Source organism: Paenibacillus sp. FSL L8-0708 (assembly GCF_038009325.1).
GTDB lineage: Bacteria > Bacillota > Bacilli > Paenibacillales > Paenibacillaceae > Paenibacillus_AQ > Paenibacillus_AQ odorifer.
Map to the genome: position 1 here is coordinate 7084831 of NZ_JBBPBC010000001.1, position 57671 is coordinate 7142501.

At 42.2% G+C, this 57671-nt stretch carries 44 protein-coding genes and 1 riboswitch (2 of these 45 only partly in view); of the genes, 12 read left to right on the forward strand and 32 right to left on the reverse strand.

What is annotated here, in order from left to right; genetic code table 11:
* The 12 genes from rfbB to NYE58_RS33440 form a co-directional block, all read right to left on the reverse strand.
* On the reverse strand, window positions 1-677 hold the 5' portion of the coding sequence (gene rfbB / locus NYE58_RS33385) for a dTDP-glucose 4,6-dehydratase (RefSeq protein WP_076276871.1). Its footprint begins 346 nt before the window's first position; only the first 677 of its 1023 coding nucleotides appear in the window; it begins with the start codon at window positions 675-677; the stop codon falls past the left edge of the window.
* A gap of 54 nt (window positions 678-731) precedes the next feature.
* Complete coding sequence (gene rfbC / locus NYE58_RS33390; protein ID WP_076220601.1) at window positions 732-1280, reverse strand: dTDP-4-dehydrorhamnose 3,5-epimerase; 549 nt, start codon at window positions 1278-1280, stop codon at window positions 732-734.
* A gap of 20 nt (window positions 1281-1300) precedes the next feature.
* Window positions 1301-2044, reverse strand: coding sequence for a sugar phosphate nucleotidyltransferase (locus NYE58_RS33395; protein WP_076220600.1), 744 nt, complete (start codon window positions 2042-2044; stop codon window positions 1301-1303).
* A gap of 17 nt (window positions 2045-2061) precedes the next feature.
* Window positions 2062-3072 (reverse strand): glycosyltransferase family 2 protein, encoded by a 1011-nt coding sequence (locus NYE58_RS33400; protein ID WP_076220599.1) that lies wholly within the window; start codon window positions 3070-3072, stop codon window positions 2062-2064.
* Entirely contained in the window at window positions 3065-4015 is a 951-nt protein-coding gene (locus tag NYE58_RS33405) for a lysylphosphatidylglycerol synthase transmembrane domain-containing protein (protein WP_076276872.1), read from the reverse strand. The genes NYE58_RS33400 and NYE58_RS33405 overlap by 8 nt, the downstream gene beginning before the upstream one ends.
* Window positions 4008-4415, reverse strand: a complete 408-nt coding sequence (locus tag NYE58_RS33410; RefSeq protein WP_076276873.1) for a DUF2304 domain-containing protein — start codon at window positions 4413-4415, stop codon at window positions 4008-4010. The genes NYE58_RS33405 and NYE58_RS33410 overlap by 8 nt, the downstream gene beginning before the upstream one ends.
* Window positions 4416-4428: 13 nt before the next feature.
* On the reverse strand, window positions 4429-5130 hold the full coding sequence (locus NYE58_RS33415; protein WP_076276874.1) for a glycosyltransferase family 2 protein: 702 nt from the start codon (window positions 5128-5130) through the stop codon (window positions 4429-4431).
* Between the two features lie 110 nt (window positions 5131-5240).
* Window positions 5241-7289, reverse strand: a complete 2049-nt coding sequence (locus NYE58_RS33420; protein WP_341004027.1) for a DUF2142 domain-containing protein — start codon at window positions 7287-7289, stop codon at window positions 5241-5243.
* Between the two features lie 43 nt (window positions 7290-7332).
* Window positions 7333-8595 (reverse strand): rhamnosyltransferase WsaF family glycosyltransferase, encoded by a 1263-nt coding sequence (locus tag NYE58_RS33425; RefSeq protein ID WP_076220727.1) that lies wholly within the window; start codon window positions 8593-8595, stop codon window positions 7333-7335.
* 5 nt (window positions 8596-8600) lie between these two features.
* On the reverse strand, window positions 8601-11627 hold the full coding sequence (locus NYE58_RS33430; RefSeq protein ID WP_341004028.1) for a glycosyltransferase: 3027 nt from the start codon (window positions 11625-11627) through the stop codon (window positions 8601-8603).
* Between the two features lie 30 nt (window positions 11628-11657).
* Window positions 11658-12875: an ABC transporter ATP-binding protein gene (locus NYE58_RS33435; protein WP_076220620.1), complete on the reverse strand. Its 1218-nt coding sequence runs from the start codon at window positions 12873-12875 to the stop codon at window positions 11658-11660.
* 10 nt (window positions 12876-12885) lie between these two features.
* Window positions 12886-14256, reverse strand: coding sequence for an ABC transporter permease (locus NYE58_RS33440; RefSeq protein WP_341004029.1), 1371 nt, complete (start codon window positions 14254-14256; stop codon window positions 12886-12888).
* Between the two features lie 113 nt (window positions 14257-14369).
* On the opposite strand from NYE58_RS33440, the gene NYE58_RS33445 reads away from it, so the two are divergent.
* Complete coding sequence (locus tag NYE58_RS33445) at window positions 14370-17135, forward strand: O-antigen ligase family protein (RefSeq protein ID WP_341004030.1); 2766 nt, start codon at window positions 14370-14372, stop codon at window positions 17133-17135.
* 65 nt (window positions 17136-17200) lie between these two features.
* On the opposite strand, the gene galU is transcribed toward NYE58_RS33445, so the two are convergent.
* The 8 genes from galU to uvrB form a co-directional block, all read right to left on the reverse strand.
* Entirely contained in the window at window positions 17201-18088 is an 888-nt protein-coding gene (galU, locus tag NYE58_RS33450) for a UTP--glucose-1-phosphate uridylyltransferase GalU (protein WP_076220717.1), read from the reverse strand.
* 278 nt (window positions 18089-18366) lie between these two features.
* Window positions 18367-20889, reverse strand: a complete 2523-nt coding sequence (locus tag NYE58_RS33455) for a U32 family peptidase (protein ID WP_341004032.1) — start codon at window positions 20887-20889, stop codon at window positions 18367-18369.
* 408 nt (window positions 20890-21297) lie between these two features.
* Entirely contained in the window at window positions 21298-21501 is a 204-nt protein-coding gene (locus NYE58_RS33460) for a hypothetical protein (RefSeq protein ID WP_341004033.1), read from the reverse strand.
* An 81-nt stretch (window positions 21502-21582) separates the two neighbouring features.
* Complete coding sequence (locus tag NYE58_RS33465) at window positions 21583-23496, reverse strand: stalk domain-containing protein (protein WP_341004034.1); 1914 nt, start codon at window positions 23494-23496, stop codon at window positions 21583-21585.
* 27 nt (window positions 23497-23523) lie between these two features.
* Complete coding sequence (locus NYE58_RS33470; protein ID WP_405173411.1) at window positions 23524-24621, reverse strand: S1C family serine protease; 1098 nt, start codon at window positions 24619-24621, stop codon at window positions 23524-23526.
* 128 nt (window positions 24622-24749) lie between these two features.
* Entirely contained in the window at window positions 24750-24959 is a 210-nt protein-coding gene (locus tag NYE58_RS33475; protein WP_036678627.1) for a DUF2759 family protein, read from the reverse strand.
* 960 nt (window positions 24960-25919) lie between these two features.
* The gene (gene uvrA / locus NYE58_RS33480) at window positions 25920-28793 is read right to left on the reverse strand and encodes an excinuclease ABC subunit UvrA (RefSeq protein WP_076276882.1); all 2874 of its coding nucleotides are present in this window, start codon (window positions 28791-28793) and stop codon (window positions 25920-25922) included.
* Between the two features lie 459 nt (window positions 28794-29252).
* Complete coding sequence (gene uvrB, locus NYE58_RS33485) at window positions 29253-31244, reverse strand: excinuclease ABC subunit UvrB (RefSeq protein ID WP_036678623.1); 1992 nt, start codon at window positions 31242-31244, stop codon at window positions 29253-29255.
* Between the two features lie 179 nt (window positions 31245-31423).
* Between uvrB and NYE58_RS33490 the strand changes: the two genes are divergently transcribed.
* Both NYE58_RS33490 and NYE58_RS33495 read left to right on the forward strand, forming a co-directional pair.
* Window positions 31424-32206, forward strand: a complete 783-nt coding sequence (locus tag NYE58_RS33490; protein WP_076123782.1) for a flagellar motor protein — start codon at window positions 31424-31426, stop codon at window positions 32204-32206.
* Window positions 32203-33045 (forward strand): flagellar motor protein MotB, encoded by an 843-nt coding sequence (locus tag NYE58_RS33495; protein WP_076276883.1) that lies wholly within the window; start codon window positions 32203-32205, stop codon window positions 33043-33045. Before NYE58_RS33490 ends, NYE58_RS33495 begins: the two co-directional genes overlap by 4 nt.
* Window positions 33046-33466: 421 nt before the next feature.
* Here NYE58_RS33495 and gcvH read toward each other — a convergent pair whose 3' ends face one another.
* Entirely contained in the window at window positions 33467-33859 is a 393-nt protein-coding gene (gcvH, locus tag NYE58_RS33500) for a glycine cleavage system protein GcvH (protein ID WP_036678614.1), read from the reverse strand.
* A gap of 226 nt (window positions 33860-34085) precedes the next feature.
* Window positions 34086-34184: riboswitch (glycine riboswitch) on the forward strand.
* A gap of 186 nt (window positions 34185-34370) precedes the next feature.
* Here gcvH and gcvT point away from each other — a divergent pair.
* From gcvT to gcvPB, 3 genes are all read left to right on the forward strand, one after another.
* Window positions 34371-35483, forward strand: a complete 1113-nt coding sequence (gene gcvT, locus NYE58_RS33505) for a glycine cleavage system aminomethyltransferase GcvT (protein WP_076276884.1) — start codon at window positions 34371-34373, stop codon at window positions 35481-35483.
* A 106-nt stretch (window positions 35484-35589) separates the two neighbouring features.
* Complete coding sequence (gene gcvPA / locus NYE58_RS33510; RefSeq protein WP_076276885.1) at window positions 35590-36942, forward strand: aminomethyl-transferring glycine dehydrogenase subunit GcvPA; 1353 nt, start codon at window positions 35590-35592, stop codon at window positions 36940-36942.
* Entirely contained in the window at window positions 36939-38399 is a 1461-nt protein-coding gene (gene gcvPB, locus NYE58_RS33515) for an aminomethyl-transferring glycine dehydrogenase subunit GcvPB (RefSeq protein WP_341004035.1), read from the forward strand. The genes gcvPA and gcvPB overlap by 4 nt, the downstream gene beginning before the upstream one ends.
* 225 nt (window positions 38400-38624) lie before the next feature.
* On the opposite strand, the gene NYE58_RS33520 is transcribed toward gcvPB, so the two are convergent.
* Window positions 38625-38840: a response regulator transcription factor gene (locus tag NYE58_RS33520; RefSeq protein WP_076220896.1), complete on the reverse strand. Its 216-nt coding sequence runs from the start codon at window positions 38838-38840 to the stop codon at window positions 38625-38627.
* Window positions 38841-39157: 317 nt separating this feature from the next.
* On the opposite strand from NYE58_RS33520, the gene NYE58_RS33525 reads away from it, so the two are divergent.
* From NYE58_RS33525 to NYE58_RS33535, 3 genes are all read left to right on the forward strand, one after another.
* Entirely contained in the window at window positions 39158-39286 is a 129-nt protein-coding gene (locus NYE58_RS33525) for a hypothetical protein (protein WP_341004037.1), read from the forward strand.
* 304 nt (window positions 39287-39590) lie between these two features.
* On the forward strand, window positions 39591-39944 hold the full coding sequence (locus NYE58_RS33530) for a hypothetical protein (protein ID WP_339245216.1): 354 nt from the start codon (window positions 39591-39593) through the stop codon (window positions 39942-39944).
* A 44-nt stretch (window positions 39945-39988) separates the two neighbouring features.
* Complete coding sequence (locus NYE58_RS33535; RefSeq protein WP_076276889.1) at window positions 39989-41176, forward strand: copper amine oxidase N-terminal domain-containing protein; 1188 nt, start codon at window positions 39989-39991, stop codon at window positions 41174-41176.
* A 186-nt stretch (window positions 41177-41362) separates the two neighbouring features.
* Here NYE58_RS33535 and NYE58_RS33540 read toward each other — a convergent pair whose 3' ends face one another.
* The 7 genes from NYE58_RS33540 to NYE58_RS33570 all read right to left on the reverse strand — a co-directional run bounded on the left by NYE58_RS33540 (window position 41363) and on the right by NYE58_RS33570 (window position 51218).
* Window positions 41363-42154, reverse strand: coding sequence for a helix-turn-helix transcriptional regulator (locus NYE58_RS33540; RefSeq protein ID WP_076220158.1), 792 nt, complete (start codon window positions 42152-42154; stop codon window positions 41363-41365).
* Window positions 42155-42829: 675 nt separating this feature from the next.
* The gene (locus NYE58_RS33545; RefSeq protein WP_341004038.1) at window positions 42830-45838 is read right to left on the reverse strand and encodes an efflux RND transporter permease subunit; all 3009 of its coding nucleotides are present in this window, start codon (window positions 45836-45838) and stop codon (window positions 42830-42832) included.
* A gap of 277 nt (window positions 45839-46115) precedes the next feature.
* Window positions 46116-47270, reverse strand: coding sequence for a cation:proton antiporter (locus NYE58_RS33550; protein ID WP_341004039.1), 1155 nt, complete (start codon window positions 47268-47270; stop codon window positions 46116-46118).
* A 223-nt stretch (window positions 47271-47493) separates the two neighbouring features.
* A complete protein-coding gene (locus NYE58_RS33555) occupies window positions 47494-47817 on the reverse strand; it encodes an L-rhamnose mutarotase (protein ID WP_038573529.1) in 324 nt (107 codons plus the stop codon).
* 122 nt (window positions 47818-47939) lie between these two features.
* Entirely contained in the window at window positions 47940-49100 is a 1161-nt protein-coding gene (locus tag NYE58_RS33560) for an ABC transporter permease (protein WP_076276892.1), read from the reverse strand.
* Complete coding sequence (locus NYE58_RS33565; protein WP_341004040.1) at window positions 49093-50265, reverse strand: ABC transporter permease; 1173 nt, start codon at window positions 50263-50265, stop codon at window positions 49093-49095. The genes NYE58_RS33560 and NYE58_RS33565 overlap by 8 nt, the downstream gene beginning before the upstream one ends.
* Window positions 50266-50282: 17 nt before the next feature.
* On the reverse strand, window positions 50283-51218 hold the full coding sequence (locus NYE58_RS33570; protein WP_076123817.1) for an ABC transporter ATP-binding protein: 936 nt from the start codon (window positions 51216-51218) through the stop codon (window positions 50283-50285).
* Between the two features lie 164 nt (window positions 51219-51382).
* Here NYE58_RS33570 and NYE58_RS33575 point away from each other — a divergent pair, with 164 nt between their 5' ends.
* The 3 genes from NYE58_RS33575 (at window position 51383) to NYE58_RS33585 (ending at window position 53554) form a co-directional block, all read left to right on the forward strand.
* A complete protein-coding gene (locus NYE58_RS33575; RefSeq protein WP_076307508.1) occupies window positions 51383-52540 on the forward strand; it encodes a sensor histidine kinase in 1158 nt (385 codons plus the stop codon).
* Between the two features lie 17 nt (window positions 52541-52557).
* Window positions 52558-53211, forward strand: coding sequence for a response regulator transcription factor (locus tag NYE58_RS33580; RefSeq protein ID WP_341004042.1), 654 nt, complete (start codon window positions 52558-52560; stop codon window positions 53209-53211).
* A 136-nt stretch (window positions 53212-53347) separates the two neighbouring features.
* A complete protein-coding gene (locus NYE58_RS33585) occupies window positions 53348-53554 on the forward strand; it encodes a hypothetical protein (RefSeq protein WP_341004043.1) in 207 nt (68 codons plus the stop codon).
* A gap of 224 nt (window positions 53555-53778) precedes the next feature.
* On the opposite strand, the gene NYE58_RS33590 is transcribed toward NYE58_RS33585, so the two are convergent.
* The 3 genes from NYE58_RS33590 to NYE58_RS33600 all read right to left on the reverse strand — a co-directional run.
* The gene (locus NYE58_RS33590) at window positions 53779-54753 is read right to left on the reverse strand and encodes a PDZ domain-containing protein (protein WP_232061470.1); all 975 of its coding nucleotides are present in this window, start codon (window positions 54751-54753) and stop codon (window positions 53779-53781) included.
* Window positions 54754-55203: 450 nt separating this feature from the next.
* Window positions 55204-56670, reverse strand: a complete 1467-nt coding sequence (locus tag NYE58_RS33595; RefSeq protein WP_076123824.1) for a S41 family peptidase — start codon at window positions 56668-56670, stop codon at window positions 55204-55206.
* Window positions 56671-56794: 124 nt separating this feature from the next.
* A protein-coding gene (locus NYE58_RS33600; RefSeq protein WP_076123826.1) for a murein hydrolase activator EnvC family protein crosses the window boundary here: on the reverse strand, window positions 56795-57671 show its 3' portion. It continues 422 nt past the right edge of the window; the window shows 877 of its 1299 coding nt (coding positions 423-1299); its start codon lies beyond the right edge, outside the window — the gene reads right to left on this strand; its stop codon occupies window positions 56795-56797.

A 57671-nucleotide genomic window follows, 5' to 3' on the forward strand; every position in this document is an offset into this window, starting at 1 on the left:
TCAATCGCGCTGCAATGATCCTCAACATACAACCAATCGCGGATATTCATTCCATCGCCATAAACAGGCAACGCTTGATCAGCAAGTGCACGGGAAATCATCAGCGGAATAAGCTTTTCCGGGAATTGGTACGGGCCATAATTGTTTGAGCAGCGGGTAATATTCACTGGCAGTCCAAACGTTTCGTGATATGCACGTACTAGTAAGTCTCCGCCTGCTTTACTTGCTGAGTATGGACTATTAGGAGCTAAAGGAGTTTCTTCGGTGAATAATCCAGTCGCTCCCAGTGATCCATATACCTCATCCGTAGATACTTGAACAAATTTAGTGATACTGTATTTTTTCGCCGCATCCAAAAGCACTTGTGTTCCAAGTACGTTCGTCTTCACAAACACTTCCGGCTCTAAAATACTCCGATCCACATGCGATTCAGCCGCGAAATTAACAACGACATCGACACCCTGGCTAATCAGTTCATCCATCGCAGTAACATCAGTAATATCAGCCTTTACAAAAGTGTAATTAGGATGGTTCTCAATTGCTTTCAGATTCTCTAGATTGCCTGCATACGTCAACGCATCTACATTAACGATTTCGTAATCAGGGTGTTGTTGCAGCATATACAGCACAAAGTTGCTGCCGATAAACCCAGCTCCGCCGGTAACTAGCAGTTTCATTTATAGCCCACCTTTTGTTCTTTGAGATTATATTTAAGTTTTTGCTTTCCACTTTTAATCAAAGTTTATTTCCGCATCTTTCAGTAATGGATGACGTTGATCCTTATCCGACAATACCGGACTAGAAATCGGCCAATCAATACCTAAGGCTGGATCATTCCATAATATGCCGCGATCATTTTCAGGGGAATAATATTCGTCCACCTTATATAATACTTGGGTGTTAGGTACCAACGTACAGAAACCATGTGCGAAGCCTATAGGCACCAGTAGTTGACGTTTATTATATTCGCTAAGAATTACTCCGACCCATTGACCAAATGTAGGGGAATTACGACGGATATCTACGATAACATCGTAAATCACACCGGATAAGACGCGGATTAACTTTGTTTGCGCTTTAGGGGTCAACTGGTAGTGCAGCCCACGTAACACCCCAACCTCTGCGGAGAGGGATTGATTGTCTTGAACGAAATTGTAAGTTATACCGAGTTTATGCATTATCTCTTCGTTGTAGCTTTCCATAAAAAAACCCCGGTTGTCGCCATGAACTACAGGTTCTAGTATACTAGCGCCTTGTAGTTGTAGAGGTGTAACTTTCATATTGCAAAGCTCCTTCACATCTAAAGTTTCAGTTTTCCGAATTCTTCACCAAAGAGAAGGTCTTGAGCCAAGTTATGTGCTTTAGCTAATGAGGCATGTGTACCTGCATCCGTCCACCAGCCCTGTAGAATATCAAATGTCAATTCTCCACGTTTGATATATGCATTGTTAACGTCTGTAATCTCTAATTCTCCACGTGCAGAAGGAGTAATCGTTTTGATAATATTAAACACTTCACTATCGAACATATAAATGCCTGTTACTGCATAGTTTGATTTAGGCATAACTGGTTTCTCTACAATAGAAATGATTTGATTTCCATCTAGTTCAGGTACACCAAAACGCTTAGGATCAGAAACTTCTTGTATTAAAATCTTCGCACCTGTCCTTTGTTCACGGAAATTACGCACATACGGAGCAATATCGTCAGCAAATACATTATCGCCAAGGATAACGATCATTTGATCATCTCCGACAAATTGCTCTGCCAAGTCCAATGCCTGCGCAATTCCACCTGCTTCATCTTGTACTTTGTAAGTAAAGCAAACACCCATTTCATGGCCACTGCCTAATAAATTCACTACATCACCCATATGTTCTTTACCAGTAACGATTAGTATGTCTGTTACATCAGCTTGCTTTAATTTATAAACCGAATGAAAAATCATTGGGTATTTGCCCACGGGAAGAAGATGCTTGTTTGTTACTTTGGTTAAAGGGTAAAGGCGTGAGCCTGTACCTCCTGCTAAAATGATGCCTTTCATTAGGTGACCTCCAACTTTTAGGACTTAAACAAATCCGAAAATGAAATTCCATACTGTTTAATCCACTCTTTAATTTGTTTATTATCGACTTTTTTTATTTTATTTATATCCGATCTCTTTTTCATCATTATAAAGAGTTTTCCCCATACATCCCTGTGTGCTTTTAATAAAGTTAGAAACAACTCCTTTTTTGAGGAGTTATTCATTAACTCATTAGTCGCCCCCTTCTCCTTATACATATTATACAACTGAAATAGATACAGTCTTATTGTATAAATGGGATTTAGTAATACCAAATATAGAGGGTAATTCTTCATAACAAACCAATAATGATTACGTTCAACCAAATAGGTTTTAAAAAGAGAGTACTTTCCAGATGACGCAGAGTATCTATGATATACAATTGCATCCCCTACATATAAACATTTCCAGCCAGCAATTTGGAGACGAAATCCTAAATCTGTATCTTCACAGTAACAGAAAAAATCCTCATCAAATAACCCTACTTCATCAAGAGCCTTTCTTCTATACATAGCAGCACATCCACTAGGTATAAGAATGGGTTCAGAAACATTATATTTTAGTACATTCTCATTTCTCCCCCTACCTCGTGACATACCGCTTGCATTTACAAGTAGGCCAGCAGAATCCATGACATCTGGATCATAGTGAGAAATAATTTTACAACCACAGCTTCCAAGTTCAGTATTTCGTTCAAGTTCATTTACTAACTTTTCTAACCATTCTGAGTCAGCTCTAGCATCATTATTCAGTAGAGCAATATATTCGCCCTTAGAATGATTAATTGCTTCATTATTCCCCTTTGCAAATCCCAGATTTTCAGTTGATTCTATCAGTTTTACAAAGGGATATTTTTTTATCAATTCTACTGAATTGTCAGCAGAGTTATTATCTAATACAATAACTTCGAAATTCTCATACGTCTGATTAATCAAAGACTCTAGACAATCTACAATATATTCCGCTCCGTTGAAATTGACTATAATAATAGATACCAACTTATTCATTACTCATCTTCTTTCTAGAACGTTTTTTCCTTTCTTTTAGTACTGACACACTATACGGTAATAAGGGTAGCCCGTACAATGCCAATATAAAATAAGTTAAAAACTTACTTGCTAAGATTGGAGAGATCACAGTGAGTGTTGTGTAACCCCAAAAATGTAATACCGCCAGCATCGTAACTTCCGTACTACCTTGGCCCCCCGGTATCATACTTAATACACCGACAATCATCCCTAAAGAGTGTACAAGAATAACTTTTGCTATTGTAATTTCAATATTGAATGCATGGAAAATAAAATATAAATAAAAATACTCAGATATAATAGTTAATAAAGATGTTGCAATAATAATAATACCTAACTTAGGGTTCTTTATCGGGATTAACAAACTCTGTTTTATATTTGATAGTACATTCTTTAATTTGGGTCCAAGAATCTTATACATTATTAATAACAACAAGAATACAAATACTATTACAATAGATATCAGTAGATAATTATCTTGAATTCCTTTTATACTATCATTCAAAAAGGAAAGTAGGCCTTCACTAATTACAAAAACTGCAAATAATGAGTATAACAAGACACAGAGTAATTCTATAATTTTATCGAGAAATAAAATGGGTAGAACCTTCGATATATCCACTGTGTACTTAAGTTTCAGATAAGCTGATACAAGGATTTCTCCGGCTCGCCCTGGGATAAAAGCCCCCATTAGTTGACTAGACGCGGTTAATGATACAGTTTCCTTAAAACTAATATTCGTATATACTCTCATAATTTTATTTAATTTAAAAGACCTCAGTAAGAGCACTAAAGAGTACACAAGAATTCCGATAATAAAATAATAGTAATTCACATTACTAAAATTATTTTCAACATATACTAAGAGTATCAGAGAGACTACTGTTCCCAAAACAACATATAAAAGTCTTTTCCTATTCACCTCTCACCATTCTTCTCTCCGTTGTAATTTCTTCATTTAAGTTATTAATTTTGACTTCCAAGTTGTTTATTTGTTGTTTTAATAAACCAATTTCTTGGGACATTTGACGTACTTTTATAGATGAATTTGAAATAGACACGGTTAGCCCGAATATAATCACCAATCCAGAAAGTATACCCACTAAAAACACAAAATTTGAAGGTGCTTGGAAACCAAATATATTCGTAAAATAAAATGCGATTTGAGGCACTAGAGAAATCACTAACATAACAATAACGACCAAAATCCATAAAAGTGCGTATCTTAATTGTAATTCATACTTTTTAATCATATTAATTAAAAAAAACAGTAAAATCAAACATAAGAAAATAAGAGAAATTTGTAATTTTAAAGGGAACAATATAACCCCATCCTTAAGTAACTTGATGTTTTCTTGTAAAGTCAATAATAATAGCAAGAGTAACTTTAATCATATAATAAATTGATTTTAACGACTTAATTGATGAAGTTCCACCACTACGTTCCCTCATTTGAACAGGTATTTCTGCTATTCTGTATCCATTTCTGCTAAGAGCCATAATAGATTCTGGTTCAGGATAATCTGTTGGATAATTGTTTGCGAAAAAATCAATTACTTTTTTGTTACATGCTCTAAATCCTGAAGTTGGGTCACTTACATTGCGTTTGGCCAACAACTTCAATAAACCCGAGAAATAAACTATACCAATTCTCCTAGTAATCGATGATTGAAACCCTTCTTTTTCAATAAATCTTGAACCGATTACAAAATCAAATCCATCTTTTACTATGGGTTCTATTAAGTTTTTGATATATGCCGGATTATGTTGCCCATCACCATCAATCTGTATAGCAATATCATAATTATTCTTTTTGGCATAGATATACCCTGTCTGAACAGCACCTCCAATACCTAGATTGCACGGTAAATTTATTACATTAGCATTATTTTTTTCACATATAACAGAAGTCAAATCAGTTGAATAATCATTGATAATAACAAAATCTAAAATATCTGAATAACCAGATAACTCATTAATTAACGCTTCAATATTTTCCTCTTCATTGAAACATGGGATGATCCCAAGTACTTTCATTAATTCACTATCCTTTCAATGAGATTTAGAAAAGCTCAAATAATCAATACAAATATGTCATAGCTTAACAACAAAGCAATTGCAAAAACATTAGTCTGATTCTTAACTTTTTAAAAAGGGATTGCTCCATTGATTTTAAGGATATAATTCAGCAATACTATAAACAATAATAAACACAAAGATAAAATCACATATATATCAATCTTTTTATCTTTAATTACAATATTATTCGATGAGATTATAAGAAATAGTAGAGGAGAAACAGGAATGAAATACCTGCCTTGAATACCAAGAATAAGATTGTTGCCTACAGTAGTGTAGCCCGTATATAGAGCTGTATAAGTTAAGATAATAACACCTACTATGATTACAACAAAAATGAGTTTTCCCTTAACATTTATAGTTAAAGAGTCTCTTTCATAATCACTACTCTTAAGTATAGCGGTGAAAAGTAATAAAAAAATAAAACCAAAAACTAAAGAAGAAGAAAGTGAATATCCATAATTTGTAACTGCCTTTCCAAGCATGCCCATAAACTGCGAATCACCTAGACTTATTAAGGTATCAAACATAGTCTTAATATAGCGGAAAGGGTGAGTTAATACATAATGCACTTGGTTACTTGGGGAAATTCCTGTATCTCCACGAACGTCAGGGACCGCTAAATTTTTTAAATTAAGCAAATTCCAAATCAACATTGGCAGCAGAGAGCTTACCAATATAATAAGAATTTTTTTTGTATATTTAATTTTATCCCCAAATTTTTGATAAGGTATAGCAAATATCAAAAGCAACAAGGGAAGGTAAACTGGTTTTGAAATCGACATATACATACCCACTGTAGTTAATATCCAAAAATCCTTAGTGTTTATTTCAAGTATTTTTTTATTGTACCCTAAGTTAAGAACAACTGAGATAAACAAAAATGAGGATCCAATCATAAGAGCATCTGCCGAAAGTGATGTTGCTTGAATAAGAGTCATGGGCAATAGAGCTATTACAAGAAGCAGATTTTTCTTAAATGGTAATATTTTTAACGAGAAAAAAACAGTTATAACATAAGCAAGAAAGTTAAATAATCTACCTAAATAAAGCATCATTATTGGAGGTGAATTAAAGATTCTCCCTAAGAGAACGCCCAATGCCTGAGGTATATAAAGAACTGGTGAATATATAGATGCATAATTCCTATGAAAAACTCGCTCTTGAGGATTCAATTCCATAGAAAATGTATCTTTCACAACATTATATTGATACCCAGTATAATGGACATACCTCACTTTATTAACAGTTGAGATTAAGCTCGTAGGTATATAATTTCCAAGTTCTCCGTTAACCGTTTGATTAATGAATTTCCCTTCTGAAACTTCATACGCTCTATAGAAATGATCCAACTCGTCCAAATGTTCAAAGGGTGGAAAAATAACAACAAAAAATAATCCTATTGATAATGAAAGAATTACAAATATCTTTTGAACATTCCCTCTAAATTTAAATATAAGTAAAGTAACAACAACAAATAGCAATAAAAAAGAAATTAATAATAAGTAAAATGTTCCGTTAGTTAACGCAGCCGTTGTATTACTAGCAAATAACTTAAAATAAATACTTCCATCTTGAATCTGATCATTAATAAAGAATTCCCCTAATTGATTATTGCTTCTCCATAATGTTACAGAATTCCCCCCAGATAAGCCTTTACTTTTAATCTCAAATTCTAACAATCTCTTTTTGGAATCATTATCACTATTCGGTATTTCTATGGAAATATCCTGACTATCCGGAAGTTGGGAAACGTCAAAAATCTTATGCTCTATTACCTGGCCATTTTCCTTTAAATCAAAGTATAGTTCTCCGGTATTGGCTCTTTTAAAAGTCCCAAATGGTATCTTGATTTCTAAATTGGCCTGACCATTCACCTCGAATTTCTGCGTGATCGTCATTTCATCTTGTATTTCCCCAATGATATCATCCGTTTTTTCTTGACTAATAATCATGGCCTTATCTTGATTAATCTTCGTGAAAAAATCCTTATTTTCAAATATAACGTTTGAAAAATATATTGCAGAAATCAGAATAAAAAACGCAAAAAGTACCTTCTGAGTATTAAGTACTTTATTATGAAAAAATAATTTCATCGAAAAAAATCCCCACTTCATCTTATTTTCGAATATTTTTAAAGGATTTGGCATTCACTCAAATTCATTTCAACTTTTCTGATAATTCCTGTATAAATAAGAATTGCTCTCCTTCACTCAGATAATCCGCCATACTTTCTTTATCCCCAGCCTTTTTATTCCCCTCAAACTCAGTACACAGCTTAGTAAGTTGTGCAGCGATTGAATCTGGACTTATATTATCAAGGGAATATATATTATGATGTAATTCTGAAAGATTCTTATTCTCATAGTTGTTTGTTAAGACTAGTATTCCAAAGTGTGCCATTTCTAATGGAGGATAACTAGGATGAGGGGAAATCATTAAAGACACACCTAATGCACTCTCCTTTAATTCATTGGCGTAGTCTTCAAGAGACATTTTACCTTTAGATTTTATTACAACTCCATTTCCGATTTCCACATCACTATGATGCTCACCTGCTGAAATCACTTCCCACTGATCCGCATTAGGCTGGGTCCAAACCCAGATTCTTAACGATTCCACAATTAAAGCGAAAGCATTTCTGGCCACTGAAGGCCTGCCATATATCAGTATTTTCTTTTTCTTTTCCATCTTATCAAATGATATCAAATGTTTTTTTAACGATGAATTAAGTTTAGGTTCAAAATAGTATTCCTCTGTAAATTTGTAACCATGATTGTTGAAAAAATTTTTCAGCAAACTAGAGTTAAATACCGCAATTTGCTCTCCCTTATATAAATAAGTACTTAGAGCAAGAGAGTATTGACTTGACCAAGAATAGAATCCAGGCTCAAAATCCTGAATGAAGTAAATTATTCGCTTCGGTTTTTGATTGTAAAACTCCGCTTGCCATTTCACTATTCTTTGAGCAAAATATGCTGTCCACCAAGAAGTGGCGATAAATATATCTTCTTTCCCAACGGGTATTGTTTTATTATATCTATCATTGAAAGAAACTATCTGAGAGTTGCCATCCACATCATTTTCACTAGAAACGTGAGTATACCCTGAAAATTTCAGTAAGTCCTCACTATTTGGCGCTGCATCAGTAGTAATAATCCGTCTAAAAGAGTCTTGTTCATATTTATACAACTGGTCAAAAAAATTGATGGCAGTTGATATGCCACCAAATAAATGTTCTTGATTAATCGAAGGTACGAGTAAATTTATCCGTCTTTTTTCAAATGAAGTACTTCGCGGGTTAAAGGGCGTAATTTCACCAATGTGGGAATTCAAATAAGAGTTCACAGTGGATTGATATGCTTTTTTGATCACCTTATTATTTTTCGCCTTTCTAAGAATATGTTCAATTAACCTAGACATTGTCATCATTCTCCTTGAGATAATTTTGGTACAAGACTATTCAAGCTTAAGTTCTTATTAAAGTAAGGATCCCCACTCTTCAAATACGGTCCATAGAATAATGCTGATAATTCAAAATCAATTGGTGGTATATAAGAAGATCTTGATTTCGATTCTAAGTGATATAGCCTTACGTGTGGATCATAAATATTGACTAAATTATGTTGGAGTGCACGTAATGAGATTTCAACATCGCTACCGCATATGATGAAGTCTTCATTAAATAATCCGATTTTATCTAAAGTCTTCTTTGATATCGCGAGACATGCCCCAGTAGAAGCAATTACATTTCTAGTGACCATGGGCGATATAAACGGAGAACCAAAATGATTTGGCGCCATACTTTTAAAGATATGATCGGCCCATCCTCCTAAACCAATTACAACTCCAGCATGTTGAATTGTTTTATCTTCATATAGGAGTAAGCCTCCAACAGTTCCAACATCATCACGTTGAGCCTTCTCAACTAATCGCTGTAACCAGTCTTCTTTAATAACTACCGTATCATTATTTAAAAATATAAATACTTCGCCACTCGCTTCCTTTATTCCATGATTATTTAGTTTCGACCAATTAAAATCATAATTAGCATCAATAATCTTTACATTTTTATCATTTTGTTGTTTAAACCAATCTAATGTTTCTTGTTCGACTGAATTGTTATTAACAATAATAATTTCGTAATCTGGATACTTTGTTTTTTGAATAATGCTTGAAACACAAGGTTCCAATAGTTCAATTTTATCTTTTGTAGGAATAATGATACTAGCCTTTATTGTTTTGATTTTATATCTACTATCATAAACAAATAAATGCTCATCTTCAGTAGCATAAGCGTTACCTTCACCAAAAACCCTCACTAAGTGTTCGTTTAAAGCAGCAAGTCCCGCAGTATGCGCATAAGGTTTAGAATATGGGTTCAAAGCTGTAGAAGTCTCTAATTCCCTCCATGAATAAAGAACTTTGGGAATATGATGAATTTTCGATGATCTCTCACTCATCCTTAGAACGAGATCATAGTCCTGGCTACCGTTGAACTCAGTTCTAAACCCACCCACTTCGTGGAACAGTTCCCTTTTGAAGACCAAAAAATGACCAATATACATTTGTGACCGTAATAAATCAGGAGACCAGTCTGGTTTATGAAGAGGACACTTTTTCTTACCATACTCATCGACTTTATCTTCATCAGAATATAAAATATCTGATTTTTCTTTATTAAGGGATTTGACGACTTGATATAACGCGTCCCTTGTGATTTCGTCATCATTATCCAATAACGCAATATACTCGCCTTCTGCTAATGAGACAGCTTCATTAGAAGCACTTGATATCCCCGAGTTTATTTTCAAAGTCTTAATTTTAATTCTCGGATCATCAATACCTTCTAAATATTTGATTGTATTAATATTATCAGAGCTATCATCTACGATGCAGATCTCCCAGAATGAATACAATTGCTCTTTTACTGAGTTAATTGCAATTTCCAACCACTTTGGTTCAACATTATAAACTGGAATAATTATTGATATTAAAGGACGGTAAGTAAACTTTTCTATTTCTATCTTAAGCTCTTCAATTTCCTCAAGATTAATATCTTGGTATGCATAATCTGATGTTAACTCACTAACCGTGACAGCAGAATGCATTTTACTATTCAGGGAATTAAATCCATTCCTCCGTAGTTCATTAATTCCTTTCTTTGCTAAAGACGGGTTGTCTTTTAATTTCTTAAATACAGTTTGTCCAAACTTAATTTTACTTCTCAACTTCTTCGGCACTATCTTTTTGATTCTATTTTTTATTCTAAGCTGCTGAGATATAAGTTCTAACTGTTGAACGTAATTATCTTTATGAGAATTTTCTTCCTTCAACAGATTCACTTCAGTATGCAAAATCTCTACTTGTTCTAAGAGAGAGAGATTTTCTGTAGATACTAACTGTTTTTCTGATTCCAAACGTTTGTAATCTTGTTCTTTCATTGTTATAAGATCATTTAATTCTTCATTTATTGCATTTTTTCTTCGTAATAGTTCCTCTTTATTTTGCATTTCATTTGTAAATTTTTCAATCAATTCATCTTTTTGTTTCACATCATATAAGACTTTTTCAATCAATTCGTCCTTTTGTTTTAATTCAAAATTTTTAGATATTAATTCTTTATGTGTTAGGTCATAAACACTTAAATTAATCAAATCTTTTTCAAGATTATCCAGATTTTCAAGTACATTTACACTAACTGGATTCTCATTTTTAGTATCAATCATTTTCATTGTTTTTTTAATCATATTGAGATTTTCAGATACAAAGAAAAAATTTCTGTAGCAGGGCCCGTTAAAGTCGTTTTGATATATATTAGTATTATAATAATCATCAATGGATTCTCTATAAGAGTATAATGACGATCTACCAGTTGCCAAAAAATGAATTTTAATCATTTTCTCCCATATATCAACTCTTCCATGGGTAAAATGAAGATATGGCCATTGTTTTTCATTAAGAAAATCTATAAGTTGCCCTGCTTCGGGTAGACCATTTTGGCGATGCTCTTCAAGCCATTGATAATTAAATCCATACATAGTCTCAAAATATTTATTTGCTCGAATTTCTGCATTTTCCACACCAGTAGTATTGAAAGGTGCTGCCAAAATAAACCCATGTTTAGAAACTCTCATTAACTCAGAAATAAAATTCTGCCTGAGTAAGGGACTTATGTGTTCAAATACATCAAGGGCAATTACTAAATCAAACGTATCAGTCTCAATTGGCATATTTGTTGCGTCCCCTTCAATATAAGAAGGATCACTTTTAAGTTCTTCTGGTACTATGATATCTAAATAAGTTATTTTGTCAGTTACAAGGAACTTTTCTAAGTTTTTATGCTCATTAGCCCCAACTTCTAAGATCGAGAAAGCCTTATTGTCTTCACGTATTAAATTAATAAGATCAGCTGCATTTTTATATCTTTGATATTGATCAAATGGAACAACCATGCTTAAACACTCCAATCTAGATATGAAAAATCAATTTAATATTTCCCATTTATGATTGATATAAACAAGTCCTTCAGAGAAATATTTATTCGTAATATTAAAACTAACTACATCTTGCTTATAATCTAAACAAACTATTCCTTCATTATTGAAAAGACCTACATCTAGTTGATACGTCCCACCAAGTAATGGCAAACTTGGTATTACATATTTCACTTTATGCCTACCCCTAATATCAGGAATCTTAACTTTTTCTAGATGGGTATTCGGGCCAAATATATATTCTCTATCAGGAGTATAGAGCGCAACCCCTACTAATAAGCCTGGAATTGTCTTTTCATAAACTTCATATTCAACCTCAACTTCAACTTCATCAAACGTTTTGAACTTATTTTTATTAATATTCACCTTAGTAATCAATGATAGAATGTCTGGGTTACTTGGAATAACAAAATCATCGTGTGATACTTCCGCTGACTCCTTCAGCTCAATAACGTCATCACTATTTTCCAAATTACTATATCTCATGTAATCTTCATATAAATCAACAACTTCGCTAGAATCGCCTTCTGCCTCAATTCTTCCGTTCTTAATCCACACCGCTTTATTACAAAACCGTTTCACTTGTTCGGAAGCATGTGAGACAAATAATATAGTCGTCCCTTTGCTTTTTAATTCTTTCATTTTATCAATACACTTTGTCTGAAACCTTGCATCTCCTACAGCCAAGGCTTCATCTACTATTAAAATATCTGGTTCTACATTTATCGAAACAGCAAAGGCTAGTCTTGCAAACATTCCGCTGGAATAGACTTTAACCGCTTGATCTATAAAAACCCCAATATCTGCAAAATCAATTATAGCGCCGATTTTTTCATCCATTTTTTCTCTGGTGTATCCCATCATTAATCCATTTAAATAAATATTTTCCCTACCTGTATATTCCGGATTAAATCCTGCTCCCAACTCTAATATAGCAGAGATCTTCCCATTTATTTCAATCTCACCGCTGGTAGGAGTCAACACTCCAGTAATTAATTTTAAGAGCGTAGATTTGCCAGAACCATTTTTGCCTAGTATACCAATTGCATCGCCTTTTTCTACTGATAAAGTAATCCCATTTAGGGCTACAAACTCTTTATGGTAATTCTTTTTAAAAGGATGAATAGCTTCTTTAAAACGATCCATCGGTTTATCATATAGTTTGTACGATTTCACTATATTCTTTATATCAATTATCCCGTCCATCTCATCACTCCTAAAGTACATCAGAAAAATGCGGTTTAAGTTTCTTAAATACCTTAAGACCAAAGGTTAACATCAAAAAACATAAAAACCAGAAATAAGCTGTTTGGTACGGTCTATCAAAAAATAATACATTGTCTATTAAAGAATCCCTGAATCCCTGAACAATATAAAACATAGGGTTTAACTTAAACACTCGTCCCCAAAAATCAGATAACATTGTTACCGACCATCCAATAGGAGTAAACCAAAATCCCATTTGTAATATTACGGCTATAATTTGATTCAAATCCTTGAAGAAAAGAACAACCGCCGAAGTGAAAAACGAAAGTGATATCACTAATATTAACAGGCAAAAAACATAATATATTAATTGAGCATTATAAAGGGTTGGGTAATATCCATATATTGCGTAAACGATAAGTATAAAGGCAATGAAAAATAGATGTACAAAAAATGCAGAAAATACCTTTACTAAAGGTAATAATTCAATTTTAAACACAACTTTTTTTACTAGATAATTATATTCAGTAAAGGCATTAGTTGCACTTGAAAATGCATCTGAAAAGAAAAACCAAGGTATAATTCCAGCAATAAACCAAATTATAAATGGTATGTTTCCTACATCTCCACTTCTTAGACCAACCTGGAAAACAAACCAATAAGTAACTATTGTCAAAAGAGGATTAATAAATCCCCATAAAACGCCTAAATAAGAGGAAGCATATTTAGTTTTGAAGTCATTCTTAGCTAAATTTATTATTAGATTCTTATTTCCCAAAAAATCGTGGGCGAAATTAAAAGTTTCTTTCGAAAATCTTCCTATGAAGTAACAAAATCCAGCGACTATGAAACTGATAATCAATGAAATTATGCTTGGTCCTGAATCATTCCCTTGCTGAGATTGTTCAATATGTGAGCTCATATTGAACAATATAGATGGATCATTTCCCGTAGACTGAAGATCAATCTGCCCACTATTCTCATCTATATTTTTCAATTCCAATTGATTTAGTTTATAATCTAGCGTATTGAAGTTTACTTGGGCGTCGGATATTCCAGAAAAGTGAACATTTTTAATGGAAACCAAGCTTTCTTTATTCCCTGGATCTATTCTAATGAAGGCAAACCCTTTAGGAACCTTAAACTCCAAACTCTGCCAAATACCGGGCTGTGGGTATGGTTTGCCTATTGAGTCGGTCTCATTCCATCCATTATTAGAAGTAGAGAAAAAAATCTGATAATCATCTGATATCTCTGATTTAACATCCATATGTAAGTAGAGATTAACATTATCCTTAATATAAAAATCAATACAGTAATAAGAGCCTATGAAAATCACAAGTGTAAAACCTAAAAGAATAAGATGCTTTAATAACTTCATTCATATTTCCCCTAACTATTTCATTGAGTAACTTTACAAATCATATATAAGTTTAATTCAAATCAGTCATATGCTAAAATATTGTCGTACCTACAGGAAAAGGAGATTATAACGTGTCGAAACCAGTATACGGTAAAAACGCCGCTCAGTCGAGAAATGCAGAAAAGATAGCAATCCCGATCTGGGCATTGGTTGTTGCTTTCATTTTATTTTTGTGTTGGGTCCCATTTCAAGTGGGATTATTTAACGGTCAGCAATTAGACTTCGAAAAGCCAATCTATGTATCTGCATTACTAAGCGGCCTTTTGCTGCTAGTCTGCCTTGGCTTATACTACAAAAAATTCAAAATTGATGAGCAGAGGGATTTAGTAGCTTCAGCTTCTATATTGCTGCCTGTGACCTACGCTTTATCATTGTTTGTCGCAGTTTCGCATTATATGGCGATGAATATGCTGTTTATTCAGAGCATGTATGTTGCAGTCTTCATTATAGCCTTTTATCTCTTGAAGCAAAAGCAAGTAAATGTTGTCATTCAAAATGCTATATTGGCGATTGCTTATTTCATAGTGGGTTTTGGACTCTTAAATTGGCTAGGCAGCAGTAAATTAGCTGGCTCTCTTGTGGGCTGGTTCTCAAACACTGTACGGAACAGTATTTATTTAGAAGCAGTTATGACCGATTCTAATGGACTTCGATTGACTTCGATCTTTCAGTATGCGAACACATACGCTGCATTCTTGATGGCTTTTCTATTTGTAGCAATATTCGCGCTTATTCGCTCTAAAAATTGGTATGGAACCTTGACTCATGGCTTTATGTTAGCGCCAATCATTTTGTCGATCTTGTTAACCTTATCTCGTGGTGGCCTTGTCTTGCTACCTGTGGTATTTATACTTCTGCTTCTATTTCTAAAACCCGCACAGCAAATCCTTTGGATTCTACATTTAGGAGTTGCTGGTATTGTAGCTTTGCTCATTACAACACCCGTAACTAATCTAGGAATAGAGTTAAATGCGAGTTTCACTTCTTCTGCCGCTTTAAAAGGTTGGGGTTACCTGTTAGCAGCTTCACTAGTTGTAGCTGGCCTATCTTGGGTCATTCAGCGTTTTGTCGCTCCATGGTTGTATGCAAAACTAGAGAATTGGTCGTCACGTAAACGAACAGGTCTTTGGATTCCGCTCGGATCTGTCGCTCTAGTAGCTATTGTAGCTTTCTTACTTATCGGTACGAGTGCAAAAAGCATCTTACCTGACAATATGGAGACTCGTCTTGAGAACATCAATTTCCAACAACATAGCGTACTTGAACGGATTACCTTTTATAAAGATGCCATGAAGGTAGTTAAGGATTATCCAATCCTTGGTGCTGGTGGTGGAGGCTGGTCCTCATTATATGAACATTATCAGAATAACCCTTATACTAGCCGCCAGGTGCACAATTTCTTTCTTCAATTTTTGATCGAAGTTGGGATTCTTGGTTTTATCGTATTTATGGGTTTCATTCTGTATATTTTCTATAAGTATATTCGCGGGTATGTAAAACGGGATAAAAATGATTTTGAAAATGGTTTCTTCTATCTAATCATTGCTTTATCGATTCTTGTGCACAGTTTACTTGATTTCAATATGAGTTATGCCTTCATGGGGATACTCGTCTTCCTTGGACTGGCTGGGATGGCAGTTGTGATGGACAGCAAAAAGTTACGAAAAAATTGGAATAAAGCCGGTATTCGGCTTGGATATTTCGCAGCTCTCACAATAGGTACTGTGTTCTTGTTATTCCTTTCGATCAGCTATATAGGCTCCAATAATGCTGCTCTAAAGGGTAAGAATCTAATTAGAGTGAGCACTTCATATGAAGAAATTAAAGCACCGTTGGTTAAAGCCTTAAAAAGCCGCCCTAATCATCCTGAATCCGCCCTCTCCTTATCTGCTTTAGATATGACGGTATTCAACCAAACGCAAGATGAGCAATTTCTTGTTGAAGCAAATAATGTATTAACTCGTGCGCTCAAAGATGAGCCCTACAACAAAAATCTTTTAGCTCAAATGGCGAGCTACTATGATTTAAAGGGTCAAAGTGACCTTGCATACAATGTATACCTCGACAATGCTGATAAGTTCAATTGGGATATTAGTTGGTATGATGAATTAATCAGACGATCCTTTGTATTAGGCCAGCAAGCCCTTAATCAAAAGGATGAAGTTAAGAAAGAAAAGTACTTCGCAGAAGAGCTTGAAGCATATAACCACGTTCTCGCTGGGATTGAACATCTGAAGACTCTTCCACCAGAACAACTGCAAGGGCGTCCTTTCTCAGTAACGCCAACTATCGCTTTAAACGTTGGCAAAATGCAACTTATATCCGGACAAGAGGATGCAGCGAAGACCACTCTGAAGCTTAATTCGGATCCTAATTACACGGATATAATGAACAACGAAACTCCGTGGGATATAAATTGGTACAGTTCACTAATCAGCCGTTCATTTGATTTGGGGCAGGCAGCTTATGCACAACAAGATGATGAAGATAGAGTAGAACACATGAAAGCTGGCTTTGTCATTGGGCTTTTGGCCTACAATCATATATTGGCTGATAACGATCCTTCCAAGACTCCTGCTCCGGATGTGACACTGAAGGTTGGAACAATGCAATACATGTCAAGACAATTCAAACCCTCGGTGGCTACTTTAAAATCGGTACTAAGCCAAGATTTCTCAGATGCTAATAATCGTGAAATCGCTCGCTGGTACCTCGCCGCATTACAAAAAACGAACAACCAAGATCAAGCAGTGTATGATAAGCTGATCGCAGCCGATCCTGCGGAAGCAGCACAGATCGAAGAAATTGCGAATATGCAACTCCAAGATAGAAACTAATGAATAAAAAATAGCCTCTCACTGGATTACAGTAGGAGGCTATTTTCCTTTGTAATTATTTAAAATCATTTCCCTGTTTTGGCCGCTTCGCTTTCGACAAGCTCTTTCATATATCGAAGCAAATCATCTTTGAGTTCCTCGTGTTGAAGTGCATAATGAATGGTGGTCTGGATAAAGCCCATTTTCTCACCAACATCATGACGTTTACCTTCAAAGTCATAGGCAATAATTCGTTCAACCTCACTTAGACGTGCTATCGCATCGGTAAGTTGGATCTCTCCACCCACACCTACTTGCTGCTCACCAAGCATATCGAAGATTCGTGGGGTTAAAATATATCGTCCCAGAATAGCTAAGTTCGATGGAGCCTCTTCTCTCTTCGGCTTCTCTACTAGACGATTTGCCTTGTAGACACGTTCCGCCAAAGGCGAACCATCTACAACACCATACCGGGATACTTCCTCCCACGGAACAGGCTGAACACCCACGATAGAAGATTTATACTCATCATATATGTCAATCATCTGTTTGAGGCATGGTATGTTCGCTTCAACAATGTCATCGCCTAGTAGGACAGCAAACGGTTCGTTTCCTATGAATTTACGTGCACACCAAATCGCATGTCCGAGACCTCTTGGTTCTTTTTGACGAATGTAATGGATATCTGCCATTTCGGAAGATTTACGAACAGATTCAAGAAGCTCCCACTTTTGCTTCTCCGCTAGGTTAAATTCCAGTTCAAAAGAGTTATCAAAGTGGTCTTCAATCGCACGTTTGCCTTTCCCCGTTACAATAATAATATCCTCGATCCCGGAAGCGACCGCTTCTTCAACAATATATTGGATCGTCGGTTTATCTACAATCGGAAGCATTTCTTTAGGCATTGCTTTGGTCGCAGGTAAAAAACGAGTGCCGAGACCTGCGGCGGGAATAATCGCTTTACGGATCTTCATCACATTAACTCCTTCTATCGTATACTCTTTTCAATTTACATATCTGTATGTACCCTAAAATGGCATATTTCTTTCAATTATAGCAGTTACAGCACATTTATGTCAGAGTGTTTGTTATATTTGTATATCTATTCCATTGAAGTGAGAGGGAAGGAATACCCTCACGATATACTTTTTAGTATATGCAAATTTAGGTGAGGGCGAGATCAAATCTAATAAAAGGGCTAAGCAATACCAGCATCTACCTGGTAGTTACTTAGCCCTTTCTTTAACTCTTATTACTTCGCATTTACCAATTGCCCACGCGTTACGCCAAGTTGATTAGTAGCCTTTAGGCTCTTCCATACTTGTGTACCAGAGATTTCACCACGCAGAGCGCGACTGTAGAGGCTGATTACCTCAGCCACTTGCTCTGGCGTCTCTTCCAAGAACTCCACTCGGTATGAAGATACTCCTAGGTCACGGAAATTGTTCAAATACTCCGCACCAGACTGCTCAACAGCGTTATAGACGGTATTACGGCAGCCTTCATCCACACGAACTGGATGTGACATTCCAATACGGTCTTGCAAAGAAGCACGGTGCTCTTCACAAGGACGACCACAGTTCGTATAGTCTGTGCCTTCACTCATAAAGGTACAATACACACAGTGTTCAGTATGGAACATCGGCAAATGCTGATGGATAACGACCTCCATCCGGGACGTATCACTGTGTTCAAGCAGATCAACCATCTGTTGAATGTTCAAGTCATAGGATGGCGTTACTATGTCACAGCCAGCCTCAAGGAACAAATCCACTGCTTTATGATTGGCGATATTCAGTGAGAAATCACCGATCAGCCGTGGATGCACAGCATCCGGCTGCTCCTGGCGGCGGCGCAGATAATAATATAACGCGCCTGTATTACGCACGAGCACAGCATCCGGTTGCAAGCGAAGAATATTCGCGTGGTAGCCGTTCTCGCCCGGCATATGAATGCGCGGCGTGGCCAGCGCTATGCTGGCCCCTGCAGCCCGTACCGCATCTACCGCTGCCGGGAACTGCTTGATAAACTCGAAGTCGGCGTAGATGTTTCTCACGCCGGCCTCGAGCGCAGCCTGCACCTGCGGCAGGCTGCGGCACAGCGCGGTGAGCTCCGCTTCACCAGCGCGCTGCGGAGCGACGCCCTTGTGGGTGGCGTCGCCGTAAACCTCGATCGCCCGTTTCACATAGACGGGCGGTTTCGGGCGCTCGCCCGCAAGCAGCTCCACCGCTTGGCGGCGGATGCTGTTCAGCTCGCGCATAGGGACGATGACGTCGCCTTGCAGATGCGACTCCAACGCGTCAAGCTGGAACACGGTCCCGCCCAGGCGGCCGAATTGTTCTTCCAGCAGCGCGGTATCCATCGGACGCTTTTGCGCGGCTTCCAGCGCGAGCTCCGAGTCCACACGGACGGTAACGTTCTTCTGAACGTCCGTCCACCAAGTCGTCAGCTTCTCGCCGACGCAGCCTTGCACTCTAACATGTACCGGAAATACCCGGTACGGCTTTTCAGTTTCATAAGTCTGGCGCAGCGCCTTATCTAACGCAGGGTCATTTGTCTTCCAAATGCGGTCACCGACATTTAGACGACGAAGATCCACATCATTACGACCGGCTACGATGTCGATGATCCAGCCTTCTCCGGCTTCGCCTTCCAGCTTCACACCTTTACGACGAAGGTCGTAGACACGACCGCCTTCTTCTTTTTTCGTCGGATCGCCAGCGTCAAAAACAATTCCGTCCCCACGCTTAAGCGGTGCATGAATACGGCAGACCACTCCGTCACGCAGAATTTGCTCAACCGTCCCCAAATATACACCACGGCTTTTTGGGAAAGTCCCGTCTACCAGTTTCTTATTGTTCGTTCCATCCAGGAAACCATGTGTAAACCCGCGGGAGAAGCTTTGTTGCAGCTCGCGCACCTCCTCCTTCGAAGGTTTGGACAGATCGCCTTCAAAATACCGATCAATCGCTTTACGATACTTACTAACTACATTCGCTACATATTCCGGGCTTTTGAGGCGACCTTCGATTTTAAAAGAAGTCACACCCGCCTCGATCAGTTCAGGCATTAGATCAATTGCTGCCAGGTCCTTAGGAGAAAGCAAATAAGTTACGTCTCCCATAGGTTTTACCTCACCATCCACCATCAGATCATACGGCAGGCGGCAAGCCTGAGCACATTCACCGCGGTTGGCAGAACGTCCGCCCCACATTTCAGAGGTCAGACATTGACCTGAGTAGGAAACACACAAAGCACCGTGTACGAATACTTCCATCGGTAAGCGGGCTTGCTCCCCGATCGTACGAATTTGTTTCAAATTGTTCTCACGACCTAATACCACACGTTCCAAACTGAAAGGTTTAGTAAACTCGACCGCTTCCGGCGAAGTAATGGTCATCTGTGTCGATCCGTGAATCGGGAAATCCGGTGAGATTTCGCGGATCATTTTGACCAAACCTAAATCTTGTACAATTACTGCGTCCACGCCAGCATCCACGCACGCATCAATCAGTTCTTTTGCATCAGACAATTCATTTTCAAAAACCAGTATATTAAAGGTCAAAAAGCCCTTCACACCATAGCTATGCAAAAACGCCATAATTTCCGACAGCTCGTCCATGCGAAAGTTGTTCGCTCTGGCCCGTGCATTAAACTTCTCTACGCCAAAAAAGATAGCATCCGCTCCGTTTGCTACCGCTGCACGCATGCAGTTCCAATCACCTGCGGGTGCCAATAGCTCCACGTCTTCTCTGCGTATTTGTTGCTCTTTCATTTATATCCTCCCAAACCGCCATTTGACGGGTCATTTCTAGTTGATTAACTTGATAATTGTATCAAATATCACACTTGAGCGCTATGCGTTTACCAACATTTATATAGAATAAAAGTCATAATGCTGTCAGGAAGCTGACTTCTTGCTTATTGCTCTTTACTCCATGAATGTTGTAGAACATGCAACTTTATTGCCCAATTCAGCGCTTCGACAACTAAATGTTGTACATAAAGCATCATTCTCACACTCTAGTATCGACAACCGGTACAAAAAGTTGCAACATTTACAACAATTCACTAGAAAATCCGTGACATACGGGACATACGATAGAATGTTGTATCAAATACATCAATCCACCCTTTAGCTATTCACATTATGCCCAACTTGGATAACATTGGCTCCGAACCTCTAAAACAACCCTTCCGACAACCCTTCTATCGGTTTATAGTAACAAATATATGTATTTTTAATAATAGGCCGCAGGTATCCCTTATCCACTAAACTCTGCAACCATTTACGAGCAGTACGAAAGTTAACGCCATAATCGTTCATAACATCCTTAGGTCGAATCCCTTTTCCCCCTTTATCCAAATAAAGAACGCCCCAAGCCAAATCGGCAACTGGGACGTTCTTCGTCTGATTAAATTATACGCCTCTATTCGTGTTTCAGCTACGATTTTCGTACTTTTTTAACTACTTACTGTTTGTAAACCGAAACGATTGTAGTGTCTTGTCTAACAGAGCCTGCTGTTCTGCAGTGGCATTGGCATCATTCAGCGTAACGGTAATCGTGTAGACCACATCATTTTTACCAAACACAACCTGCTTACTGCGAAGAGGGATGCCATTTTTGATTTGATGTACAGTTATGATCGTAGCAGGGACATCCGCAATGGTAGATTCCACTACACTTTCTATACGAGAGCCTTTAGGATCATTATTTTTATTTTGATAAGCATCTTTGAGCACATTAACTGTATAATCCACTGAACCCTCGGGTTTTGAATTGATCTGTAGACGTCCTCCGCTGAAGCGATACTCAATCGACTGCGTCTCGAAAATATCCTGATAAGGTGTCCATAAACTTGGAATATCAATGGCATAACCGTAGGTTTTGGATACTTTGGTTAGTGTCTTATTTTTGAGCGTCTTATAATCATCACTAGCGAGCCGCCCGAAGTTCTCCTTCAGCAGAGCAAAATCAATATCAATAGAGGATATGATGGCTTTGAATTTTGCCTTATCGTCATCTTGCCCAGCAGCTGTTACATATTCAAAATAGTAACGATACCCATTTTTGAGTATGAGAGCTTGATATTCTGTAGTAACACCGTTGCCGTAATTTAGCTGTAGCTCATTAATTTGTGCGGATACGCCCGAGATCTCCGACTTGTTGCTGTCTTTCAGAATATAAGCATCCGCTACAAAGTTTTCTTTAGTTTTGATTTTCAGATCTTCAGCCCAGCTCTCTAGTGTAGAACCAGCAGGTGCCGAGGTAACTGCCACACTCAGATGACTTCCCTGCTTACTCTCGTAATAGAGATGCTGGTCATCCTTACTCCAATCTGCGGGAACCTGTAGTGAAATCCCATAGTCCTCATTGTACGCGTCACGCAATCCACTTTTCACCGTAGAAAGATCACGGATTTTTTTGCTTTTAGTATCAAAAGAAGGCTGGAAAGAGTTAAGTAATCCTGTATATTTAGCAAAATCCTTATAATTAACTGCTTTGTTATCCGTCAAATAAATCTCGTAGAGTCGACCTTCAGCATATAACAGTCTGCTTTCCCAGAGCGCTCCACTGGAATCTTTACTGATCAATCTAGCATAAGGTACCGCGGCTTTGGGGAACGACTCCCGATCCAATATCAACTCCCCACCTGCCTCGACCTCCCGAACCAGCTGTTCCAGCAGCCCATCCGCATCCACCGCAACCGCCTGGTCACTTACATGAATCTCCACATAATATAGATTGTCCGCACTTGAAAAGGTAGCCACACTTTCATCTCCACCGCTATTTCCAGCAATCAGCCCAGAGGGATAATTCAGTGTCCATTGAAAATAGCTGTTCCCAATTTGAGTCTTACCAACATCGCTGTCAATCCCAGCCTCCTCTGGCGTATCTTCTTCGTTGTCTATAGGAACTAGGGTAACCATTAGCTCACCCCCACTCCCTTGAGAGAGAGTCGCACCTAACACATCAGCTACAAAACGTAGCGGTACCATCAGCACGTCTGAAACCATCCGGGGCGCTGAGCCCAGTTTAACTTTGATCCCATCCTTCCAAGCGATATCACTCCCAATCGTCATCACCCCTGAATGTGTACCGTAGGTTACTTTTACAACATCGTTCTGCTCTAAGGAAACAGTGCTGCCAAACGTCTTTTTAAAAACCCCAAGCGGGACCATAACCGTTCCATTCTCCGTATAAGGCTGCTCGATAGCCACCTTCTTACCATTCACCGTAGCTGAAGTACTGCCAACTTTTAGACTCAGCTGTAGCTTATCTCCTTGTGAAGCTAATGCTGTTTGTATGGGTAATATAGAAAATAGCAGTAATAAGGCCAGCATCGCACAAAATCCTTGTTTTAAAATTTTAAAGCCCATTTACCGTCCCCCTCTCCAGTTTGCTAATCACTCTTCCGCGTGCTCGTCCCCATCCGTTTCATAATCATCTCCGCTTAACAACGGATCACCTTGAGTGAGCACGAGTTTACGGACGACGATATCCCCATCGCTTTGCATAACCAGCCGCACAGTTGCTCCCGGCAGGTAGCTTTTGAACAATTCATTAATATCAACTAGTGAGACCACACGATGCCCGTCGATGCTATACAAGACGTCCCCTTCAGCAACCCCTGACTTGAGCGCTTCTGAAGATACCACCTTAGTGACGGACAGCGGGTCCAGCGTTGGCAATCCCACAATCGTAGACCAGCTCGCCTCCAGCTCTAGCCCCAGACTCGGATGCTGTACCTCACCATATTTTAAAAGTTGGTTCATAATATACTGCACAGTATTCGCTGGAATCGAAAACCCCATATTTTCCACACCCACCGCTGAGTATTTCAGGCTGTTGATTCCCAGCACCTCACCTTTCATATTTACAAGCGGCCCTCCGCTGTTTCCGGGATTAATCGCAGTGTCACTCTGGATAAGACGATAAGCCGCATCTACCTCACGGTTAAGACCACTTATAACGCCTACAGTCGCTGAGTTTCGTAGAGAAAAGCTAATCGGTGTTCCGATAGCAATAACCTTCTCCCCAACCACTGTTTTGCTATTCGCTGGAATAAACTTGGCGGGCTTTAAATGGGTGGCATTGATTTTGATCAGCGCCAGATCACTAACTTCATCCAGATAGGTTTCTTTAACGCTGTAGGTTTTGGAGTCCGAAGTGACCACTATGGCATTTTGCAGATCCTTGATTACATGAGCATTGGTTACAATCCATCCGTTCGATTTCACAATGATGCCGGAGCCATGCGTCAGATTGTACCGATCATCCGGGCCACTATTCCCGCCACTCTCGTCTTTGCCGATAATGCCCACAACAGAAGGAGTGATACTTTTAATAATTCCAGGTATCGGATCTTCTGCCGCTGCTTTACTAACCACCTTACTAGTACTATCAAAAGCAAACACCGACTGACTCCATACTCCCGACAGCACTACGCCGCACAGTAATAGACCTAATCCTTTCTTCACCAGCTTCTCCCCAATACTCCTCATTCCTCACCAGACCCTCTCTTTGCTCATGGATAAATTTTACATTATATTATTTGAAAAAAGACGCCTTCAATGCGCCCATGGCGTTAAAGGAGTCTTTTGGTGCAAAGCTGTTCAATTTAGTTCTTTCATTAACTTAACCAATGCATCACCATGGCATAGTCAGAGATCACAAAAACCAGCAAGCTAACGGCTCCAAAACCAATGGCAAATTTGTTCTTCTGGGGAGCTTTCAATAGTCGAACAACCCCGACCAAAATCAAGATGGTAAATAAAATCATAAACACATCAAAGGTATGAAATTTAGACGGTCCTTGCGCGGCAACTTCTGCAAGCAGCATAACCTTACCTCCTCAAAAATGTTGTCAAGCAAGATCCAGTAATCCCCATATCACCTTCTATGTTATCGCTACCATTTGGGCGATGCAATAGGTTTTGTAGAAAAATTATGTATTTGTCGTAAAAAATATATTTTATCCCTGCAAAATCCGTAATAACGATGAGATTGATCACTGACAATTGGGGTGGCTTAGTGAAAGTACTGTGAGTCCAATCAACTCTATCGTCATGAAGGTTACAATAGAAAGTCCGTTAACTGCTTTAGAGATGAGATAAATTGAGCAGTGAATTGGAATTGGAATTGGAATTCAGAACTTAGAACTCTGGGCTCGAAATTTAGGGTGTTAATGAATTAGGGAAATATTCCCTAAAATTAATCGATTATCAGCTCATTTTGTGATTATCAGGGAATTCCTCCCTAAAAATCATTAGAAAACCGGCTATATGAATGAATCTACCCGATAATTAGGGAGGTTTTCCCGGATTTCACCTTTTATGATCTAAAAACTCGGATTTTCAGGGAGGTTTTCCCTAATCTAATAAACAGTTATTTGATAGAGTGATATGAATGATTAATTATTCGGTTTTCAAGGAACTTTTGACCCTAACGTTAGTCAATTACCCGTTAACCCTATCAACAGAATACTCCTCATTGAATCTTACTACGAACATGTCCTACATATGCCTACCTTGCCTATTATTAAATCCATTTTTTCTATAGAATCCGTATAACTTTTGCTAGAAAGATCACATCATATATCTATGAGCCGTCTTTCGTATAATTACCGGATAATCCTACAACGTCTTAAATGGCCTTGACTCCATTCTAGAGGACGAGGTTAGCCGTTCGTTGTTATTTGTTAGATATTTCCCCAGTAAAAACTATTGCTTACAACCTACAATAAAAGCCCCGGTAAGATACCGAGGCCTTATTATACATAGGTTATATTACTTACTATTTATTAAAGGGTTTCCGCCGTCTCAAGTATAAGCGCTTCGGTCCGCTCTGTATCACGAATCAGAACCGGCTTCAGATACTTACCTGTGTAAGACTCTGTGACTGTAATGATCTTCTCCGGTGTTCCTGTTGCCAGGACAGTACCCCCGCCGCTACCACCTTCCGGTCCCATATCGATGATATAATCCGCTGTCTTGATTACATCCAGATTATGTTCAATAACAAGAACAGATTCTCCGGAATCCACCAAACGATGCAACACCTCAAGGAGACGACCAATGTCATCTACATGCAGGCCTGTCGTAGGCTCATCCAAAATATAAAGTGTTTTACCCGTGCTGCGACGGTAGAGCTCAGAAGCCAATTTTACCCGCTGTGCTTCACCACCGGATAAAGTGGTTCCTGGTTGGCCAATCTTAATGTAACCAAGGCCTACATCCATTAGTGTTTGCATTTTACGATGGATACGCGGAATATTTACAAAGAACTCCGTTGCGTCCTCTACCGTCATCTCTAACACATCTGAAATGTTTTTGCCTTTATATTTCACTTCTAGTGTTTCCCGGTTATACCGTTTGCCCTTACATACTTCGCAAGGGACATACACATCCGGCAAGAAGTGCATCTCAATCTTAATGATCCCGTCTCCACGGCAAGCTTCACAACGTCCGCCTTTTACGTTAAAGCTGAAGCGTCCCTTTTGGAAACCACGTACCTTAGCCTCATTTGTCTTGGAGAACAGGTCACGGATGTCATCGAATACACCTGTATAGGTTGCTGGATTGGAACGCGGTGTCCGCCCGATTGGCGACTGATCGATTTCAATAACCTTATCGAGATTTTCTAGTCCACGAATTTCTTTATGCTGACCAGGACGCACCTTCACAGCCTTATTCAACTGCCGTGCCAGACTCTTGTAAAGAATCTCGTTGATAAGCGAGGATTTACCGGAACCCGATACACCTGTCACCGCTGTAAATACACCTAATGGAATCTTCACATTCACATTTTTCAGGTTATTCTCTTTAGCACCACGTATTTCTACCCAGCGATCATCGGTAGGACGGCGTTTAGCAGTAACCGGAATAAATTTACGTCCGCTTAAATATTCACCCGTTAATGAATTCGGATCTTTCATAATCTCTTCTGGCGTCCCTTGAGCCATAACTTGTCCACCATGAATACCTGCGCCCGGACCAATATCAATAATATAATCCGCTGCCATCATCGTATCTTCATCATGCTCTACAACAATCAGCGTGTTGCCTAAATCACGCATATGCGCAAGCGTAGAGATCAGGCGATCATTATCCCGTTGATGCAAACCAATACTTGGCTCATCCAGAATGTACAATACACCCATGAGACTTGAACCGATCTGAGTAGCCAACCGAATACGCTGCGCCTCACCACCGGAAAGCGAACCCGCTGCACGGCTAAGCGTCAAATAATCCAAACCTACATTCACAAGGAATCCAAGCCGATTACAGATCTCTTTTAAAATGAGATTGGCGATGGCTGTTTCTTTTTCGCTCAATTTTATCTCTTCAAACCAATGCTGGCAGTCTCCTATTGAAAGGTCCGTAACATCAGAAATATTATGATCGTTGATGGTCACAGCTAATATTTCTTTTTTCAGACGTTTACCTTTACATACATGACAAGGCTTAGCACTCATAAACCCTTCGATAAATTCACGAATACCATCCGAAGCAGTTTCACGGTAACGCCGCTCTAGGTTAGGTATAATCCCTTCAAAAGCAACCATCGCATCTTTCTTTTGACCGAAATCATTTTCATAACGGAAGCGGACTTTCTCACTGCCTGTACCATTCAGTAACTTATTCATATGATCAGGCGTCAGACTGCTTACCGGAACGTTTTGTGGAATTTTAAAGTGTTCACAAACCGACTTCAGAAATTGCGGATAGTAATTAGAAGTACTTCCAGTCCAAGCTAAAAAGGCACCTTCTTCAATGGATTTCTCAGCATCAGGAATAAGCAGGTCTGGATCGACAACCATTTTCATGCCAAGTCCATCGCACTCTGTACAAGCTCCAAACGGACTGTTGAAAGAGAACATCCGTGGTGCCAACTCTTCAATACTAAAACCACAAATTGGACAAGCAAAGTTTGAGCTGAAAAGCAGCTCTTCCTGGCCGATGATATCAACAAGGATTTTACCGCCCGAAAGCTTAAGCGCCGTCTCCAGTGAATCCGTCAGCCGGGTCTCCACATCGTCTTTAACAACGATCCGGTCTACCACAACTTCTATTGTATGTTTTTTATTCTTTTCTAGTTCAATATCCTCAGACAGATCTCTTAGCTCGCCGTCCACACGCACACGTACGAAGCCTTGCTTAGAGATATCTGTGAAAAGTCCTTTATGCTCACCTTTACGTCCTGAAATGATTGGCGCCAGGATCTGTAACCGAGTTTTCTCTGGATACTGCATAATCCGGTCTACCATCTGTTCAACGGTCTGGGAGGTAATCTCAATGCCATGCTCTGGGCAATGGGGATGACCAATACGTGCAAAGAGCAGCCGCAAATAGTCATAAATCTCCGTAACTGTACCTACCGTGGAGCGTGGGTTCCGGCTTGTTGTCTTCTGATCTATAGATATCGCCGGGGACAAACCATCAATCGAATCCACATCTGGTTTCTCCATTTGTCCCAAAAACTGACGTGCATAAGCCGACAAAGATTCAACATAACGCCGTTGTCCTTCAGCATAAATCGTATCAAATGCAAGCGATGATTTACCTGAGCCGCTAAGTCCCGTCAGCACGACGAAACGGTCACGTGGAATCGTCACATCGATGTTTTTGAGATTGTGCGCCCTCGCGCCTTTAATTACAATATTTTCGTTCGCCAACGGAACCTCTCCTTTTAAAAAAACTATTTCAACTTTATTTCAAGATATTCTCAAAGCCTTTTCAAAGCCCTTTCAAAGCCTTTCGATCCCTCCCAAACCCTCCCTTCCAAGGGAGGGCCCCAAGGGTTGCACCCTCTGGACACCCGCATTTTCTGGAGAAGGAGTATGGTGGGAGGTAACTTAGTGACTACGACGCTCGGAGCGCTTATCCCTGCGGGACCGCTTGGACGTTAGCGCACTAACTAAAGACAGGTACATGCAACTGTCATAAACGTTGCATGGTGCTGTCCCTGCGGGATACGCATAAGTGCCAAGTGCATTTCGGGCGCTGTCCCTGCGGATACGCATAAGTGTCATAAACATCGCGGGATACGCGACCCTCTATTGATTCAAAAAGAACGGTCTAGGACAGCACCGTTCAATACCTAATTTAAATATCGGTGATGCATTAATGGTTTGTTACTCAGCCCGAAGCTCCAGCAATGCGTCGCGTAGCTCTGCCGCGCGTTCAAATTGCAGGTTCTTGGCAGCGTCCTTCATTTCAGCTTCCAGACGCTGGATCAGACTTTGTTTTTCTTTCTTATTCATCTTGCCACCAACACCTGTGAGATAATCAGCTTTAGACTCAGCAACCTTCGTTGCCTCGATGATGTCACGCACTTTTTTATTAATAGTGGTGGGGGTGATGCCATGTTTCTCATTATGAGCAATTTGAATGGCGCGACGGCGTGATGTTTCACTCATCGCCTTCTCCATCGAATCAGTGATCCGATCACCATACATGATTACACGACCCTCAGAGTTACGAGCCGCACGGCCAATCGTCTGAATTAGTGAACGTTCGGAACGAAGGAACCCTTCTTTATCGGCATCGAGAATTGCAACTAAAGATACCTCCGGTAAGTCGAGACCTTCTCTCAGGAGGTTAATCCCTACCAGTACATGGAACGTACCGAGACGAAGATCCCGCAAGATCGCCATCCGTTCCAGCGTCTTGATGTCAGAGTGCATATAACGAACCTTAATCCCGATTTCCTTAAAGTAGTCTGTCAGATCCTCCGACATCTTCTTCGTCAAAGTGGTAACGAGTACACGTTCATCGCGTTCAACCCGGTCACGGATTTCGCTAATCAGATCATCAATCTGACCTTCTGTAGGACGGACCTCGATGATTGGATCCAATAAACCAGTCGGACGGATAATCTGCTGCACCATAGTTTCGCAGTGTTCCATTTCATAAGGTCCAGGTGTCGCGGAAACGTAAATGATCTGGTTTACTTTATCTTCGAACTCTTCGAACTGAAGCGGACGGTTATCCAGTGCAGAAGGCAGACGGAAACCATGCTCTACCAACACTGTTTTACGCGCCCGGTCACCGTTATACATCGCCCGAATTTGCGGAAGGGTAACATGGGATTCATCTACGACGATTAACATATCATCAGGAAAATAATCCATTAACGTATATGGAGTTGCTCCCGGTTCCCTGAAGGTTAGTGGCCCGGAATAGTTCTCGATCCCCGAACAGAAACCCACTTCCTTCATCATTTCAATGTCGTAACGTGTCCGTTGTTCCAAACGTTGCGCTTCCAGAAGCTTGCCTGCGTCACGAAGCACGGTCAACCGCTCTTCTAGCTCCCGTTCAATATTGACTATTGCTACACGCATCGTTTCTTCCTTGGTAACAAAGTGAGAAGCCGGAAAAATGGCGACATGATCGCGTTCACCGATCAATTCGCCCGTTAAAACATCTATTTCAGTGATCCGCTCAATCTCATCCCCAAACAATTCAACACGAATCGCATGTTCACCCTGAGAGGCCGGGAAGATCTCAACCACATCACCACGTACACGGAATGTTCCGCGTACAAAATTGATATCATTGCGCTGGTATTGAATATCCACCAGTCTGCTCAGAATCTCATTGCGCGGTTTCTCCATCCCAACCCGCAAGGACAACAGCAAGCTTCCGTATTCCATTGGTGAACCGAGACCGTAAATACAAGACACACTCGCTACAATAATAACGTCACGCCGTTCGAACAAGGAGCTTGTCGCGGAGTGGCGAAGTTTATCAATCTCTTCGTTAATACTGGAATCTTTCTCAATATAAGTATCGGAGGAGGGAATATACGCCTCTGGTTGGTAATAGTCGTAGTAGCTGACGAAATAGTCTACCGAATTATTCGGGAAAAACTCCTTAAACTCACTTGCCAGCTGGGCAGCGAGTGTCTTGTTATGCGCAATAACCAGCGTGGGGCGATTTAATTTGGAAATAACTTGCGCGACAGTAAAGGTCTTCCCTGTACCTGTCGCTCCCAGCAGCGTCTGGTGCTTCTTACCCTGCCGGATGCCTTGTAGTAATTCATCTATGGCATGAGGCTGATCGCCCTGGGGTGTATACTCGGACTCCAATTCAAAAGTCTTCGTACTGACGACAATATCACTCATTTGCCCGTCTCCCCTCTATCGTCTAAACTAGATTAATATATTATAATTGTTGTCTGAATCTTCTCTCTCCATACGACAGTAAAAAATATGGAAGATAAGAATATGTGTTCCCGTTCATTATACAGTGTTGCTTAGATCGATGCAAACCATAATACACAGAAATGTTAGGAGCTTGAAGCATGGATATTACCGCAATAATCGGCCTAGTGGCCGGACTGGCTGCGCTAATCGGCGGCTACCTCTGGGAAGGCGGAAGCCTTTCCGGACTGCTGCAGCTTAATGCAGCTTTGATTGTATTTGGAGGTACGATTGCTGCCGTAATGATCAGCTTCCCGGCAGCTAAGCTACGCTCCATTCCCGCCGCTCTGCGCATGGCTTTTGGCCGCAATCCTGAACGTGATGAAGAGAAAGCAGAAGAGCTTATCGCAATGGCCACAGTGGCCCGCCGCGGCGGCGTTTTAATGCTCGAAAAACAAGCGGAACTACATCCTGATCCTTTTACACGCGAAGGACTGTTGCTTATCGTCGATGGCACTGACCCTGAGCAGGTAAGACAGATTTTGGAATTGGAAATGGATGCGAAAGAATTGAAGCATGAAAGCTACGCCAAGATTTTTGAAGCCGCTGGCGGATATGCTCCAACGATGGGGATCATCGGTACAGTTATGGGACTCATTAGGGTACTGGGCAACCTTACGGACCCATCAAATCTAGGTACCTCTATCGCAGTAGCGTTCACTGCAACACTGTACGGAGTAGCCATCGCTAATCTAATATTTTTACCCATTGCTTCCAAAATCAAATCCCGCAGCCAAAGTGAGCTGCATAGCATGGAGATGCTGCTAGTAGGCATTCTTTCTCTACAGAACGGGGATCATCCGCTGCTGGTGCGTAAAAAACTGAACTCCTTCATTTCAGACACCACCACAGATGACCGTGCAGAAGCAAGAGGTTTTATATGAGACAAAGAGACCGGCGCAAACGGCGGGTAGAGAATCGAGAAAGCCGTGATCGTTGGATGATTACTTACGCTGATCTAATTACACTTTTACTTATATTTTTCGTTATATTGTATGCGATGAGCAGCCTGGACACTGACAAATATAATATCGTAACCGGCTCTTTATCCGAGACTTTCAAGTCGAGCAGCACTGTTCTTGAAGGCGGGGACGGTATTTTAGATGCTGGAAAGACTCCTGACAACAAACCAGAGAGTACAGATGGGAATGGGAATGGAAATGCGAACGCAACTGCAAAACCAAATGACGGTTCTGATGAACAAACGGAGAATGAAACACCTTCAGCACGGGAGTTGGCATTTCGAGAACAAGAGGCGAAGCTTGCTGAGTTAATGGGTGTGATCACCCACTATGTGGAGGAGAATAATCTCGGTGAACAAATATTTGTAGCCGACAAACCGCAGGGCATAGAAATCACGCTCAGCGACCGTTTTCTTTTTGATGTGGGTAAAGCAGATGTGAAGTCACCAGCCCTTCCAGCTCTTCAGCAGTTGTCTGGCTTATTCAAAGATATCGGGGCAACGATCAGCATTGAAGGACATACGGATAATACACCAGTGTCATCAGCTTCACGTTATAACGACAATTGGGAGCTATCGGGTGCTCGTGCGCTTTCTGTGCTGCGCTTTTTCTTAGATAATGAAGGACTGAACCCGGACACTTTTCAATATGCAGGTTATGCCGATACCCGACCAACAGCAGATAATACTACGGTAGCAGGCAAACAGAAAAATCGACGCGTAGAGATCATTGTACTTCGACAGCTTCAAGAGGTGGAATAAAAGTTTGCGCTCAGAGCTAAGTTCGGCAGCAGGGGCAATGGCAATTACCACATTGAGCTAACAAGGGGCTTCATCCAATTTAATTAGGGAAAACCTCCCTGATTATTCACCTATTATCGTATCCAATCGCGGAATGAGGGAATTTCTCCCTGATTATTACTCTTTTTAGTCTGAAATAGTGGTTTTACCGAGATGATTAGGGAGGAATTTCCTAAAACCCTAACTCTCACGCTATAATCGTCTAAAATGAGGGAGGTTTTCCCTAATTCCATACTCCACTAGACCCTCAAACCACTCGATTGGGTTTACGAATACTCGCACAATCTACATAAGAAACACAAACAGCAAGTCCCCGAATCACAGAAACTTGCTGCTAAAAATATCACACTTGATCAGACTATTTTCCGTCCCCGATTTCCAATTATTCAGCAACTAACGCGCTATAACCAGCTGCATCTAACAGACCTTTTACAGCATCAGCATACTCTCCATCAACTTCAATCTCAAAAATCCAACCCCCGCCATACGGCTGATCATTGATAAGCTCCGGACTAGCTTCTAATCCATCATTCACCTTGGTAACCGTCCCAGAGACGGGCGAATACAACTCCGATACCGTCTTAACGGATTCGATACTGCCTACGCTGTCACCGGCCGAAATGGTCGATCCTACCTCAGGAAACTCAACAAATACGATGTCGCCTAATAAATGCTGAGCATGGTCCGTAATCCCAACACGTACTACTCGCCCTTCTACTTGCTGTGCCCATTCATGCTCTTCGCTGTAAAGAAGGTTGTCTAATACTTCACTCATTTCAAGCCGCCTCATTTCCAATTTGGAGTTCTAAATTTAGTTATAGCCTAAGTTATCCCGGCTCACAATGTCAATATTACTAACAGGAAATTTAAATTTGTCATTTTTTCGACGTTTTCTTGTTGACAGCGCCCGACTATACCCGTTTAATGGAGACATACAAGAAGAAATGACGTTGTCGTCTTTTTATAGACAATAACCGTTTCTCGAAGAAATATAATTGCGGATGATGGCATAGGGAGAGACTGTCTCACTTGAAGACGGCGCCGAAGGAGTAAGCCCTAACAGGGGTGAATCTCTCAGGCAAAAGGACCTTTGTCGGACGTATCTCTGGAGAGCATCAGACGCAAGGCTAGATGCGTCAGATCACCAACGGGGAAACCTGCAAGCTAGTTACGGCAGGGTAACTCTCAGGTACAAAGGACAGAGCAGAAAGCGATTTGTGCATTTATGCATGATTGCTTCTGCCTGTCCTTTTTTCGTATGTAATCAGATCAAGGGGAGTGACGACATGGATGCTTTGAGAAGAACACCTTTTTATGATCTCTATTCCGCTTATACGGAGTCCAGGTGCATTGACTTCGGTGGCTGGGAGCTGCCAGTACAGTTTACAGGTATCGTGAAAGAGCACGAAGCCGTTCGCCAGCAGGCTGGGCTGTTCGATGTCTCGCATATGGGTGAATTCATGGTGATTGGGAGCGGTGCAGAAGACTTTTTGCAAAAAATGACAACCAATGATGTCAGCCGCCTTACAGATGGTGCGGCGCAATATACGCTGCTCTGTTATCCAAATGGCGGAGTTGTCGACGACCTACTCGTGTATCGCCTAAGCGAAGGGCATTATATGCTCGTCGTTAATGCCTCCAACATCGACAAAGACTTCCAGTGGCTGCAAGAGCATTTGACCTCTGAATTCGGCGAAGTCACGCTCACTAATGTCTCTGACGAGACGCTTTTGCTCGCCTTGCAGGGTCCTCTGGCAGAGACCATTCTCGCGGAAGTTACGGATGCTCCTATTTCAGCACTCAAGCCTTTCCATTTCATCGAACGCGCCACCGTTTGCGGTGTAGAGGTACTTATCTCCCGTACGGGTTATACCGGTGAAGATGGCTTCGAGATTTACGCTCCGCTGGAAGGTGCAGAAACGTTATGGAACGGACTGCTTGCAGCAGGCGCGCCCCACGGATTAACACCTGCTGGACTGGGTGCACGGGATACCCTGCGTTTTGAGGCGAAATTACCACTGTACGGTCAGGAGCTATCTGCTGACATCACCCCGCTTGAAGCAGGAGTACAGTTCTTCGTGAAGCTGGACAAAATAGACTTTATCGGACGCGATGCACTAATACAGCAAAAAGAAGCTGGCATTCCCCGTCGCCTTGTCGGCCTAGAAATGATTGATCGAGGCATTCCACGCTCCCATTATCCTGTTTGGGCAGATGGGGTTAAGATTGGTGAGGTCACAACCGGAACGCAGTCCCCTACGCTGAAACGTAACCTGGGGTTGGCATTGCTTGATGCTGCTTACAGTGAAATAGGCACAGAGGTTTACGTGGAGATACGCGGTAAGCAGCTTAAGGCTGTAGTGATTAAGGCCCCTTTTTACAAGTATAAACGCCTTTAGCGTCCATATAAGGACGGTGAGCTTTTAAGCGAGAAATAGAAGGATAAAGTATAGCGTGAAAATTGTACTTTCTTATATTTTAAAAAAGCCAAGGAGTGAAACCTTAATGAAGCACCGTTATCTGCCCATGACAGAACAGGACCGCGTAGAGATGATGGAGACCGTCGGGATTCAGTCTATAGATGAGCTGTTCTCCGATATTCCTGAAGCGGTACGTTACCAAGGCACTATGCCGATGTCTGAACCACTCGATGAATACGCCCTGCTGCGCCACATGAAAGGTTTGGCTGACCAAAATGCCGACTTTGATTCTCACGCCAGCTTCCTCGGCGCCGGATTATACGATCATCACATCCCTGTGGTCATCAACCATGTCATTTCCCGTTCTGAATTCTACACTGCCTACACTCCTTATCAACCGGAGATCAGCCAAGGTGAGCTGCAAGCGATCTTCGAATTCCAATCCTACATTTGCGAACTAACCGGTATGAAAGTTGCCAATGCCAGTATGTATGATGGCGCTACAGCTTTATCCGAAGCAGCGGTTCTCGCGGCTGGTGCTACCAAACGCAAAAAATTAATCGTCTCCCGTACCGTTCATCCTGAGGCTCGCCAAGTGCTACGTACTTCGGCTAATGCTTGGGGTCTGGAGGTGGTGGAGATTGACTATAAAGACGGTGTTACCGATCAAGCTAAACTTGCTGAAGCTATCGATGGTGATACTGCCGCAGTACTGGTGCAATCGCCTAACTTCTTCGGCAGCATTGAGGATCTTCGCTCGGTTGAGCCGCTGATTCACGCGGTTAAAGGTCTTCTTGTAGTCAGCGCCAACCCAATAGCTCTTGGTGTACTTGAAACTCCGGGCAAACTTGGAGCCGACATCGTAGTCGGTGATGCTCAGCCACTCGGTATTCCAGCTTCTCTCGGGGGTCCAACTTGCGGATTCTTTGCCGTAGCTGATCACCTGATGCGCCGCATGCCAGGCCGGATCGTTGGCCAAACGGTAGACCGTAATGGTAAACGCGGCTTCGTTCTTACACTTCAAGCGCGTGAACAGCATATTCGTCGTGAAAAAGCGACATCGAATATCTGCTCCAATCAGGCGCTGCTGGCTCTCTGCGCATCCGTCTATTTGTCCGTTATGGGCAAAGAAGGCATGCGGGAAGTAGGCGAACTGAACATTCGCAAAAGTCATTACGCCGCTAATAAACTTAGCGGACTAACAGGTGCTGAACTTGCCTTCTCCTCCCCATTCTTTAACGAATTTGTCGTGAAGCTTCCTGAAGGCTGCAGCGTGAGCGCTATTAATTCGAAGCTACTGAAGGACGGTTATCTCGGCGGTTATGATCTGGGTCGTGATTATCCTGAACTTGCTGGACATATGCTGGTTGCCGTAACGGAAAAAAGAAGCAAAACCGAAATCGACCAATTCGCTAGCGCACTGGAGGGCTGTTTATGAAACCGGAGCAAAGTCTAATTTTTGAATTAAGCCGTCCCGGCCGTTCGGCCTATTCTTTGCCACTATGCGATGTGCCGCAGGAAGAAACCTTGAAGTCCCTGATTCCATCAGATTTACTCCGTAGCGAACCCGTCGTACTTCCAGAAGTATCGGAAGTGGATGTCATTCGCCACTACACTTCTCTTTCACGTCGCAACTTTGGTGTAGACAATGGCTTCTATCCACTCGGTTCATGCACGATGAAATACAATCCGAAGATTAACGAAGATGTTGCCCGCTTCTCCGGCTTCGCCAAAATTCATCCCTACCAACCGGAAGAAAGTATTCAAGGCGCACTGGAATTAATGTATACCCTGCAAAATGATCTGTCCGCGCTGACGGGCATGGATGCAGTATCTTTACAGCCTGCCGCAGGTGCGCATGGTGAATGGACCGGCCTCATGATGATCCGCGCCTACCATGAAAGTCGCGGCGAGACGCGTACTAAGGTTATCGTGCCGGATTCCTCGCACGGAACCAATCCTGCTAGTGCCTCAGCAGCAGGACTTGAAACGATCACGATCCCTTCCACAGATAAAGGAATGGTCGATCTTGAAGCATTGAAAGCAGCCGTCGGTAGCGACACAGCCGCGCTGATGCTAACTAACCCAAGCACACTCGGCTTGTTCGAAACCCAAATCGTCGAGATTGCTGAGATCGTGCATGAAGCAGGCGGCCTACTCTATTACGATGGAGCCAACTCCAATGCCATTATGGGCATTACCCGCCCTGGCGACATGGGCTTTGACGTTGTGCATCTGAACTTGCACAAGACAATGAGCACCCCACATGGTGGTGGCGGCCCTGGAGCCGGACCAGTCGGCGTAAAATCTATCCTCATTCCATTATTGCCACAACCTACTGTGGTGAAGAATGAAGATAGTAGCTTCTCACTTCACTTCGGTGGTCCTGAATCCATTGGACGTGTGAAAGCTTTTTACGGAAACTTTGGTATTCTGGTTCGTGCCTATGCCTATATCCGCACCTATGGTCCAGACGGACTGCGTGAGGTATCCGAAAATGCCGTGCTGAATGCAAACTATATGATGCACCGTCTGGCGCCGTATTTCGAAATCCCATATCCGGGTGTATGTAAGCATGAATTCGTGATGTCCGGCAAAAACCTCAAGCAATATGGCGTGCGCACCTTAGACGTCGCTAAACGATTGCTCGACTTTGGCTACCACCCGCCAACCGTGTACTTCCCTTTGACTGTTGAGGAATGCATGATGATCGAGCCGACGGAAACCGAAAGTAAAGAAACACTGGACGGCTTCATCGATACGATGATTCAGATTGTGAAAGAAGCGCAGGAGACACCGGAAATCGTAATCAACGCACCGCATACTACAGAGATTAGCCGTTTGGATGAGACACAGGCTGCGCGTAAGCCGGTTTTGAATTGTTCTTGCGGGTAAGGATAATGTCCTCCTCTAAGAAAAATTCTCTCGGAGTCTCTCGAAGATGTAACCGAATCCTTCATTAGGTGGCTACTATTCTTGCAATAATAGAAGCCAAATCAGATAAGTTAGAGTTCCAAGCAAACCAAAAATGCGGCTGTCTTTCAAAGTCATGAAGACTTCGAGACAGCCGCTGCCTATATCTAGTATGTAAGTAAGACCAGAAAAAGTTAAGCTTGATGTCTAGTCCGCCAGTTTTTTTACAAACTGCTTCCTTTCATTCACACGTAGCTTCGTATAAATATTCTTTACAATATTTCTTACCGTTCCTTCACTGATGCCCAGTTCACCCGAAATATGCAGAGCTCCTTTTTCTGACAACCACAAGTGAGCAACCTCTCTCTCTCTTGCAGTAAGTCTGTATTCTTGAAATCTGGCTTCTAGGTCCTGCTTCCTCAAATCAGAACTCTCCAACCATCTTCTGCTAATATTGTCCGTTATTTGTTGTATAAAAGGGATCGCAAATCGTGATGAATTCTGCGATTCTGCTCACCTCACTATGTACCAGTTGTACCATTGCATTATGATAGTGCGGTTCTAACTCTCCATCACTATATTTCAAGACCACTAAGTATGTTACAAGCTTTCATTTTTACACAAAGCACAATAATCGATAAAAGTAAATATCTAACAGGGGATATATAACTTTTTTTATCACAGCACTATTGTTGTATTTGTAAGTGCTTGATAAGTTGAACAGTTAGGAGATCATGAATATGAACATGCTTGATAACCTGATAATTGAAAAGAATAAAAAACTTCACTTCGAAAACATGGCTGTCTACCAGGCGAAAATGAATTCTGAAAATGTTGGATCAAATAAGCATCAATTAGTGCGTCGGTAATCTGCCGTCTTGACAACTTATAATGAGGAGTGGGAATGAATGAACAATATCAAATTCTTATTCAGTAACTTGAGCAGTTACGTTGATAAGAATCCTATCGTTGGATTACTTATACTTATTATATTTGTTGGTAGTTGTTCTTTACTTATCTTTAATACAGGTAAGAACATCGGGGAATTATTATATTCATTGAAAAAATAAAATTTTTGATCATTTAATAAATGCTTTACAGGCGATTTTATGGCATTCACAAAATATCATTGCGTCAAACAATACGACATCAAAGATTGCGGAGCATCCTGTCTTGCGACCATCTCCAACCGATGCTGAACTCATCACTTATTATTCAGTCCTATGGTCTAGCCAGATTGCACACAAAAATATAATACAACAACTCGAAGAAAAACTGGCTAGTTATAAGCCGGAAGCCAATGAAATTGATTTTGAATACTCAGAACTAAAAGAGCAGCGATTGGAACTCGTACGCGTCTCCCAGGATAATGATACTCTCCTAAAAAACAGGTTAATCTCAGCGGCTCAGGCAGATCAGAACAAGCTGGATTTACTAAACTTAAATCAGCAATTCGATAAGCAAAAAGTAAAGTACGGTTTATTCCAAGCAAAAGTTACTTTGGCTCTTAGTGGAGTTATCCTCTAATAACCATTAATTTATCATTCATAACCCAAAGGAGATATCACAAGATGAAAACCATATCTAGCCTAATCGCAGCAACTCTTCTTTCTACCGCTATCGCCTGGCCTGTCCATGCCGCAGAGAAGCCAATCTCCATTCAGATCAATCAGCAACAGCTCGCACTGAAGGGACAGTCTCCCTTCAATGATAATGGTACAATTGTCGTTCCTTTTCGTCCGGTTTTTGAAAAACTAGGACTTTCAATCGATTGGAATCAAACCACAGGTACCATAACGGGTACTAAGGAAGGGCTTACGATTACACTGCAACTAGGTAGTAAGCAGGCCAGCATCAATGGTGTTATAACCCAACTTTCTGTTGCCCCTAAGCTCATCAATAATTCCACTTACATTCCGCTGCGCTTCGTTGGGGAGGCTACAGGTAATGAAGTCTCCTGGAATGCACACTCGAAGACAGTAACCATTACAGGCAAGACTAACCAGGTAAATCCGCAGGAAATCAATGCTTTTTTTGAAAAATACGTAACCTATACCAACAATGAGAATTATGAAGGGTTCATGAGCCTAATCGATAGCAAGTCTCCTCTTGTGGTCATCGGGCCACAAATTAAGAGCCAAATGGAACAATACGATCTGACCACTTCACTTGATCAATTAGAGGTTATCAGCCTTCAACCCACAGAGGCTACGATTCACACCGTTGAAACGACTACACACCTCAGCGGTCCATTCACCTTAGACAATACCTCTGAATATATTTATAGCTTAACGCGTACCGCCAGCACTGAAGACTGGAAAATCAACAACCTGCAGATTAAAGGCGTACAATATATCCTCCCAGATAAACTGCTGAACGCTAAGCCAGCTGTGACGAAGGCGGATGAAACGGATATATTAGCTGTGCTTAAGAGCAACTTGGACTATACCAATGCAGAGAATATTCAAGGTGTGCTATCTACTATTGATCCTGAGTCCCCTGCTCTCGAACAAACCAAACAGCTCTTCAGCCAAATTTTCACAGCCTATGATCTAAAGTTCACTCTGGAATCTGCCAAAATCATTCATTATACCCAGGATACCGCAGCCGTATATATGGTTCAGACGAGCATCAAGCTTAAGGGTCCTGACTTTCAGGATAACCGCTCCACCTCTGTCACAACGCTGAAGAAATCCAAATCAGGCAAATGGATGCTGGATCAGACCTATCCGATTAGTGTAGACAAGCTGACTCCATAATTATAAGGATCTGTAACAAAACAAAAAACGGCAAGCCCCATAACCCCGGAGGCTTGCCGTTTGCTTATTTAAAGCGCCGGATCTTCAGTCTTACCCGCTCCCCCCCACAATCGCCAATCTTTACGTGACATATAACTTTAAAAATCCTATGTACAAATAAATGTTTAGAACTTCATTTATCCAAATTTATAACATAAGTATCTCAATCAATTCCCATCTCTCGCTGATATTCAGCTTACTATAAATACTCTTAACGATATTCCGCACAGTCCCCTCTTTCACATTAAGGTCATTGGAAATTTGCAACGCACCCTTTCTTAGCGACCAATGATAGGCTACCTCCCTTTCTCTAGGCGATAATCGATACGAATCACACTTTTCCTGAAATCTGTGTTCAATTAGCTTTGGGCTTTTTTCCTTCAACTTCAAAACAATCTTTTCGGATAATTGCTTAATAAAGAGGATCGAAAAACCCAGTTGTCTCTCGGCTTCAAATGAGATGTCGATGTATCCACATATAAAACCATTTATCATTATAGGAGCGCATACACAATTCCACTCTTTAAACATTGGATTACTATGCTCTTTTCCACGCACTACTGCAATTGACTTGACCTCCATCGCTAAAGAAACTGCATTCACTCCAGAGAATTGCTTCGAGAGGTTAGTTCCATTCCTAATTCCAAAATGATCTATTTTCTCCTGAAACATTTCGAATGGACTAACAATATTAATAATATTACCGGCTCGATCTGTTAAGAAAAAGACAAAGGGCAATAAGAGAAATTCTGTTACTTCCGCCAATTCTGAATGCAATACTTCAACCAATATCTCGTAGGGAACCAGCTCTTCAATAGAAAAGGATTTTTCTGTTTTGATGTTACTCCAGGGTTGGCAAAATTCACACACAGAATTATTGGATTTTTTATCTACATCATCTACCGTAAACCAGGCACGTTCGCATTCAAGAATATCCAAACAGTAAAATCTCCTAACTAATGGTATTTTTAAAACAGAGCATAGCACTCCATACAAAGGAAAACAATGACATAAGTCGTTAGGATTGTGAGAGATTAGCAAGATTTAAAATGATTATTAACAAGAACATTTCACTGTCCTGTATCCTTGAAGTTTCGCAAAAAAGAACAGAGCATAATAATTAACACTTGTCTATATCCTACCTAGGACATAGACAAAATCCAATTTTTCTATAAAAATTAGGATGTACGTCGATCAGAGGGAAAATAAAACAATGGAGATACTTATATCTGCTACCCTGAAAGGAATGAATTCCATCAAGAGTTTAGTAGGGATTTTCAGTAGAAAGTATACAAAGTCTATTCCATTTTTACTTTTGTTTTCATTATTTATATTGGCATTTTCTGCGGTAAATAGAATATTTCCAATAATATCTTTCTTAATAATTATGTTAAATGCTCTGTACATTGTTGTGAAAATAGCAATATTTAAAATTAAAAAATAAATATTTATTTCAGGGGGGTGATATTGCAATCTGGCAAAGCGCCTTTCAGCCTTTCCTAAACAAAGTTTTGGCTATTAGTGTAGACAAGTTAACTCCATAATTATAAGAATTTGTAACAAAACAAAAAAAACGGCAAGCCCCATTAACCCGGAGGCTTGCCGTTTACTTATTTAAAGCGCCGGAGCATTAGTCTTTTCTGCTCCTTTACGCTCTTTTGCCGATTTACGGAAGTAGAACAACTCGTAAATCGCCGGCACTACAATCAGCGTAAGCAGTGTTGCTGCGGTTAAACCGCCAATGACTACAATCGCCAAGCTTTGCGAGACGATGCTGCCCATCTCGGCATGGCCGAACAGCAGCGGTGTCATGGCGCAGATGGTGGCAATCGCCGTCATGAGAATCGGACGCATCCGTGTTCCGGCAGCTTCTAGAATAGCCTCGTGGATACTCATATTGGCTTCATTTTGCTTAATCCGGTCAATCAGCACAATGGCATTCGTAACAACAATACCTATTAACATCAACGCCCCGAACAGAGCTGTGAAGTCAGGCGTTACACCGGACACGATAAGTCCAACAATCGCACCAATCGCTGCGAGCGGCAAGGAGAACATAATCGCCAGTGGAGCCCGAAGGGTTTTAAAGGTGAGTACCATAATCAGATACACCAACCCGATGGAGATCAATGCCGTCATACCCAGGTCGTTGAAATCCTCTGACTGATCAACTGACGCTCCGCCTGCAAATAAGGTCACGCCTTTCGGAAGTGTAAGACTATCGGTTTCTTTTTTAATATTCGCACCGATCTCAGATACCTTCTTCGGATCAACCTCTGCTGTAATTCGTACATACGGCTTCCCATCTTTATGGAACAACATTGCCGGTTCATTCCGAACCTCGTAAGTTGCGAGCTGAGACAGCGGCTTCGGCCCCTCAGCCGTCATGAGCGTCAGCGCTTTTAAATCCTGCTCCGTTTGCGGCTGAACCATAGGATCTAACACTACACCTGCTGCGTCACCATCAAGCTCAATTTGCCCCATTGGAATCGGATTAAGCATCGCTGACAGCTGCATTGAAATCTCTTGCGCATTACTTTGCGCCGGATCTACCTTAAAGGAAAATACAGGTTTCGTGTCCTCCATATTGCTGCTGACTTTTTGAATTCCCTCTACGGACTTCAGCTTAGCGGTGACTTCTGTTGCTACAGTAGTAATATCCGCAAGATTATCTCCGACAATATCAATATATTCACTGGTAGAGCTGGATCCCATCATACTCATTTGGTTAGCAACAAGTGTTGCTCCAGTGTATGAATCTTTTACCTCACGAACATGATCAATAAAAGCCTGAGCATCTGCACCTTTTTTCATAACAACGGTATAGTCCACTAAGGTTTCAGAGGTAACACTCCCCCACTTAGCGGCGTCCGCACTATTCCCTGATTGCATGATTACCGTTTCTGCTTGTGGCTGCTTCATCAAATCTTGTTCTAACTGCTTTCCCTTTTCCAAAATATCTTTGACAGGAACATCTTTGGGATAATTCATCTGAACAGAAACATAGCTGGCATCCGAAGCATCGAGCGCCCCTTTGGGCATAGTCACATAAGCAGCAATGGAGCCAATCAGAAGCAGGAGACCCAACGATAAACTAACCCATTTACGGTGAAGATTCCAGTCCAGAAAGCGGATAAACCATTTAGAAGGTTCGTGTTCTTTCATTGATGTTCTTCTCAGCAGCCATGAGCTTAAAAGAGGAACAACCGTCAAAGCTACTACGAGTGAAGTAAGCAATGAATAGGTCACTGTTAAAGCAAACGGCAGTAAGAAAGCTTGCAAACTACCACGCAAGAGACCCATTGGCAGAAATACTGCTACCGTAGCAATGGTTGATGAAGTAATCGCTCTAGCCACTTCCCCAGTTGCGCTAATAATCATTTCACGGGAAAAGGGTTCTTTTTGCAGCCTACGGTAAATATTCTCAATTACCACGATACTATCATCGACCAAGCGGCCTACCGCAACCGCGACTCCCCCGAGTGTAATGATATTTAAGCTTATGCCGGAAATGTTCAGCAGATATAAGGTGACCGCTAACGAAAGCGGAATGGATACTGCCGTAATCAGAGTAGCCCGCAGGTTACGCAGGAACAACAGAATCACGATCGTCGCAAATAATGCACCTAGCAATACCTCACGCATCATACTGTTCACCGAGGTAACTACCATATCCGATGTACTGAACACCACTGCTGCTTCTGCATTAGGAATGGTTTTATTAATATGATCTACGGCAGCCTGAATGTTATCTCCGACACTGACTGCATTTGCATTAGCCTCTTTGGTCACTATGGCGAATAGAACGTCTTTCCCGTTCGAACGGCTGACACTTTCCTGATCCTGCTTCAATTCGACAGCAGCGATATCCTGCAGCTTAACGCCCGCAGATACAGGAAGATTTTTTAAAGTATCCATACTATCTATCGTAGAAACTACGTTAACATTGCCGGTTTGCCCACCAATCGTTTGCTCCCCAAGGGATGCCGATATATTACGTCCTTGAAGTAAACCTAATACTTGTGGAGTCGTGACTCCCTTCTCCGCCATTAATTTTGGGTCCAGCTTAACACTGACCTGCGGAGTTACCTTACCATATAAAGCAACGTTTGCTACCCCTTCAGCTTTTTGCATCTCTGGAATGATAGTTTCTTCCGCAAGCTTAAGATTCTCTTTAGTCAGGCCTTCCTCAAAAGCAAGGGTAACCTGTGACACAGGAATCATGGAGGTATTCAACTGAAGTACAAAAGGAGCCATTACCCCTTCCGGGAACTTCAATGAATCGACGACCTTCTGGACCTCCTGTGCAGCATCCTTCATATTCGTTTTCGAATCATAAAAAATATTCACCTGCGCATATCCGTCTCCGGAAGTGGACAGTATTTCCTTCTTCCCTTTCACAAAAGCTGCTCCAGCTTCTATCGGCTTCGTTACATTAGTCTCCATAGCATGTGTATCCTGACCAGGACCCAGCACAGTTACAGTCACTTGAGGATTATCCGCCTCTGGCATAAATTCCATTGGAAGCGAAGTGTAGCTCATCCCTCCCACCACAAGAGCCATGACTACTAAAAGCCCCACCGCAGCCTTGTTACCGAACGACCATTTTGTTAACCATTTCATTTTCTTTTTCCCCTTCCACTCCACATGATTTCTGGCACTCCCCTTATGTCTGTTTGATTATGTATTAATTTCCATCCCGAGATTTAGTTTAGTCATTTTTGGCTGAAGTCAAAACAGCCCTACGGCTGGTTTCGTACTCAGTCTTAAGACGGGGAACTTTCCCCTTCTGTAGACAGATCCCCGTCCTTTTTCTTGATGATGGCAACTTGAACGTGAGCATAAAAAAAGAGCCCCGTTAGCCATATAAATGGCCAACAGGACTCCCTTTTGTTATGGTTTATTTCCCTTCCGCACGTACTGGATCACGGAACATAAATTTCAATAGTGGCGGCGTTACAAGTGTAGTTACAATGACAACAATTATGACCGAAGTAAAATACTGTTGCTGTAACAAGCCACTTTGCAGCCCTGTGGCGGCAATGATCAACGCAACTTCCCCCCGTGAAATCATCCCTGACCCAATAATGGCAGACGAGTGGTTATCAAAGCCTGTAAGACGCGCACCCAGACCGCCACCAAACAGCTTGGTCAGAATGGCAACCACCGTAAGCAAGAGCACGAAGCCGATTTGACTGCCTACCCCTTCAAAGGAAACACTAAGTCCGATACTTACAAAAAAGACCGGCACAAAAATCGAATAAGCAATCGGCTCGAGCTTGGATTCTACCGTGTGCTTAAAGGAAGTTTGCGAGATAGCAATCCCAGCCGCAAAGGCACCAATGATTCCTGCCATCCCCATGATTTCAGCAAAATAGGCGAATGCGAAACAAATCATTAACGCTGCTGAAATAATCGCCTCTGTCACCTTCAACGGAGCCATCCATTTCATGACCCGAGGAACAATGAACCATCCGGCAATAATCGCTACGGCAAAGAACAACACCTTTTTCCCAATTAAAAGACCAATAGAAACGTCTGTACCTGTACCAAAAAAGCTCATCAGAACAGCGAGCAAAATAACAACTAGAATATCATCTACTACGGCAGCCCCCAGAATTGTAGAGCCTTCACGTGTGTTCAGCTTATTCATATCTTTTAACACCTGCACCGATATGCTGACCGATGTTGCACTAAGAATAACGCCCATAAACAAAGCATTATGATAAGCAAAACCAAACATTTCTCCTAAGGCGAACCCACCCAAAAAGGGTAATATAATTCCACCGACGGCTACTGCAAAAGCTGATTTCCAGTTCTTGCGCAATTGATCCAGATCCGTCTCAAGCCCCGCTATGAACATTAACAGTAGAACACCGATCTCAGAGATATAATGAATAAACTCTCCATCCTGAACCCAGCCCAGTACCGCAGGCCCCAGTATGATTCCCACAATAAGCTTACCTAGCACAGCTGGTTGCCCAAGCCGCACAGATAGATCACCAGCTACTTTGGTGAACAATATGATCAGCATAAGATATAAAACAAACTCCATCTTTCAATCCACTCCCTTGTTGTATATAAGAACTGCCAACCAGGAGCTTCTCCAAGCCAAAAAAAGACAAAGAGGAGCCCTTGTTGACAGGCTCCTCCAAAAAACAAATAATTATTCAATTTAACTTTATAAATTATATTATACCTATATTTAAAATAACTGTAAACCAGATGCGCCGATAATATAAATTATGCACATTTGATTTGTTCTAGAATTGAATTGCTTATTTCAGATAGAACACTTCCCGTAAGGGCTGCATAGGCACCTCATCATTGAAATCAAATGACCCTTCAACCATCTTAGAGGTAATCGCATTCCAGCGGTTGCAAGCATCACTTTTGGCAATGTAATCAAAAGCCGCCTTACTATCCTCACACTCATAACAGTAAAAAAATTGATTGCCATTCTGAAAGATGGAATAGTTAGAAATACCAGCCTTACTGTGCTCCTCCAAAATTTCTGGCCAAGGATTTAAATGCATAGCTACATACTCCTCTAAACATTCTTCCTTCACCCGCCATGTCCAAGCCAATTTATTGCTGCTCATCTGCTCATCCTCCTAGAAATCCCCTCTTTTACACATATTAAGAACTAGGGACATTTGATACCTATTATTGTACCTGAATAGAGTAGTCCAAGCTATGCATATCTATATGATCTGTAAATTTTTTAAGCGTTAATTCCGGCTTCACTCGGACGTAGAATAGCAGAACCAATCGCCAGCAGCACCGCGGCCATAAGACCCAAGATGGCAAAAGGCAGCCATAATTCATTCCAGCCTCCACCTGTAGCAGCGATATCGATCGCTTGGATCGCCCATTTTTGCGGTACAAAATTAGCTGCCTTCTGCATATAATCCGGCATAATGGATAACGGCCAGAAACAGCCTCCAAGCATACAGGTCGGGGTCAGGATCAGCGAATTAAGCATGCCAGTATTATTGGGATTGCGAATCAGACCTGCTACCGTACTGGCTAAGCCCATGGAAACGAGCATAAATGCTGCAAGAACCAAAAAATACAAGTAGAGCGGTAATCCAAAGTCAAACTGCAGTACATAACGGCCCAAAGCAAGTACTACAACAATTTGAATTAACCCAACAATGAAGCTTCCCAGAAAATTACCGAGGGCAATCTCATACGAACGAACCGGGGCACTGAACATACGTTTCATCGTTCTTTCTCTTCGATCATCCATAATAAGTGACACTGAACTTGTAACCAGCCCCATTAAGAACATCAAAGTAAATCCTGTGACGATGCTTAAGCCCTCTTTTGGATATAAATCATAATCTGTTCTTATACTGCCTACACTATGTTGCTCTGCTCTCTGCATTACGGCAGCAAACTGTGAGTCCGAGTCAGTAGCCTCAGCCCGAGCTGCTCCAATTAGTCCAGCAGTGTTTCGCATTTCATCAGCAATTACACTGATTTTCATTTTTACCATAATGGATGTTTCGGTAGCCTTAAGCTCATACACACTAATTTGCGGCTCTTCTCCAGCAAGCAGTGCGGAGGTGAAGTTTTGCGGTATCAAAACACCGGCTTCTCCGTTCTGATCGATAATACTCTCCCTCAAATTAGCCTCATCTGTCTTCTCTACAAGCTTATAATCACCGGTATTCTCCAGCTCGGTAAGCAAATGTTTGCCCGCTGCACCATCGTCCATATTCGAATATAAAATAGTAGCCGGTCTCTCACCCATACTTCCACTAATTGCTACTACCCCGGCCACGACAAGACATGGCAGAAGAATATACGAAAGCAGCCCATTCCGAGAACCAATCGTTCTTTTCACCATATTCCAAGCAATCGTTAAGATCTTATCCATGGTAACCTACCTTCCGGTACGAGATAACCGCTGCACTGAATAGAACCAGACAGATGATCGACAAAACCAACAGATTCGGCAAAATCTCTGAGACCTCTGCATGCAGCATCATTTTTAGAACAGCTTGTAGCACCCAGTGATTCAGGGTAAATGCCCCGACCGAGTTCACCCATGATTCCGGAAGTGGAGCCATCCCTCCACTAATGAAGGTCATGACTACAGTGATAACATTAACAATACTCCCTGCACTTGCTTTAGTTTTGCTAAACATTGAAATAACAATCGATAACGTCATGGAAGCTATGATCATTAAGAGACAGAAGAGCAGCAGCAAGCCCGGACGATTGCCCCAATTTACGCCGAACAACAAGTGAGTCAGGATAATAATCGCTACGCACTGCACTACACTTACAACCCCTACGCCTAGCATTTTACCAATAAACAGCTCAGAACCTTTTACCGGCATTGAGGTTATTCGGAAGAGGGTGTGATTTTCTTTTTCATTAAAAAGAGAGCTACTGACGGTCAAACCGCTATATAGCAGAAACATTAGCATCATGGATACCGCATAGAATTGGGAGGCTGTATAGGATAGGCTACCTTCACTGAGCGCCCCAACCTTAACAGAAGGCCGCTCTCCCAAACTTGGTGCAGTAGCGGTCAAAGCTTCTGGACCCAACGTCATAGCTACGGATTGCTTATAGTTAATATTGTTTAAAAAGTTATCGAATACCGTCCCCGCAACCATATTATCTGTCCGATCTTTGCCCAGAACAAACTCTAACTGTGCAGTTTCACCGCTTTGTACTTTCTTGTCGAAGCCTAGGGGAACAATAACCGCATAACCATATTTCCCGGCGCGCAGGCCGCTTTCCGCTGTCTCTCGGCTCCCTACTTTGACCGGAATAATGATATCCTTAAGCTCCGGCGTCTTCAAAAAGCTGTCTATCATCGCCGAGCTTTCATACCCTTCTCCAGAAAGATTAACTACACCAACACGTACAGGGTCAATCTTAGACGCTGCCTTATCACCGATTACACTGGAGAGGGAAGCACCCAGCAGAAAGATCAAAAGCAGCGGTAGCAGAAACATATTGATGATGATTGAGCGTGAAATAAACAGCCTGCGAAGCTCATAAATCATAATTGTCCAAATATTTCTCAAAGCGTTCTCTCCCTCCTTTAATCGCGCAATGTCCGTCCTGTCAAACTAAGGAATAGTGTCTCCAGATCCGGCTCCTCAATATTTAAAGAACCAATAACGCCTTCATGTTTAGCAAAAATAAATAAGATATCCTGCAGCTCATCCTGTGAGGAGGGGAGATACATTTCTACCGTTCCCTCTTTACTTTCCACTCTCGTGATCCGCGGGTGTAGACTAAGCTCATTGATTAGCTCCGGAGTGATGTTCGTTGCTTTGACCACTATTTTTTCTTCCTGAGAAACCCGTTCCCGCAGCTCCTTTTCCGTGCCACAAGCAATGATATGTCCCTTATCCATAATCGCTACCCGATCACAAATGGCTGCAACCTCTTCCATATAATGACTAGTGTAGATGACGGTTGAGCCAAGCCGATTCAGCTCTTTGACCGACTCAAGGATATGATTACGAGACTGCGGATCAATCCCTACGGTCGGCTCATCCATAATAATCAGCTTTGGATGATGCATGATGGCACAAGCGATATTCAAACGTCTTTTCATCCCTCCGGAAAAGGTAGCTGGTTTTTCTTTGGCCCGGTCACTAAGTCCTGTGAAAGCGAGAGCTTCCGCCACCCGCTCTTTCAGCAATTTTCCCCGCAAGCCATACAATCTTCCGAAAAAAGTTACATTTTCAGCTGCTGTCATTGTATTGTACAAAGCCAAATCCTGCGGAACTAAGCCGATCTTTTTCTTAACCTCCAGTGCATTCGAAGAGACTGATAACCCATCAATAACAATGTCTCCACTATCAATCTTTAGCAGGCCGCAAATCATACTTATAGTTGTACTTTTACCTGCCCCGTTCGGGCCTAGCAGGCCAAAGATCTCTCCTGCTTGAATCGTAACATTCACATGATCTACCGTTAATTTGTTCTCATACCGTTTCACCACATCGGTCAACACCGCGATTGCCATCTCTTATCTCCCCTGTCGTGTGTGCTTCTATATTTTCAATTTTATTCTAGGTTGAATTTTTGCGGATGTACGAAAGGTCATTTTTTGAAGGTGACTAAAGTCATCTCCTGAAGTAGTGGGATAATATGCTAAGATTATTAAAAAACATAAAGGATGACTAAGGCGTGCCCAGAGAGCTAAACTTATTGCGTTACGGACTCATCTTAATCCCTGCGTTTATTACCATTTATGTCTATCAATATAACGATTATGGAATCTTCACGCTGCATATCCTGATGCTTCTATTCCTTGTGGTCATGGTGCCAAAGCTCCCTCGATCCATTCATGCTTTGATTAGTATCATTGAAATCTTGTTCACGGCCTGGTTATGTTATCAATATGGCAGCATGATGATTTTTCCCGCTATATCAGCACTGCTTTATTATTCCAGACTCCAGCCTAAAGCGGTGCCTTACGTGTTCACAGGTGTACATCTGATAGCTTTGAACGTCGCACTCCAGAATTCTCCAACGCTCGTAGTGACTTACATTAACCTTTCATTTCTGCTCACTGCCTACCTAAATAAGCTATTATTGAAAGCTGGCCAGCGGCGCGAAGACACTCTTCTTCTATATGATGAGTTGCGCAAAAAGCATTTCGAACTCGATGAAGCTCGCAACCGCCTGCTGGAGTTCAGCGCGCAAGTAGAAGAGTCTGCCCAGTCCAAAGAGCGCGTCCGAATCTCACGCCAGCTCCATGACGATATCGGCCACCGGTTAATTCGGATTAAAATGATGATGGAGGCCGCCCTCCAGACCTTGCCCACCTCTCCCGAGAGCGGAATGCAAATGATGGAATTGATTCGTGACCAGCTGTCGGCTAGCATGGACGATATGCGGTCCGCAGTTAAACGTATCAACTACACCCCGAAGCTTGAGGGAGCTTATGCGTTAGACCGGCTGCTCGAAGAGATTGGGCGTGAGACGGGGATCGAGACCTCATACCAAGTACAAGGCATACCTTATCCACTCTATCCTAGTATTCAAGTAATCCTGTACAAAAACGCCCGTGAGGCTATAACTAACGCCTTGCGGCATGGAAAAGCAACGTCCATCCGGATCAAAATTGACTATGTGCAAGCAGGAATCACTATGGAGGTTAGCAACAATGGCTCTCTACCCGAAGGAGAGAAACTCAGCAAATTATTGGGCCGTGGTGGGGACGGAATGAAAGGAATGTACGAGCGAACGCATTTAATCGGTGGAACACTCGAACTAAGGCAGAAGCCATATTTTACAGTCATTACGCGGCTGCCCATTTATAAGCAAGATGAGATTGTATAACGAAAGGAGCCATGCTAATGATTAAAGTGTTAATTGTTGATGACGACCCCTTTATTCGCCAAAGTCTGCAAGTATTGCTAGGGATGGACCCAGATATTGAAATTGTTGGAGCAGCTTGTGAAGGTAACGAAGCCTTGGAATTACTTCAAGAGGGATTAATGGCCGATGTGGCTCTGATGGATATCCGCATGCCCGGCTGCGGTGGCGTTGAAGGAACGGAGAAGATTAAGCAGGCTTTTCCGCAAATTGCAATATTGATGCTGACCACCTTCGACGATGATGAATATATCATTGAGGCACTGCGTAACGGAGCTAGTGGATATTTGCTCAAAAACATACCGCCAGACCGGATCATCCAGGGCATTAAAACGGTTTTTGAAGGGAACATGCTTATCCACCCTGATATCGCCCGCAAGCTGGCAACCTTTCTGCAACCTACGGCACGGCAAGAATTGCCACAGGTACAGCCACTGGAATCCTTCGGATTGACCAAAACAGAGCTGGCTGTAGTGGCTTCTATCGCTGAGGGGCACAGTAACAAAGAAATCGCCGGACAGCTTTTTTTAAGCGAGGGCACCGTCAAAAATTACATAACGGATATATTAAGCAAATTAGAGCTCCGCGATCGTACGCAAATTGCAATTTTTTATTTGAAGAATAGGCAAGGTTGAACTAGTAACATAAAGCCTGTAAATAGGCCACTGCCAAAGTTAGTTTTTCTTACGGACTCCAGCGACGCTGCTCCTTGGCGCGAGTTCGGACTTCAGTACCGTTACTCCTTGGGCACGGGCTCGGGTTCGGACTCCAGTGACGTTACTCCTTGGGCGCCGGTTCGGACTCCAGCGACATTACTCCTTGGACGCGGGTTCGGACTCCAGTGACATTACTCCTTGGACGCGGGTTCGGACTCCAGCGGCATTACTCCTTGGACGCGGGTTCGGACTCCAGCGGCATTACTCCTTGGACGCGGGTTCGGACTCCAGCGACGCTATTTACAATTTTATCGGCGTTTGAGCAGAGTTTCGGACCCCAGCGACGTTATTCCTCAGAAAGAGGCTCATTTGGGGTGTTTTTGATGCCAATAGCGCCTTTTGGGTCCGTTACCATTCTAAAAAAGCGAAAATGCTGCGATTAGGGGCAACTGGGTCCGATAGCAACTTCTCGCACGCGAAATTACCATCTAATCAAAAACAAAGATACCCCATTCGCCATTTCATGGCTTATGGGGCATCTTCTAGTTATCCTTCCGCTGATTCCTGCTTGGCTTCAGTGGTTTTTTTTCGTTTAAGTTGGCCGTCCGGAAGATTCCGGCTGCGTATGCCTGTCTTCATCCCGATGATGCTGTAGATGCTGGAAGGCTTCGCCTCAGCGGTAATCATCCCATCTGTCTCCGGCACCAAAATAATACCGAGCTGATGGTGATCCCCATCATAGATCGGGCTTTGAAGGTATTTGCTCTCCCCTTCACGGTTCAGCACCTCCAGCTTGCAGAACGCTGGATTCATGCGCAGCGCCTCATGTAGCTGCGCCGCATCGGTCAACAGGACCCCGTTGACCTTCAGTAAGATCTCGCCGGGCAGGATGCCCAGCTCCTGGCCGGGACTGCCCGGCAGCACGGCCAGCACTTTGCGGCCGCGCGGTGGATGCACGAAGATGGGGCTGATGCTGCGCTCTTCCAGAGCGCTGTACCAGCTTAACCCTTCGTGCAGCACAATAGCTGCGAGCGCCGCGACCAGAGTCAGCGGGCTCCACCAAGCGGCAAGCAGGCTTAAGCCGAGCAGGACGATGCTGTAGATCAGCAGCCGTCCTGCAGTGCGGGCCGCCTTGCGCCCGGGCAGCATGCCCTGCGTCATCTCGCTGAAGCCGATGATGACGGGCAAAGAGACGATGCCAAGGCTGCCGCCGAGCAGCGAGTGCCATGGCAAATCCGTTCCTGCTCCCGATGGGAGCAGCAGGAACAGCGGTAGCGGCCAGAAGGCCTGCAGCTGATAGCCGCCGACGACCATGCCGCGCTTTCCCTTCAGGAAGAGCGGCGTTGCAAGCTTGGCCCCTTGTCTGCGGGCCAGCAGTGCCTCCGCCATGTGCAGCAGCGCAGCTAACACTAGCAAAGCAGGAATATCCATCTCCCGTATGGCGGTGGTAATATTCCCTACCGTTCCACTATCTAAAGCATCTGGAAAGAAAGAAATTACAAACTGAATGATACCTAACAAGCCTATAGAATACGCAAAGCACAAATACCGTACACGCAATAGCGACAACACGAGACTAACTACCCAAATGCAGGCTACAGCCGTACCTGATAATGATATTCCTAGCAGAACGGCTGCTATAGAGACGACCAAACCCATGACTAGACCACTCCATACCGTCCGCCACGTTTCCTGACCCCAGCTATGTAATTTCACATGTATCAGCTTTCGTTCTAATGCCACCTGCCTACGGTAATATAACGCAATAAATATAATAGCAATGTAGTAATACGGCTGGATCAATAAGTGTAAGAACGCAGTGCCCAAGCTTCCTAACAGTTCCTGAATCACATTCAAACTGTTCGTCACACTCCTTTTCGTCCGATGACTGATTTGTATATATTCTAATTCCTCTACGCCGGTTGGCATTTTCTTATCTAAAAGAAAAAAAGAAGGCTGAATTCAGCCTTCTTACTTTTTCGACGCTGCCGCCTTAATTTCCTTCTGAATCTCAGCAATCCCTTTATTCCGTTGGTTGTCGTGAACAGGGTCTTGAATGACCTTGATCAGCGCCGCTTCCAGCGCCTCGGCTGTCTTGGCGTCAATTATGCCTGTGACTTGGAGCTTTGCTGTACTTTGGAACTTCTTCACTGCGTCCTTAGTGCCAGCATCGAAATAGCCATCTTTACGTCCAGGCTTGTAACCCAAACCGTCCAGCATCGTCTGTGCACTCTTCACATCAGCGTTGTTCATATTATATTGCAGCGCCACGCTCTTGTTAATTGGAGCCACCGAGAAGTAATCCGGCTGCGCTACCGCGATATCCGGTTTAATGCCCTTACCGTGAATCCATGTGCCGTCTGGCGTAAGCCATTTGGCAATGGTAACTTTCAGCAAGCTGCCGTCTCCAAGCTGTTTGTCAAAGCTCGTCTGCACGGTACCTTTACCGAAAGAATTGTCACCGATCAGCTTAGCTCCTGCCGACTGCTGCAAAGCACCCGCCAATATTTCCGAAGCACTTGCGCTACCTTTATTCATCAGCACGACCACTGGATAAGCTTTACTCGATCCTTTTGAGGTACTAACTTCGCGTTTTTTGTCTTTATATTCTATTTGCACTATAGATTTTCCAGCTGGAACGAATTGCTCTGCCATTTCAATAACAATCGGAAGAACACCACCTGGATCATTACGGACGTCAATAACAAGTCCCTTCATGCCTTGCTTCTCCAGCTTCTCCAGCTCTTCCTTGAATCGTTCTGCGGTATTCAGGGAGAACTGTGTAACCTCGATTACACCCACATTGTCTTTTTCCATGGTAGCGTAGACTGTTTCGAGCTTCACATCATCCCGGGTAAGAACAAATTCGAGTGGCTCTACAGAGCCGGAACGTTGTATTTTCAAAGTGGCCTCACTGCCCTTAGGACCGCGAATCTTGGCAACAGCTGCATTCAGCTCCATGCCTTCCAGCGATTCACCGTTAACGGACAGAATAACATCTTTGGCCTGAATCCCAGCTTTCTCAGCAGGTGAGCCCTTGATCGGAGAGACCACGACTACCTTGCCATTATCCGAAGAGACCTCCGCACCGATACCTGAAAAGGAACCCTCAATGCTTTCTTCGAATTTCTCAGCTGTTTCTTTGCCCATATAGTTGGAATAAGGATCGCCCAGCGCTTCCATCATACCGTTGACAGCACCGTCTATCAGCTTCTCCCGATCTACTGTCTCGTAGTAATTGCTCTCAATCAGACTGAGAGCCGTTCCAAGCTTCTGGGATTCCTTCTGCTGAAGGCCAGTAACCTGCAATGCTGAGGCCAGTCCTTCTCCTGCAGCTTGTCCGATAACATGACTATAACCCGTCACGCCCAAGGTCACCAGACTACCGCATAGCAGGGCGGCGATAATCATAAACGCCGCTGTGCTTTTTTTTAACATGATGTTCCCACCGTCCCTTCTTGTCCATCTCGCAAACAACTCCATAAGTCCGTCCTGAAAGGTACGGTATCTCTTCCAGTATATGCCGTACGCTCAAATAATATGAGTTATAAGTTCTTAAAAATTAGAGATAAGGCATCGGATTTACTGTCTTGCCGTCGATCCGAACTTCAAAATGGAGATGGGGGCCCGTCGAATTACCTGTAGAACCGGATTCAGCAATCACATCCCCACGATTGACTCTATCCCCAGGACTAACCTTGATACCACCTTTACGGATATGTCCGTAGAGGGTCCAAACTCCGCCGCCATGATCAATAATTACACAATATCCATAGCCGCTATACCATTCAGCTACGATTACCGTTCCCGAATCAGCCGCATGAATATTGGTTCCTTGTGGAACTGCAAAGTCTACCCCGGTGTGTACTTTCCCCTTCTCACCCGTAATTGGGTGTGTCCGTGGTCCGTAGGAGGAAGAAATTCTTGCCGAGCCTACAGGGAGCAGGAAGGGTCCATCTCCACCAGCATACGCGGTTGAGGAGCTGGAGCTTGAACTGCTGCTTGCCTTGCTAGCTGCGGCCTTCTTTGCAGCTGCTGCTGCCCGGCGTGCCGCTTCTGCTTTGGCGGCTGCTGCTTTGCGCGCTGCTTCCTCAGCTTTAATCTTATCCTTTTGGGTTTCCAAAGCAGAACGTTCGCTTGCCAGCTTAACCAGCTTCTCATTCTGCTCTTCACTTAGATCATCGCTTTCTTGAATCTGCTTATCATAAAATGCGATAAGCTCCTGCTTCTCCGCTTCCTTCTCTTTCAGCAGGCTTCTCTGATTTTCCAAGGAGGTGTATAACTGCTTGGCTTGAGCATATTGCCCCTCAAGCTCCTGCTTTTTCTCTACAACTGTCTGCTTGTCCAGCTTGTGTTGGACTAACAGCTCCTGATCCTGATCCACAATCATCTTAAGCGAATCGGTGCGGCCCAGAAAATCAGAGAAGCTTGTCGATGAG

Bases quoted from the DNA above. Each gene is read 5' to 3' on its own strand.
- rfbC (WP_076220601.1), bottom strand. From the start codon at position 1,280: ATGAAAGTTACACCTCTACAACTACAAGGCGCTAGTATACTAGAACCT.
- NYE58_RS33395 (WP_076220600.1), bottom strand. From the start codon at position 2,044: ATGAAAGGCATCATTTTAGCAGGAGGTACAGGCTCACGCCTTTACCCT.
- NYE58_RS33400 (WP_076220599.1), bottom strand. From the start codon at position 3,072: ATGAATAAGTTGGTATCTATTATTATAGTCAATTTCAACGGAGCGGAA.
- NYE58_RS33415 (WP_076276874.1), bottom strand. From the start codon at position 5,130: ATGAAAGTACTTGGGATCATCCCATGTTTCAATGAAGAGGAAAATATT.
- NYE58_RS33420 (WP_341004027.1), bottom strand. From the start codon at position 7,289: ATGAAGTGGGGATTTTTTTCGATGAAATTATTTTTTCATAATAAAGTA.
- NYE58_RS33425 (WP_076220727.1), bottom strand. From the start codon at position 8,595: ATGTCTAGGTTAATTGAACATATTCTTAGAAAGGCGAAAAATAATAAG.
- NYE58_RS33430 (WP_341004028.1), bottom strand. From the start codon at position 11,627: ATGGTTGTTCCATTTGATCAATATCAAAGATATAAAAATGCAGCTGAT.
- NYE58_RS33435 (WP_076220620.1), bottom strand. From the start codon at position 12,875: ATGGACGGGATAATTGATATAAAGAATATAGTGAAATCGTACAAACTA.
- NYE58_RS33440 (WP_341004029.1), bottom strand. From the start codon at position 14,256: ATGAAGTTATTAAAGCATCTTATTCTTTTAGGTTTTACACTTGTGATT.
- galU (WP_076220717.1), bottom strand. From the start codon at position 18,088: ATGAAGATCCGTAAAGCGATTATTCCCGCCGCAGGTCTCGGCACTCGT.
- NYE58_RS33455 (WP_341004032.1), bottom strand. From the start codon at position 20,889: ATGAAAGAGCAACAAATACGCAGAGAAGACGTGGAGCTATTGGCACCC.
- NYE58_RS33465 (WP_341004034.1), bottom strand. From the start codon at position 23,496: ATGGGCTTTAAAATTTTAAAACAAGGATTTTGTGCGATGCTGGCCTTA.
- NYE58_RS33470 (WP_405173411.1), bottom strand. From the start codon at position 24,621: ATGAGGAGTATTGGGGAGAAGCTGGTGAAGAAAGGATTAGGTCTATTA.
- NYE58_RS33475 (WP_036678627.1), bottom strand. From the start codon at position 24,959: ATGCTGCTTGCAGAAGTTGCCGCGCAAGGACCGTCTAAATTTCATACC.
- uvrB (WP_036678623.1), bottom strand. From the start codon at position 31,244: ATGAGTGATATTGTCGTCAGTACGAAGACTTTTGAATTGGAGTCCGAG.
- NYE58_RS33490 (WP_076123782.1), top strand. From the start codon at position 31,424: ATGGATATTACCGCAATAATCGGCCTAGTGGCCGGACTGGCTGCGCTA.
- NYE58_RS33495 (WP_076276883.1), top strand. From the start codon at position 32,203: ATGAGACAAAGAGACCGGCGCAAACGGCGGGTAGAGAATCGAGAAAGC.
- gcvH (WP_036678614.1), bottom strand. From the start codon at position 33,859: ATGAGTGAAGTATTAGACAACCTTCTTTACAGCGAAGAGCATGAATGG.
- gcvT (WP_076276884.1), top strand. From the start codon at position 34,371: ATGGATGCTTTGAGAAGAACACCTTTTTATGATCTCTATTCCGCTTAT.
- gcvPA (WP_076276885.1), top strand. From the start codon at position 35,590: ATGAAGCACCGTTATCTGCCCATGACAGAACAGGACCGCGTAGAGATG.
- gcvPB (WP_341004035.1), top strand. From the start codon at position 36,939: ATGAAACCGGAGCAAAGTCTAATTTTTGAATTAAGCCGTCCCGGCCGT.
- NYE58_RS33525 (WP_341004037.1), top strand. From the start codon at position 39,158: ATGAACATGCTTGATAACCTGATAATTGAAAAGAATAAAAAACTTCAC.
- NYE58_RS33535 (WP_076276889.1), top strand. From the start codon at position 39,989: ATGAAAACCATATCTAGCCTAATCGCAGCAACTCTTCTTTCTACCGCT.
- NYE58_RS33545 (WP_341004038.1), bottom strand. From the start codon at position 45,838: ATGAAATGGTTAACAAAATGGTCGTTCGGTAACAAGGCTGCGGTGGGG.
- NYE58_RS33550 (WP_341004039.1), bottom strand. From the start codon at position 47,270: ATGGAGTTTGTTTTATATCTTATGCTGATCATATTGTTCACCAAAGTA.
- NYE58_RS33555 (WP_038573529.1), bottom strand. From the start codon at position 47,817: ATGAGCAGCAATAAATTGGCTTGGACATGGCGGGTGAAGGAAGAATGT.
- NYE58_RS33560 (WP_076276892.1), bottom strand. From the start codon at position 49,100: ATGGATAAGATCTTAACGATTGCTTGGAATATGGTGAAAAGAACGATT.
- NYE58_RS33570 (WP_076123817.1), bottom strand. From the start codon at position 51,218: ATGGCAATCGCGGTGTTGACCGATGTGGTGAAACGGTATGAGAACAAA.
- NYE58_RS33580 (WP_341004042.1), top strand. From the start codon at position 52,558: ATGATTAAAGTGTTAATTGTTGATGACGACCCCTTTATTCGCCAAAGT.
- NYE58_RS33595 (WP_076123824.1), bottom strand. From the start codon at position 56,670: ATGTTAAAAAAAAGCACAGCGGCGTTTATGATTATCGCCGCCCTGCTA.